Source organism: Thalassotalea sp. G20_0 (genome assembly GCF_017744175.1).
In the GTDB taxonomy this organism is placed as follows: domain Bacteria; phylum Pseudomonadota; class Gammaproteobacteria; order Pseudomonadales; family Endozoicomonadaceae; genus Endozoicomonas.
Genome location: NZ_JAGHQV010000014.1, coordinates 1 through 57,671, shown reverse-complemented (window position 1 = coordinate 57,671; position 57,671 = coordinate 1). Strand labels below are relative to the sequence as shown.

General features: G+C 45.8%; 36 protein-coding genes and 3 pseudogenes (1 of these 39 running past the window's edge). 12 read left to right on the top strand and 27 right to left on the bottom strand.

The features are described from left to right. On the top strand, positions 1-56 hold the 3' end of the coding sequence (locus J7438_RS10510; RefSeq protein ID WP_209200900.1) for a type VI secretion system baseplate subunit TssF. It extends 1,714 nt beyond the left edge of the window; 56 of the gene's 1,770 nt are visible here — the last part of the coding sequence; the start codon falls outside the window, past its left edge; the stop codon is at positions 54-56. Beyond that, positions 49-984: a type VI secretion system baseplate subunit TssG gene (locus J7438_RS10505; RefSeq protein WP_209200901.1), complete on the top strand. Its 936-nt coding sequence runs from the start codon at positions 49-51 to the stop codon at positions 982-984. The genes J7438_RS10510 and J7438_RS10505 overlap by 8 nt, the downstream gene beginning before the upstream one ends. A gap of 34 nt (positions 985-1,018) precedes the next feature. Here J7438_RS10505 and J7438_RS10500 read toward each other — a convergent pair whose 3' ends face one another. From J7438_RS10500 to J7438_RS10475, 6 genes are all read right to left on the bottom strand, one after another. Then, positions 1,019-2,461 carry a hypothetical protein gene (locus J7438_RS10500; RefSeq protein ID WP_209276507.1) on the bottom strand — a complete coding sequence of 481 codons (1,443 nt, stop codon included), beginning with the start codon at positions 2,459-2,461 and terminating at the stop codon, positions 1,019-1,021. A gap of 47 nt (positions 2,462-2,508) precedes the next feature. Then, positions 2,509-3,366 (bottom strand): YopT-type cysteine protease domain-containing protein, encoded by an 858-nt coding sequence (locus J7438_RS10495; RefSeq protein ID WP_209200903.1) that lies wholly within the window; start codon positions 3,364-3,366, stop codon positions 2,509-2,511. An 88-nt stretch (positions 3,367-3,454) separates the two neighbouring features. After that, positions 3,455-3,892, bottom strand: coding sequence for a hypothetical protein (locus J7438_RS10490; protein ID WP_209276506.1), 438 nt, complete (start codon positions 3,890-3,892; stop codon positions 3,455-3,457). A gap of 581 nt (positions 3,893-4,473) precedes the next feature. After that, the gene (locus J7438_RS10485) at positions 4,474-4,968 is read right to left on the bottom strand and encodes a hypothetical protein (protein WP_209276505.1); all 495 of its coding nucleotides are present in this window, start codon (positions 4,966-4,968) and stop codon (positions 4,474-4,476) included. An 880-nt stretch (positions 4,969-5,848) separates the two neighbouring features. After that, entirely contained in the window at positions 5,849-7,891 is a 2,043-nt protein-coding gene (locus tag J7438_RS10480; RefSeq protein ID WP_209276504.1) for a baculoviral IAP repeat-containing protein, read from the bottom strand. 138 nt (positions 7,892-8,029) lie between these two features. Continuing rightward, positions 8,030-11,329, bottom strand: coding sequence for a hypothetical protein (locus J7438_RS10475; RefSeq protein WP_209276503.1), 3,300 nt, complete (start codon positions 11,327-11,329; stop codon positions 8,030-8,032). A gap of 380 nt (positions 11,330-11,709) precedes the next feature. Here J7438_RS10475 and J7438_RS10470 point away from each other — a divergent pair, with 380 nt between their 5' ends. Next, positions 11,710-12,162, top strand: coding sequence for a ferritin-like domain-containing protein (locus J7438_RS10470; protein WP_101748767.1), 453 nt, complete (start codon positions 11,710-11,712; stop codon positions 12,160-12,162). Positions 12,163-12,342: 180 nt separating this feature from the next. Here the strand turns inward: J7438_RS10470 and J7438_RS10465 are convergent, their stop codons facing one another. Further along, positions 12,343-12,726, bottom strand: a complete 384-nt coding sequence (locus J7438_RS10465) for a DUF2237 family protein (RefSeq protein WP_101748766.1) — start codon at positions 12,724-12,726, stop codon at positions 12,343-12,345. 471 nt (positions 12,727-13,197) lie between these two features. Here J7438_RS10465 and J7438_RS10460 point away from each other — a divergent pair, with 471 nt between their 5' ends. Both J7438_RS10460 and J7438_RS10455 read left to right on the top strand, forming a co-directional pair. Then, entirely contained in the window at positions 13,198-13,593 is a 396-nt protein-coding gene (locus J7438_RS10460; RefSeq protein WP_209276502.1) for a hypothetical protein, read from the top strand. Further along, the gene (locus J7438_RS10455; RefSeq protein WP_209276501.1) at positions 13,574-14,119 is read left to right on the top strand and encodes a hypothetical protein; all 546 of its coding nucleotides are present in this window, start codon (positions 13,574-13,576) and stop codon (positions 14,117-14,119) included. The genes J7438_RS10460 and J7438_RS10455 overlap by 20 nt, the downstream gene beginning before the upstream one ends. 310 nt (positions 14,120-14,429) lie before the next feature. Here J7438_RS10455 and J7438_RS10450 read toward each other — a convergent pair whose 3' ends face one another. From J7438_RS10450 to J7438_RS28650, 3 genes and pseudogenes are all read right to left on the bottom strand, one after another. Continuing rightward, positions 14,430-16,529 carry an ankyrin repeat domain-containing protein gene (locus J7438_RS10450; RefSeq protein ID WP_209276500.1) on the bottom strand — a complete coding sequence of 700 codons (2,100 nt, stop codon included), beginning with the start codon at positions 16,527-16,529 and terminating at the stop codon, positions 14,430-14,432. 333 nt (positions 16,530-16,862) lie between these two features. Beyond that, positions 16,863-20,576 (bottom strand): ankyrin repeat domain-containing protein, encoded by a 3,714-nt coding sequence (locus J7438_RS10445; RefSeq protein WP_209276499.1) that lies wholly within the window; start codon positions 20,574-20,576, stop codon positions 16,863-16,865. 485 nt (positions 20,577-21,061) lie between these two features. Continuing rightward, positions 21,062-21,677, bottom strand: a pseudogene (locus J7438_RS28650) (serine hydrolase). 98 nt (positions 21,678-21,775) lie between these two features. Between J7438_RS28650 and J7438_RS10430 the strand changes: the two are divergent. Continuing rightward, complete coding sequence (locus J7438_RS10430) at positions 21,776-22,486, top strand: SDR family NAD(P)-dependent oxidoreductase (RefSeq protein ID WP_209276496.1); 711 nt, start codon at positions 21,776-21,778, stop codon at positions 22,484-22,486. Positions 22,487-22,557: 71 nt separating this feature from the next. On the opposite strand, the gene J7438_RS10425 is transcribed toward J7438_RS10430, so the two are convergent. The 12 genes from J7438_RS10425 to ffh all read right to left on the bottom strand — a co-directional run bounded on the left by J7438_RS10425 (position 22,558) and on the right by ffh (position 45,401). Beyond that, positions 22,558-23,343 (bottom strand): thioredoxin fold domain-containing protein, encoded by a 786-nt coding sequence (locus J7438_RS10425; RefSeq protein WP_209276495.1) that lies wholly within the window; start codon positions 23,341-23,343, stop codon positions 22,558-22,560. A gap of 183 nt (positions 23,344-23,526) precedes the next feature. Beyond that, complete coding sequence (xerD, locus tag J7438_RS10420) at positions 23,527-24,435, bottom strand: site-specific tyrosine recombinase XerD (protein WP_209276494.1); 909 nt, start codon at positions 24,433-24,435, stop codon at positions 23,527-23,529. Between the two features lie 316 nt (positions 24,436-24,751). Then, positions 24,752-28,504 (bottom strand): ankyrin repeat domain-containing protein, encoded by a 3,753-nt coding sequence (locus tag J7438_RS10415; RefSeq protein ID WP_209276493.1) that lies wholly within the window; start codon positions 28,502-28,504, stop codon positions 24,752-24,754. Between the two features lie 563 nt (positions 28,505-29,067). After that, positions 29,068-32,010, bottom strand: coding sequence for an ankyrin repeat domain-containing protein (locus J7438_RS10410; RefSeq protein ID WP_209276492.1), 2,943 nt, complete (start codon positions 32,008-32,010; stop codon positions 29,068-29,070). 899 nt (positions 32,011-32,909) lie between these two features. After that, a complete protein-coding gene (locus tag J7438_RS10405; RefSeq protein ID WP_209276491.1) occupies positions 32,910-36,821 on the bottom strand; it encodes an ankyrin repeat domain-containing protein in 3,912 nt (1,303 codons plus the stop codon). A gap of 543 nt (positions 36,822-37,364) precedes the next feature. Further along, entirely contained in the window at positions 37,365-38,879 is a 1,515-nt protein-coding gene (locus J7438_RS10400; RefSeq protein WP_209276490.1) for a hypothetical protein, read from the bottom strand. Between the two features lie 59 nt (positions 38,880-38,938). Beyond that, complete coding sequence (gene rplS, locus J7438_RS10395; protein WP_209200923.1) at positions 38,939-39,292, bottom strand: 50S ribosomal protein L19; 354 nt, start codon at positions 39,290-39,292, stop codon at positions 38,939-38,941. Positions 39,293-39,422: 130 nt separating this feature from the next. Beyond that, positions 39,423-40,193: a tRNA (guanosine(37)-N1)-methyltransferase TrmD gene (gene trmD, locus J7438_RS10390; protein ID WP_209200952.1), complete on the bottom strand. Its 771-nt coding sequence runs from the start codon at positions 40,191-40,193 to the stop codon at positions 39,423-39,425. Positions 40,194-40,292: 99 nt separating this feature from the next. Next, the gene (rimM, locus tag J7438_RS10385; RefSeq protein WP_353620120.1) at positions 40,293-40,856 is read right to left on the bottom strand and encodes a ribosome maturation factor RimM; all 564 of its coding nucleotides are present in this window, start codon (positions 40,854-40,856) and stop codon (positions 40,293-40,295) included. A gap of 13 nt (positions 40,857-40,869) precedes the next feature. Continuing rightward, the gene (gene rpsP, locus J7438_RS10380; protein WP_101745200.1) at positions 40,870-41,118 is read right to left on the bottom strand and encodes a 30S ribosomal protein S16; all 249 of its coding nucleotides are present in this window, start codon (positions 41,116-41,118) and stop codon (positions 40,870-40,872) included. Between the two features lie 229 nt (positions 41,119-41,347). Then, positions 41,348-43,483 (bottom strand): hypothetical protein, encoded by a 2,136-nt coding sequence (locus tag J7438_RS10375; protein ID WP_209276489.1) that lies wholly within the window; start codon positions 43,481-43,483, stop codon positions 41,348-41,350. A 502-nt stretch (positions 43,484-43,985) separates the two neighbouring features. Beyond that, positions 43,986-45,401 (bottom strand): signal recognition particle protein, encoded by a 1,416-nt coding sequence (gene ffh, locus J7438_RS10370; protein WP_209276488.1) that lies wholly within the window; start codon positions 45,399-45,401, stop codon positions 43,986-43,988. Positions 45,402-45,630: 229 nt separating this feature from the next. Between ffh and J7438_RS10365 the strand changes: the two genes are divergently transcribed. Then, positions 45,631-46,431 (top strand): cytochrome C assembly family protein, encoded by an 801-nt coding sequence (locus tag J7438_RS10365; protein ID WP_209276487.1) that lies wholly within the window; start codon positions 45,631-45,633, stop codon positions 46,429-46,431. Positions 46,432-46,488: 57 nt separating this feature from the next. On the opposite strand, the gene J7438_RS10360 is transcribed toward J7438_RS10365, so the two are convergent. Together J7438_RS10360 and J7438_RS10355 are read right to left on the bottom strand one after the other, a co-directional pair. Then, positions 46,489-47,175 (bottom strand): fimbrial biogenesis chaperone, encoded by a 687-nt coding sequence (locus J7438_RS10360; RefSeq protein ID WP_209276486.1) that lies wholly within the window; start codon positions 47,173-47,175, stop codon positions 46,489-46,491. 205 nt (positions 47,176-47,380) lie between these two features. Next, the gene (locus tag J7438_RS10355; protein ID WP_209276485.1) at positions 47,381-47,779 is read right to left on the bottom strand and encodes a hypothetical protein; all 399 of its coding nucleotides are present in this window, start codon (positions 47,777-47,779) and stop codon (positions 47,381-47,383) included. A 309-nt stretch (positions 47,780-48,088) separates the two neighbouring features. Here J7438_RS10355 and J7438_RS10350 point away from each other — a divergent pair, with 309 nt between their 5' ends. The 4 genes from J7438_RS10350 to J7438_RS10335 all read left to right on the top strand — a co-directional run bounded on the left by J7438_RS10350 (position 48,089) and on the right by J7438_RS10335 (position 52,904). Next, on the top strand, positions 48,089-48,622 hold the full coding sequence (locus J7438_RS10350) for a hypothetical protein (protein ID WP_209276484.1): 534 nt from the start codon (positions 48,089-48,091) through the stop codon (positions 48,620-48,622). A 146-nt stretch (positions 48,623-48,768) separates the two neighbouring features. Further along, positions 48,769-49,326 (top strand): hypothetical protein, encoded by a 558-nt coding sequence (locus J7438_RS10345; protein WP_209276483.1) that lies wholly within the window; start codon positions 48,769-48,771, stop codon positions 49,324-49,326. A gap of 57 nt (positions 49,327-49,383) precedes the next feature. Then, positions 49,384-50,358, top strand: coding sequence for a hypothetical protein (locus tag J7438_RS10340; RefSeq protein ID WP_209276482.1), 975 nt, complete (start codon positions 49,384-49,386; stop codon positions 50,356-50,358). Continuing rightward, positions 50,355-52,904: a TcfC E-set like domain-containing protein gene (locus J7438_RS10335; RefSeq protein ID WP_209276481.1), complete on the top strand. Its 2,550-nt coding sequence runs from the start codon at positions 50,355-50,357 to the stop codon at positions 52,902-52,904. Before J7438_RS10340 ends, J7438_RS10335 begins: the two co-directional genes overlap by 4 nt. Before the next feature lie 183 nt (positions 52,905-53,087). Here J7438_RS10335 and J7438_RS10330 read toward each other — a convergent pair. Further along, a pseudogene (locus J7438_RS10330) lies at positions 53,088-53,780 on the bottom strand (protein kinase domain-containing protein); the annotation flags it as partial. Between the two features lie 15 nt (positions 53,781-53,795). After that, entirely contained in the window at positions 53,796-54,515 is a 720-nt protein-coding gene (locus tag J7438_RS10325; protein ID WP_209276480.1) for a hypothetical protein, read from the bottom strand. Positions 54,516-54,885: 370 nt separating this feature from the next. On the opposite strand from J7438_RS10325, the gene J7438_RS10320 reads away from it, so the two are divergent. Then, positions 54,886-56,142, top strand: a complete 1,257-nt coding sequence (locus tag J7438_RS10320) for a CNNM domain-containing protein (protein WP_209276546.1) — start codon at positions 54,886-54,888, stop codon at positions 56,140-56,142. 270 nt (positions 56,143-56,412) lie between these two features. Here J7438_RS10320 and J7438_RS10315 read toward each other — a convergent pair. Further along, positions 56,413-56,972 (bottom strand): annotated as a pseudogene (locus J7438_RS10315) (ISNCY family transposase); the annotation flags it as partial. Between the last annotated feature and the right edge of the window lie 699 nt (positions 56,973-57,671).

The window sequence follows — 57,671 nt, the reverse complement described above, 5'->3', positions numbered from 1 at the left end:
CGGGTGCTGACGGTGGCATAAAGACCCTGAGTTTCCCGGTACTGACTGATGACTGATACTATCCAAAGCTCGCTATTCAAACAGTCTGAAAGATTTGAGTTTCGCCAGGTTCTAAGGATATTGCTTGCTATCGATGGGAAGCTTCCGGGAATATTGACCTCTTTATATGGGTATCAGTCTGATCAGGAAGTATTCGCCCTGAATGCCACCGACAACGAGACGGTTGTGATGGCAAACCTTCCCTGTTTGACCGGTCCTAAAGGCATCATGCCCCATTACTTTCAAGATGCTTTGCGACAGGTTTACATTGAGCAACAAAAATCCGGTCTTTTTAATTTTATTGAATTATTTAATCGTACAATCCTTGAAAAACGCTTTGCAATAGATCAATACGCATCACTGCCCATGATGCTTGAGCGTATCCATCAACTCGGCAAGTGGCCGGGGGCTTTTTTAGATATCAACGGGTTATCACAAACCACTGACAGGGTATTCACTAACCTTACTTTATTACGATTCCATTCGATCCTGAAAGTAAAAACCACCTATATTGGTGACCTGAGCAGGATGCTATCGTTCTACTTTAATTTGCCGGTCAAAGTGCGTTGGGGGCATTTGTCGCATTATACGTTAAATGAAGATCAGTGTTGGCACCTTGGTTACAAGACCAGTAATCCTCTTGGCAGAGGATTACTGTTGGGAAGGCAGGTTATGACCAATGATATGTCATGTACCATACATGTCAGCGTAAACAGTAGGGGCCTTTGGCAAAAACTGAAGACAAAGAATACAATAAACAGTTTGTACAATTACGGTTATTTGCTGATGAATTGTACAACTTTAAAATGTTACGCCGAAATACCGGGTTGTCTTCTTGAGGCTCCTGTGCTATCCGCAGGCAGAATACGTTTAGGACAATATCAGGTTCTGGGTCCTCAGTCTTGCGATAAGAAAAAGGTTCAAGTGCTTTTGGCGAAAACATAATCCGGCATTGCCCGAAGATTGAGATCGGTGATTGCTACGTACAATATTTGTGATAAAACCCTGAAAAATGCTCGTTTAACTGTTCCAGGTTTTTAAATGGATACTCTTTCCGTCCGGACAATGAAGATAAACGATCTGATTTTATAGACTGAATAAACTCTATAATCCGGATTGCAGCATTAACATGGCTGGTTAAACCCTCTGACCACTCAGCTCTCATTATACGGAAGAAATAGGCCAGACAAGACAAGGTCAGTATGTGCAGGCAGTCTTTCTCTTCCTGAGGCTTTCCTTCAAGTTGAGCTTTATGGCATTTGTAAGCCGGATAGAGTATGGCCCGCCTGAAATTATATATTTCATTACTTCGCAGTATAGCTGAACTGGTAAAATCAACGCTGGATATTTCCACAGGTTCCGCGAGTTTAATACCATCGAGCAAGATTGGTTGTAATTTGCCAGAAGCGATGCTTGTTTCCAGAGCCATAATTTCTTTTACTCGTTCGGCCCTGGCCGGGTTATTAATATCTCCATCCTCCTGACTCATAAAACGGGTGAAAAATCGGCTGATTCCACAATCCTTTCCTTCTTTTATGGAAGAGGCGTTCATCGAATGAAAAATCAGATATTTGATATTGTCCAGTTCTGAAAATCTAACTGCTAATAATTCAGTGTCAAGACCCAAAGTATGAAGAAGGATATTCCATGATATGTTTAAATGGGCTATCTGCCTGTACTCCTCGGGTATACATGAATTTTTAATTCTTTGATTTATATAGTTGTCAATAGTGTTCAACTCAGGGTTCCTGATTAATACGCCATTCATTATTATTGTTTCTTTGACGGCCAGCTGATAATGAAGGTTCTGTTTATTTGTTTCACTGGTTTTCATGCAGGTCAAAGCCAGTTCGTTGATTGCCGTAGTGATATTATCTGCCAATTTTCCTGTACTGGCTTGAGCCTGCTTAGTATCACTTGAACTGGGGCTAAGTGACTTACTGTTTTCAATTATTGTTATAAGCTCCTCAAATCTACTGAGTATGGACGTATTATTATCCAGCATTGTTTCTAATTCCTGATCTGTCATTGTAATTTCCTGCTTCGGCTTGATGTCAGTAGTCGATATTGAACAGGTCGGATCATGGTCCTCAAGTCGCCTGTAAATAGCAGGCTTCATGGAGTTGAGTTCTTCTTGTATTTTATGACCAATATCCTCACGATGGTTGCCGGTTGTCAGATAAAGGACTTTGCTAGCTGCCAGCTTGATTTCATGGTAATTATTCAAACTCTTTACCAAATTACTGCTGGCTTTTTGATAGTCACTGTATCGGTTACTTCCCACCCGTTGAGAGAACCAGTTCATTGGATTGATCAACTGACCAATTCTGTTGAACACCGATGCTGGTCTTCCACCCCTGATACGGGAGGGATCTCCCAGATAAACTGTTTGTTGAGTATTGTTGGCAGTGTTTGATTTCATGCAGTTGTCCATGCTATTAACCTCTGACTAATAGTGGAAACCAATGGTTACCGGCATGGGGCATAAAAACAGTTCTCATACCATTCAGAAAGACCTACAATAGGAAGGCTGTAGGGTGATGCAAGAAAAAAGTATGGAAACCAGTTGATAAAGGTGTTCTTATCTGAAAAATAGAACTCACCAAAGTTGGGATCAAAAAAACAGGCATCCTGAGCAATCCAGGCTGCCATCGCATGCCCACTAAAACCAAAAATTCTAATCAAGGCATAGTTTCCATAATGGCAATTATGTAAGTCTCGCTGCACATTTATGGCAATGTCTCTGGCATAATCGCCTTTAGACATGTTTTCACGAATATCAGACCGTGTTTGTTCCTCGTTAAATTTATACCGACCAGCCCACGAATAATTGATGTTTCGAAGTTGTAGGATGCCATGGCGCCCAAGCCATAAGTCAATTGAAGATTCTTGATTAACATCTCCCGAATTACTCTCTAATATCAAACCGGATTTCAGTGTATAAGTAACGATAAACTGCTGCATAATTTGTCTGATTTTTGAAGGGTTGATGTCATTTTTTTCAATTGAACCGGAAGTTGATAGCCAGCTGGCAAGACTGCTGTTATGGGCATGCCGTTCAATCCACCGGGCCGCTAGCATCTCACATATACCTCTTCGTGATTCCGGGAGACTTCCAATGATTCCAGCTACCGGATTTTCCACCTGTGAAAAGTGCCATGTGCAGGAGCCATTAAATTTGCTTACAGTCTTTCGTACTCTTTTAATAAATTGTCTTATAACAATAAACGAGGAATCTTGCATAGTTTTATCACCGTCAATACAGTCTTTACTAATAACCCCTGAAGTTCCAGGTAAGGATTTGAAATGACCTTTGTAGTTTGCCATGAGCCAAGGTTGAGAATATCACTATTTTTGTTAGTAAGGCAGTTATTCATTTCTTATTCCTGAGTTATCAGAGCTGGTGAGTGAAAAATTAACTCATCTTACCTGCACCATTTGTACCGATACGATAATTCTGCCTTTGTGCCCTGGTTTGCCTGCCTTTCTCGGATGCTTCGTATTTGGCCCTGGTTTGCCTGCCTTTCTCGGATGCTTCGTATTTGGCCCTGGCTTTCCTGCCTTTACCGGATGCTTCGTATTTGGCCCTGGCTTTCTTGCCTTTACCGGATGCATCGTATTTGGCCCTGGCTTTCTTGCCTTTACCGGATGCTTCGTATTTGGCCCTGGCCCTTGCTCTGGCTGCTTTTCCCTTATCGGTTGCTTCGTATTTGGCCCTGGCTTTTGCCCTGACTCTTTTACCCTTGTCGGATGAACGGTATTTGGCCCGGGTCTTCTTGCCTTTATCAGATGTTTCGTATTTTGATCTGCCGTCGGATAGATCATATTTGGCTTTGGCCTGTTTATTTGGCAACAGAAAAATATCTTCAAGAGTGGTAGCCTGAGTTGAATGTGTAGTTGGTTGAGGTTTAATTATCTCAGCCTTTTCAACCGACCCGGAAATAGTACCGGCACGAACTTGTGTATTGTCAACATGAGTGGAACTTTCTTCAGATTGATGATGACTGTTATTAACAATTGATATGCTTTGATTGGTTGATTGCCTTAAACCTAAAAGAGACTGGATCGAAAAACGTTCATTACCGGGAATGTATGCAGGGGGGGGAACCTTATTTTGAACTTTATTTCCGGGTATTAAGTCAACTGATTGATTTTTATCATGACAGCTGGCAACGATTACCACTGGTTTTTTTTCAAACCAGGGATTATAAAAAGGCACAGCTGGATGCTTAAGATAGTCTTCAGCAGTTTCATCACCACGCATAATGGATAGAATATTCGACACTTCTGAAACGTCACGGCAGAAGGCCCTGCCTATTGCTACTGATTCAGAAAAAGTAGAATCATGAAGGTAAGGTAAGCGGCCATAGGCTGCATTTAATCGAGCTGAAGCAAAAGAAGAAGGGCTGTACATCGAACTATTGAATTATTGAATTATTGAACACCACCCTGAGACCATTCTTTCTCATAAAAGTTCAAGTTAGAAAATGGTAATTTTGACTGTCCCGGGTATATGGTGCCAGGGTTAAGAGGTAGTATGCCAATAGCGTTATCAACACACAACAAGCATTGTGAGGCTCTTTGAGGTAAACCCACGTTATAAATATATGTGGGCTCACTACGCTGAAGTTTTCGTCTAACCGTAATATCAAGAACCTGATCTTGCCTGGTAAGGCCATCGATGATGACTATCGATCTTTTCTCAAACCGGGGATCATCAAATGGGTTATGAAAAGGGACAGCAGGCTGCTGAAGGTGGTTTTCAGTGGTTTCATCTCTACTCACAGTATAGAGACTAGTGGCTGCTTCCCCAACGTCACGGGAAAAGGCCCGACCTGATGTGCCAGGTTCAGAAGAAGCAGTATCTTGAACGTACGACAAGTGATCAGGAGCTGCATTTACCTGAGCAGTAAAATAAAGTCTATCCATGATAAAGCCTCTGCCTTGTCAGTGTTCATACAGTTTCTTTTGCACTCGTGGCTTGTTTGTGAAGCTTCTTTTTACGCTTTAAATAATTTGTTTTTCTAATCACTCTTTGACGCTCCCTTTCACTTTCTGCATAAGTTGGATTATTCCGGTAGCGTTCCCTTTGGAGCATCCTTAGTAATATCAGTTCTGAAAAAGTCTGAAGGCGTGACATGTGGTAGAGGTGCTATGCCATGTCCATCCCAAAAGCTAGCGGAGCCAGTGTTATTGTGTTGTTTACCTGGTTGATCATGATATAGAGGCAACGGTTCAATAGACGTTTTAACGGACACACCCTGGTACGTCGACTGTTGTTCATTTGTGCCTGTCTGGAGTGGTTGATCTGATGGTCTTGCAAAAAGGCTATCAATATCAAAATCGGGTAATTGATGATAGTAATACATTGAATTATATAATAATTGAATTATGTATTAAGACCTCCTCTTGTTAGAAAGGTTCCTATGATAAATAATCTGTCAGTATTATGTTTATCAAACAAACCCGGTAACTGCTTTTGGACCCTGTGTATCTCAAGGGATGGAGCATTGAATGCTTACGGTCACTGGTTTTTTAAACTTTCTCCCTGGGCGCACTGTCAGGGATGATGACTTTATGCAGGTAGAATAATCGAGATGGGTGTCTTTGGGAGCAGGCTTTAGAGTGAAACGGAAAATAAGCGGCTAATAAAGCCCGGGACGTTGAGGTTGGTGAATTCTTGATCACCAGGAGGTTGTTCGAGAATAGGCAGCCCTTCGCGGCAACTGCTCCTGGACGGGCATTATTCCCGGTCAGCCTCCTGGATGAATTGAATCAAGCATTCAGTTGGTTACAAAAAAATCAGATACTAGTAAGTTGATGGTTTGGTCGCATAAACCAGTGCATCCCATTGTTTATCAATCTTTGAATCAAAAAATTGATTTAGTGCCAATGAATCAACAAGATTCTTGGTTTCCCTGAGCCTATTTAATGAGGTGACATAGGCATATTCATTTGAACTGGAACTCCCTGCATTGTTTTGGTCGTAATGATCTGCTAACCCTTCAAAGTTGCTATCTTCCTTAGCCAGCCATTGTGAAAATTCTTCATCATGGGCTTTGGTAAATGCAAAAAATATTTCATCCTTGCATAAGTTTATCAAATAATTTTTTAACAGGCTTTTATTGTTTATTGCCTGAATAAATTCATATTGCAACCTTTCATAACAACCCTCGATAGCATCGACAGCACTACGACCCTCTTCTGAGAAATATTGTTGAATATGATTTTCAGAAAAATCACAAATTTCTCTTGCAAACCGGTTTTTTACATATGCTCTGATTTCAGTGGATTCATCACCTCCAAGGAGGTTGTGCCTGCCCAGGACGCTGATCAGTTGTTCCTCATGAATAAGTAGTTTGACTTTACCAAGCAATGAAAACCAGTTAATGCTGTTATCTTGATCACATATACCCTCCGTCAGTGATGCCGCCTTGAATCTTATTTTTATCAGGTCACAAACTTCTGCGGTATGGTCCTCGCAATCTTCGGATGACATACTTTCAATTATTTCGATAATTTCTCCAATGAGCTCTGGTTTTTTCAGCAGATTATTGAGTATTTCTTTGTATACATTACCCAGGTTTAAACGCTCTGAACGGTTTGCACTGTTGACCTTATCTTCAAGAATGTGAAGTTTCTGCATTTGAACTGGATTGAAAATATTGACAAGCCTTGCTTTGGCTTGGTTAACCGACAGATTAATATCTGCAGGTTGATTATCTGTTCTGTAATTTGCAGGATGCTCTTGATCAAGCCAGGATACTGGTGATGAAGTACCAGAACTAGAGCCAGACCTGTATCCGGATATAGAGCTGGAACTTGATCTGGAATCAAGTCTGGACCTGGATCTTTCTGCTCTGGATCTTTCTGCTCTGGATCTTTCTGCCCTGGATCGGGCTCTGGATCTGGCTGTTCTGGAGGATGAAGAGGCAAGAACACGTGTTAAGTCATCGCTGGAGCTCGCCACTTGGCGATTACTCTGCCCACCGATAGGTTGACTGTATAAATGTCGCGATCCGGGAATAGTCCTGGCTACGTCATTTTTTTGTTCAGTGGTAAGGGCCTTTTGAATGGTATTAACCAAATCAACACCCAACTTCTTTCTGATAAACTGGCACTTTGGAAACTTCTGGGCATGTAAATCATCTGGCGTTTCATCTCTCTTCCAGTTTTCCAGACAACCACCACATGAAAAACATCGCACCAGTTCCCCATCTTTGAGTGAATAAAAACCGCTGTTGAAAATATCCTGATCAGAGACACCAGAGGAAAAAACGGACGAACGTCTTACATTTCTCCAGTTAGTATTATTAAATGTCTGCGCCCTGTTTGCCAGATTACTCATCACTTCGTTAAATGGTCTCTCAGGGTCAGTATCAGATCCACTGTTATCTTCTACATCAAATCCACTAATGGATATATCCCTGTCTGCAATACGAGAAGTTTCCCGGGCAACAGGAACTTCCTCAATATTGTTCACTACTAATAGTAACGACTTTAGATTATCATTTGAACGAATATCGTCGGCGATTTCCTCTACGGGCTGCCCGTAGTTGACATAATCATCACCACCAGAGTTTCTTAGATTTAAAAGAAGTTGGTCGTAATTTAAAAGCTCTGAAAAACCTTTTGCTATGTGGGTGTCACCAGTATTTACATCAACAAATTTAAAAATTGTCTCAGCTTCGGGTGAAGGTGCATTGGGTAAATGGGTCTGAGGGGTATTATTATAATCAACGCTATGGTGTCCCAGTATTGCTCTTGAGGGGCCAGCAGCTGCTTCGGTATCCTGCTGGTTTGTTGCAGAACTGAGGTCATAGGTATAATTACCGTTTCGAATGTTATTCATAACTCGACTAGATCCTTACTCATCAATCATTTTCTGGGATGAACATCTGTAATTGCTGAAATTAGTTAATAGATGATATTTAATAATTTAAAAAAATTAAATAAAAAACTGATAATTTAATCAGGATTGGTTTTGTGGTTAATTGCTTTCAATCTGATTAACTGTTTCAAGTTTATGAGTTTTTTCAATGTTCATTATTGCCAGTAGTGTTTTGATGAAGTCCTTCCTCTTGAACTCATAATCATTAACATGATGTGTTGTCGCTAGCCAGTCGTTTATTCTATGTTCAAAATCCTTACGGCAAGCATGGCTGGTCAATTTTATTTGCAGCGTTTCAGTCAGCACAGGCAGGCGATGTTGTTGTTCTTGAAGGTGATTGGTCTGGCCGTCAGGTTGTTTGGGTTGGGCTTCTTGCAGAGCGATAAACTGCCGGGCTTTATTCAGGCTAAGCAGGCAGCGCATAAACAAACCATAAATACGCTCATCAGGGGTTTGAGGAAGATTAAACAGAATGGTTCGTGGCAGGTATTCTGTTCCTTTTTGCAATTGTTCTGTCAGCAAGTCAAGATTGTTAGCGAGGTATTCCAGCGTATCGTTCAGTAATCGGGTTTCCTCAGCAAACGACAGGCACCATACCGGCCTTTCAACGCCGGGAACGTGCACGGGCAATTGTATGGCCTGTTCATGGGCTACTCTGGCGACAATGCTGATCTGAAGTACCATTGCTTTCATCCCCAAATCACCGTCATTAAATTGAATATTGTAGGCGTGTGGCAGTTTAATCGCCTGACACCCCCGGATTGGCCGGATAATGATGTTTTTGGGGATTTCAGAATCACTGTCGGTGTTCAGTGCCTGCAGCCTGTCAAAGAGTGTTCTGGCAGGGGCTTCTTGCGTGCAGATAATGTCAATGTCATTAAATGATGAGCAGAGGTTCTGTAAAAAGCGTGCGTAAGAACCGGTAATCAGCATGGGTGGATTGGTATAAGAATCATTGATTTCCTGAATAATCTCCAGTGTTTTCAGGGTAAGCGCAGTAAACCGCGAAACCTGCTTTTGCAAAAAACCGGTGTCACCGGTTGTTAACCGCTGTTTCAGGGTTTGACCCACAATGGCACGGTTAGCTGAGTGCCTGTTGCTATCGAACAGTAACTCATCCATTGTACTGGCGTCACAGCAGTATTGTGCGAACCAGCAGCCTAATGCGTGGCACAGCTTGCTTGCGGCTGGAAAGCTTTGAAGACACTCCAGAGCCTGATGCTTAGTGATCTTCCGTCCATCAATAGACTGTCCCGTGATATAACAGTATGTCAGGAAGAAGAAATGCAGGCGTGAATTCTGAAATGAGCGTCTCAGCGTCCTGATGGACTGCAATACCTGTTCTGCTGATACTCTCTGATGATCAATGGGTAGCCCATGCTGCATAGCCATGAACTGCACTATACATTGGAGTCGATGTTGCTCATCATCTTTCACCATGACATTGTTTAAGATGTGCCAGGCCTCTTGAAGTATACTGCGGGTGTCGCTGGTTTCATCGAACTGCTGAGGTGGTGTCAGGCTTTGAATCAGATACCTGGCTTGCTTTGCAGAATAATCTCCGGGAGCTTCATTAAACGCTGCTAATACCTCCCTGTTATCCAGATAGTGGCCATTCAATTCCCTGGCGCTCAATGTCAGCTGAGTATAAAAAATAGCTCTTTCGAGCAACCAGCCTCCACGCTCATAATCCTTAACCACGGCCTCTGGTTTGACCGGCTGGCCATTCAGCAACATACCCCTGAGACAACATTGTTCTTTAAAGCGCGCCAACTCCAGTGTGGCTTTGGCTGCCTGATAATCGTTAACCACCGCCTCCGGTGTGACCTGCTGACCATTCAACGGCAGGCCCCTCAGGCAGCATTCCGCTTTGAATCGCCCCAGCGCCAGTGTTGCCCTGGCTGCCTGATAATCGTTAACCACCGCCTCCGGTGTGACCGGCTGACCATTTAATGGCAAGCCTCTCAGACAACATTCCGCTTTGAAGCGGGCTATCCCCATTTTGCGATCCGGACTATCGAGGAAATGCTTGACCACCGTATCCGGTGTTACGTTCTGACCATTTAATGCCAGGCCCCTCAGGCAACATTGTTCCTTAAAGCGCGCTATCCCCAGTTTGCCTTCCGGACTGCCCGGGAAACACTTGACCACCATATCCGCTGTGACCGGCTGGCCATTCAATGTCAGGCCCCTCAGGCAACATTCTGCTTTGAAGCGTGCGATCCCCAGTTTGCCTTCCAGACTGCCCGGAAAACACTTGACCACCATATCCGCTGTGACCTGTCGGCCATTCAACGTCAGCCCCCTCAGGCAGCATTCCGCTTTGAAACGTGCGACCCCCAGTTTGTTATCCTGACTTTCCTGAAAGCCCTTAACCACCGCCTCCAGTGAGATCTGCTGGCCATTCAACGTCAGGCCTCTCAGGCAACATTCCGCTTTGAAGCGCGTTATTCCCAGTTTGCCTTCCGGACTGTCCGGGAAATCCTTTACCACCGAATCCGGGTTGACCTTCTGGCCGTTTAACAGCAGGCCCCTCAGGCAACATTGTTGTTTGAAGAGAGCCAGCTCCAGTGTTGCCCTGGTGGCCTGAAAATCCTTCACTACTGAATCCGGTGAGACCTGCTGACCATGCAAGGTCAGGCCCCTAAGGCAACATTCCGCTTTGAAGCGCGCCAGCTCCAGTGTCGCTTTGGCTGTCTGATAATCTTTAACCACTGCATCCGGTGTGACCTGCTGGTCATTCAACATCAATCCCCTGAGACAGCATTCTTCTTTGAAACGCGCCAGCTCCAGTTGTGTCCTGGCTGTCTGATACCCCTTAATCACCGCATCCGGTGTGACCTGCTGGCCATTCAACGGCAGGCGCTTCAGGCAACACTCTTCCTTAAAACGCATTAGCCCGAGTTTGCCCTTCGGACTATCCGGGAAATCCTTCACCACCTCACCCGGTGTGACCTGCTGGCCATTCAACGCCAGGTTTCTCAGGCAACACTCTGCTTTGAAGTGCGCCAGCTCAAGTGTTGCTCCGACTGCCTGAAAATCCTTGATTACTACATCCGGTGTGACTTGCCGGTCATTCAATGCAAGCCCTCTCAGGCAACATTCTTCCTTAAAGCGCGCCAGCTCCAGTCTTGCCCTGACTGCCTGATAATCCCTGACCACTTGCTCCGGTGTGACCTGCTGGCCATGCAATGGCAAATATCTCAGGCAACATTCCGCTCTGAAGCGGGCTATCGCTAATTGGTACTTATTGTGCTGATCTGGCTTCTGGCGAAACTCTTGAATGACCTGATCCGGGGTAACTTTGCTATCGTCGTGTAAAATGTTCTGTAAGCAGAGCTTCTGCAGGAAGAAGCCGCTTCTTATCGTCGAGCTATCATTTCTATAGGCTTTAAGCACGTCAGCCGTGGTGATTTTACGGCTTTGTAACTGTTTATTTTGCCAAAAGCTGTCTTCAATCTGTTTGCCTCTATCCGGGATGGAGGCTTTGCTTTGAGACTGCTGGTTTGAGACTTTTTTGCCGTTAAAGGTACTTCTGGAGCGGTTGGGCGGCCGACGTGAACCGGCTGCCTGGTCAATCCTGCCAGCAGGCTTTGAGTGAGAGGAGGTCGATGTGTTTGCTTTCAGAATGTAACCCTGAACAGCTGGACTTTAAACACCGCCTTTTGACCTCAAAATGATTATTAGGTTCTTGACTTGGTGAAATATCATCCTGACTGGTTCACTGATAATTCTGACTATACTTTCAGGCTCAAATATAACCTTGAGATGAGGTGTTTATGTCCACTGAGCATCAGGCCGTAGTGGTCAAGTTGAACCAGATTCTGGAGCATGAGCTGGCAGGGGTTGTACGATACAGTCACTACAGCTTTATGGTGTTTGGCTATAGCAGGATTCCCATTGTTGGATGGTTTCGTTCAGCAGCAACAGAAACGCTGAATCATGCCTATGAAGCGGGAGAAATGATCACTTATCTCGGTGAGCACCCATCCCTTGGCATCGGTGGGCTTTTGGAAACCTCGAAACATGATATTCACGACATCCTTATGGAATCTCTGGATTTTGAGAAGCAGGGGGTAAAGTACTATTACGATCTATTGGAACTTGCTGAGAAAGATAAACTGGTGGTGGTTGAAGAGTATGCCCGCCGTTTGATTGCAGATGAAGAAACTCATATAGGCGACATAGATAAAATGCTGAGGAAACCAGGCGAGATCGCCAGCGTGGTTTAGATTGTTATGGAGTCGGCTTCTCTTTCATTAATCGCAGCCAGGGCTTGAACAGACTGGCTGCGGGTTCTTCAATGCACAAGATGACACTTGGCAAACCCTGCGATGGCTGTGTACCCGCATGATAGCGTTTTGCCTTGCACAGTAACTGCCCACATAGCCAGAAATATACGATGCCACGACTTAGCTGATATCAATGGCAAATTGCTTCAAAACAGTCAGTTCAATCACCTTCAGCGTATTGATATGGGTCGCCCGGATATAAACAGGAGGTGCTACATTGTTTTCCAATGCTTCTTGCCATCGTGCTGCACACAGGCACCATCGGTCACCGGCCCTGAGCCCGGGAAAGTCCCATTCCTCCCGGGGGGTGATCAGGTCATTGCCCTTGGACAGCGAGTATTGCAGAAATTCATCAGTCATGTGAGCACACACCGTATGCCCCCCTTTGTCATCGGGGTGGGTATGGCAGAAACCGTCACGAAAAAAGCCGGTGACAGGGTCCTTGCAGCAGGTTTCCAGTATAAGTCCAAGCACATTTTGTTGTTCGAAGAATGACTCGGCCATTTATTTGACTCCCATATTTTGTTTATCCGACATTATAGGATAAGAGATCCATTCTACTTTTTTTGTATTGATACCTGAAAAGTGAAGTCATTGAGTCAACATCCATGATCTCTGTCAGGATATTCTCAGAATTTTGAACCTTTCGGTACGAAGCACTGTCGAAATACCTACAAGGAGAAGATGAAATCAGGTGTGTGATGAATTTTAGAGAATATTGGTTAGGTAATAAAAAGCTGTGTGAACAATTAATGAAAAGTTGGCGTCGGGATATTAGAGAGGGAATAGAGTCTCTGGATTTTAACAAGCGAATGTTTTCCATGGTGTAAGGACAGGAAAGCAACAGCGATTTTACAAAGGCTGCATTTTTACAGAAATAGAGGAACTTTTTTTGATATAAAGGCCAGTTATTGCCGGTTATAAACTCACCTTCGTCATCACTCTGGCATTCTGATTACTCTATGTATTATCACCATGAATTTATTACCCAATACAGTACATTCATTCTCAACAGTATCGTTTAAGAACCCTGAGAGTTGCCTGGTGCAACAAGGCAAACATTCAAACACTGAAACTCGCCATTCCCCGGGTAGCAGAGAGCAGATAAGGCAGGAATTGCTGGAAGCTGTGAGGGCTGGTACGTTTGGAGCCCGGCAGATAATGATGTATCCTGAGTATTCATTTCATACAAGATTCAATAAAGAGTTCGCTTATCTGGACCATAACGATAAGTTACCAAAAGCGCCAAGGCCGGTCATCCTGATTTTGGAAGACGTGCCCTCGATATTAAGACCGGACCATGTCATCGTAGGCATTATAAATCCCGATACGCTCGCTGCGTATAAAAAAAATGCCGAAAGCCCTGGATGATAATGCTCTCCAGCCGGATGAATTGCGTGTTAAATGCCTGCCTGACCACAGATCACTGAAAAGGAAACTGGAGGAGCAAGCTAACTCCATCGATCAGAAATATCAGAAAACGACATCAGGACATCTGAAAAAGAATGGCACATTCAAACCGCCTGAATTCAGGGGAAAAAAATGTGAAAAGTTAACACGCCATTCAGAATGGTTAACCACCGGTTATATAAAATCACAAATCAGATGCTTTTTATCTGTAAAAGAGGACATTGACAAAAGTATTACCGAGCATCTTCAGGATAAGCACCAATTAGAAGAGGTTTTTGGCATTGAGTCATTGCCCTGGATGGTTTATTCCCAGCAAAGCGGTTCTGCTGAGGTTTATTTTGAGGATGAGTTCAGTGGTCATCTGTTAGCGCATAATGAAGCCAGGCTCAGCAATTTTGCGTTTTCCCATAGTATTTCTGAAGAGACCTTCAAGCGGGTATTGAATCTTCTGCCAATGCCATTAAAAGCAAAAACCCTGAATCAATAGGGCTTCAGTTTATTAAGTATGGAAACACAAGGTGCCATCGCTCAAGAGGTGCAACGACTGCAATTGAAGGGGATACTTATGAGCCTCGGCACATTAACCCAGGAAACCCTGAAATCACGTCGGGCAAAAAGAGTACTTGCGCAAAGAGGATTTGCAGTGATCAGTCGGAAGCGCTTCAGGGGATACAATGACAAAGGCGGGATAAAATGCAGAAAATGCTGGTACCTCTGCGGATTCGTCCAAACCATGAGACTGCTGTTTAGCCAGTAAGGCATTGGGCCTGAATAATGGCAGGTCGTATTGCTCCGGTTTATGGGAAAAATTTTTCCTTCATCAGTTCTTTTTTCAAAAAATAAGGTAAATCTAAAGAATATATTGTTCGTTTATCAAACACAGCATCCAGACGCCTCTTGCATAAACTTTCCAGACTGAGGGGGGTTTCCTGGGGGTTGTAGCCAAATTTCTGAGTGACTGTGTGGATAACATCCGGTGCCTGACTTCTTTCCGGACAGGCACCATAGTAGAGCAGTTCAAAAGCAATTTCCCAGAACCCTCTTTGGTTGGCCCAGAACAGGGGAGTACCATCTCCAACATTATGACTATGGACATCCGCCTTATGCCGCAACAACAACAGCACCACCCGGTAATTTCCTGCAAGAGCCGCCCTCGTCAAAGGCGTAAAATAACCAGAGGAGTGGCCATGAACATCCGCCTTATGCTGCAACAATAACTGCACCACCTTGTCATGTCCTGCATAAGCCGCCCGGGTTAAAGGAGTACCCTGGGCAGAGGAATGACTATTAGCATCCGCCTTATGCTGCAACAATAACTGCACCACCTTGTCATGCCCTGCATCCGCCGCCTGAGTCAAAGGAGTGCAAGCACCAGAGGTGTGACTATGGGCATCCGCCTTATGTTGCAACAATAACTGCACCACCTTGTAATGTCCTTTGGCCGCCGCCTGCGTCAAAGGGGCAGCATTACCCTTGGCACGACTATGAACGTCCGCCTGATGCTGCAACAATAATTGCACGACCTGGTCATGCCCTGCCAACGCCGCTATTGTTAAGGGTGTAAGTTCCCCGCAGGTATGGCTGTGAATATCGGCACCGTATTGCAACAGCAGTTTAACAAATTCAATTCGTCCGAAATGAGCCGCCAGGGCCAGCGGTCTGAGGGGAAAGCCACTACTTTGGGCTTTGTAATCAGGATCAGCACCGGATTGCAATAGAAGTTTCGCTAACTCAATATTCCCCCGATTGATTGCCCCTCTCAGTGGTGAATAGACTCTGAGCCCACTGCCGTTTACATTATCCGCATTATACTTCAACAGCAATTTTACGGTTTCGATATCACCATTCTCAACAGCTATTCTAAGCAGACCTCTCTGGTCAGCCGGACCTTGCCACTGTGCGCCATGTTTCAGCAACAGCTGCACCAGCTCAACATGACTATAATGGACAGCTTCGATCAGGGCATTCGACCTGAAATAGCCGCCGTAAAAGCTGTTAACGTTGGCTCCATGACTCACCAGTAGTCGGGCAATCTCAATATCTCCCTTGCTTGCTGCCCTGCACAGTGGCGACGACCATCCAGAATCATTACCATCAGCGTCGGCTCCCATAGTCAGCAACAGTCGTACGCTCTCGATATGGCCATTTTTGGTAGCCTGAGTCAGAGGCGTTACGCCTCTGCGGGCAAAGCTGTCAATATTCGCGCCGTGAGCCAGCAACAGGCTTATCGCCTTAACCTGCCCCGTTCTGGCGGCCTGGGTCAGGGGAGTCCGCCAACCAACGGTATTGCCGTTAATATTCGCCCGGTGATCAAGCAACAGCTGCATAAGTTCAATGTTACCCCGGGCCGCAGCCGTGGCCAGTGGCGTCATGCCTTTGGCATCCCTGTGGTTAACATCTGCCCCGGACTTCAGCAGTAACCTCGCAATGTCAACTGACCCATGCATGGCGGCCCGGGTTAATGGGGTAAAACCCTCTCTGCCGGGGAATCTGCGGGCTTTACGCTGCTTCCGCAAGTCTTCGTTGCGGCCATCAACCTCGGTGCCATTTTGCAGCAGCCATGCCACCATTTTGATATCCCCGCACTCAACTGCGCAATTCAGCGGGACCCCGCTGGTAGCGCCGGTGCAGTGTACGACTTCATCACTGTTGTCGCCGGTTCCAGCAGCCAGGCCGTCCGTCTTGACTGCGGTTTGCACGTTCACAGAACGATTATGACCATGGAGTGGAAACCCGGTGCTGCCGAATGAGCCCGGATCGTCGGTGCCAGAGCTACGGGGAATCTGGTTGACATATATGGCTGAAGCAGTGTCGTCTATATTGTCCGAAGTTTCTGAGGCTCCAGCAGCACCGGCTTGTAGCAAGGCTGGGTAACCACCGGCATTAAGTGGTTGCATGGTAACTTGTCATGTGTCCTGATAGGTGTCAGGTTGCTTAGAACAATCACCATGGAAATAAGTTCCGGCCAGGAGGCTGACCGAGAATAGCGCCCGAAGCGAGGATGGCAGAAAACTGAGGATAAAAATTCGGTTTTGTGAGGTGAATAGCGGGGCTATTTGCCGAACAAAAGCGAATTTTTAGACCAATTTGCAGCCACCGCAGTAGGGCAGTCTATTCTCGGTCAGCCTCCTGGTTACCCGCAGTCGGTGGTTTTTGCCCTGATGTGTCAGAAAAAATGATCTCATTTGTTCAGCTACTTATTATTGGACATGGACCTTCTGATGATAGATTCAACGGGATTCAGGCTTATGATTAGCGATTAGCTGATAAATTTCCGGGCCATTTTTCTCTTTAGCCAGATTGATAACTTCGCTATCAATTTTGATGTCAGGGTGTAAAAGTAAACACCTGATACAATCTGATGCGCCTGCAAATACTGCCAGCATCAAAGCCGTATAGCCGTCATTTTTTTTTGCATTGATTGACGGATCACCCTGTTCAATCAATACCTGAACGCAGTCGACATCACCGTTTCTTGCTGAAGACATTAATGGTGTCCAGCCATTCTTTTCAGGCAGGTCTGTTTTAATTCCCGGGTGTTTCAGAAGCACCTTCAGACAGTCCAATCGCCCCTTACTTGCGGCGCATAATATTGCAGTCCAACCTGCATCCGATTGCACATTCGGGTCAATTTTTTCCTGTGTCAGAAGCTCTTCCAGGCACTTCGTTTGCCCATTTTCTGCAGCATGCATGAGTGCTGTTTTGCCCATATCATCCCTCTTGTTCACCTCAATGACTTTCCTTGCCAGAATTGCTTTGAGGCAATCAATCTGGCCATTTTTTGCGGCCACCATTGCCAGTGTTAACCCTTTTGTGGTGCGAACATGGATCAATGCTTCGGCAAAATCCAGCAGTTCAGTCAGTAATGTCAAATCACCACTGATTGTTGCATTCAGGATTTGTTGAAATTTTTGCCATGGTTGACACTCTGCTAAATTATTGGCCTTCGCAATCTGCAATGCGGTTTGACCGTAAAAGTTTTTTGTATTGATGTCTATACTGGGTTGTTTGAGTAATAAAGTGGCACAACGTTCATCCTTTCCTTCTGCCGCCTGCATCAAAGCCGTAAATAATCCCTTTTGTTTCGCATTAATCGACGAAGGATCATGCAGAAGCAACGCCTCAACACAGTCCCCATGACCGTTTCTTGCTGCCAGCATTAATGCCGTCCAGCCAAGACCATCAGTCAGGTTTGCGTTAATTCCCGGTATTTTCAGAAGCTCCAGCAAACAGGCCGTTTTACCGTTTGTTGCTGCGTATATTAATGCGGTACTACCGGCAAAGCTCCACGCATTCGGTTTGATGTTTTTATGTTTCAAAAGTAATTTCAGGCTGTCTGTATGCCCTTTTTCTGCAGCCAGCATGAGTGCAGTAGAACCCCAGTTGGCATGACAATTCACATCAATACTTTTGTGTGCCAGAAGTAGTTGCACGGACTCCGTGTGCCCATTTTTTGCAGCTATGATGAGAGCCGTCTCGTTGTTATTGTTCCGCTTGTTAACGTCAATTCCTTTCTGTTCCAGAAGTAGTTCCAGGCTCTTCGTTTGCCCATTTTCTGCAGCATGTATGAGTGCAGTATCGCCGTCATTATCTGTCTCGTCCACGTCAATGATTTTTTTCTCCAGAATTGCTTTCAGGCAATAAATATTGCCATGTTTTGCAGCCAGCATTACCAGCGTTTCCCCAAATCTATTACGCAGATGAATCCATGCAGTGTTATCTTTTTTATTGGTTGTATTGATGCCGCTATCGGATTTCTGGAATAAAAACGAGACGCAGCGTTCATTCCCTCCAATTACCGCCAGCATCAACGCTGTATAGCCTGCCTTGTTTTGTTCATCGATGGACGACGCACCATGGTCAAACAATTCCAATACGCAGTCCCCATGACCGTATCTCGCTGCCGACATTAATGGCGACCAGCCATTCTTGCAACGCAGCCCTACATTAATCTTTTGCTGTGTCAGAAGTGCTGTCAGGCACTCCAATCGCCCATTTGATGCAGCCAGAATAAGTGCGGTATAGCCATTCTTGTCCTGCAAGTTCACTTTAATTTCTTTCATTGCCAGAAGTAGTTTCAGGTGCTCTGTTTTTCCATATTTTGCAGCTATCATTAACAGCGTTTGACCTTTTTCATTTTTTGAGTTTAAGTCAATAACAGGGCGTTTACAGAGTATTTTAAATTTTTCTGAGTCAGACTGTACCGTGGAAAACAAGATTTTCTGGTATTCAGTTTTAATAAAACTGGTTGGACTCTTGTGTAAACCATGTTTTAGTAAAAAATCAATGATACCAACCTCTTTTAGTTTAAATGCTCGATGTAATAAGTCGGTAAAGAAAGCACTGGCGTGCTTTTTAAGAGATCCCACAGGCAGATGCAGTAAAAGACCGGTTGGCCCTGCTTCATCATTGTTCAGGGTATTAATGATTTTTTCTAACATGATATCCTTTATTTGAGGGTCAGATTTAACCATTGCGTCCCATTTTTTAGATGCAGTTTTATCAAAGAAAAACTCAAAAAAGTCACTTGATTTATTGGAGTTGTTCAAAGCATATTGAAAAAGATTGAAACGTGCTTCATTCGACAAGCTATAAAAATCAACTGTTTTTAAATGGCTCAGAGTCAGTGTCTGATGGTTCTCCCAATCCAGGTTGCAGCTGGCACCTTGTATAAGAGGGGTCTCTGATTTAAAGACCCAAAAATAAAGATTATCCTTCGAGCCAATGTAGGAAAGTGGTGATTCATCTTTATCTTTATCTTTATCTTTGTCTTTATCTTTATTTTTCTTCGAAAAAAGCCGGGAAGAAGCTTCGTTATTTTTCTTGCCAACCATAGTGAGCACGTTTGCGGTAGGAGTATGATTCAAATAATTATCGATTAACCATACCTGCAATCGCTCCCGACTCTCTGAAAATTCATAGCTCCCATCAACGCAGGGTTTGATGATTGTCCATAGGCTAAGCCTGTTTTTATTGCTGGTTTTGAACCGAAGATTTACCGGGGTTATAAAATCCACGTTAATTCCTTCAGTGATTTCATCCTCCAATTCTGAGGTGAGAACAGGACGGGTTAGCCAGTCTTCCTTATTTCGCTTTTTTAAAGAGTATACTAAGTCCTGGTAAAACACATCTGTCATTTTGTTGAGTATTTCGAACTCTGGCATCAGGGATGGCAGGATAAGTTCGAATCGGTTAAGCATTTCAATCTTATCATTGACCTTTACATTGTGATCATGATCTTTTAGGGGGTCCAAACCAAACTGTTTACAGACTAAATTGTAAAGCTCGTTGTACGTGTGTACTTCATTACCTAATACAAATACATTCTTATCAATGGCACGCTCTTTTATCAGGAATAATTTAATGCCATAATCCAGTAACCCGTGTCGAATCTGCTGAAGAACCTTTTGTGGGTCGCGGGAGTTCTCGATGCTGGTATATGCACCTTGAATACGGGTACCATTGCCCCCAAGACAATAGTCTATCCCTGAAAGAAACTCATGAAACAAAGCGCAAAAACTGTCTCTATTGAAAGACAACTTATCAGCATTATCAGGATTTTCCGCTTCCAGCTCAAGAAACCGCTCAGTTCGATGAATGATATTATGGAGATAATAACGAGTATCCGTGAATGATACCAGGCTCTGAGGTTTTTTATCATCATTTTTCAGATCATCTGAAATCTTTGAGTGAAAGGTATCAATTTGATCATCAAATTCGTTGCTGATTAAACGCTGTGTCAAAAGCTTCAGCTTGCCAATGTCAGTCATAAACTGAGTTTTCATTTTGCTGTAGACTTCAGGTTCATCCTCTTTAACTTTTGCTAGCGTTCTAAAACTTCCGTTAGGGAAAGCAATGTAATCAGTTATTTTCTTATTCAGTTTTTCAGTGCTTTCTGAGAGTAATGGCTTCTGGAATAAAGCAGAGTGATGTTTTGGTATCATTTATTATTTCCTGTTGATTATTTAATGTAACTATTCTGTCTTGGTAATGCGTGATTGTATCTTATCAAAAAATCATACTTGTTATGAAGCACACACGTAATGTATTGGCGTAATTCAGGCACGATGATTATTAACCATATTTGAGATGTACGGGGTTTTGAGGATATACAAGTTTAAGCCATCTTGTATCAAATTGAATTTAGAGTTAATAAAGAATAAAAAAGTACAAAGTTGATAAAAAGGTAATGGTGATTTTTCCCATCGCGGTGTTTAATTAGAAGCGGTTTTTAATGAGTTGTCATTTCTTTAATAGAATTGTTGCCACGCTCCAGGGATTGCCAACTCCGAAAGCACGTCTCTCCATGTAGTACATGGTTAATGGGTTCCTTCTATCAGGCTCCGTTCGTTCTGAGCCGAGCCGAAGGACGCTCAGGGTGAACGGAGATTTTACACATCAAACTCATAAATGATACACAGGTCGGCTATTAGGAGGCTTTTATGGCAGCCTCCTGCTGAACCCCGAAATGACTGAAAATAACCTGACCTATTTTTACCACCATCCGGTTTCTCTCTTCCAGGCTGGCGTTTGTGCCGGTCATATAAATACTGATGATCAGTTGTGGACGCCTGTGACTCCAGGTAATGGCGGTGATGCCCCGGGAACCATTGCCGGCGGCACCTGATCTATCGGCAATCGACCTTGGCGGCGGTGTTGTCGCTGGTTGTCATCGTCGCTTCACAGGCCTGCCCGAGAGTGATTGTCTGGCCTGCCATGGGTTCGGTGACCGGGGAGTAAGTGACCAGTAATGCCTTTTCAATCATGGACTCAGTGTTCAGTTGTTGCTTTTGCTGATCAACACCTGCAAGCAGTTTGGCGCAGGCCAGAGTTTTGAAGGTGCTCATTAAGGGAAAGCGAGTATTGCCCCGGTAATGCCACAGAGACTGGTCTGCTGTATCCAGTACCGCTATTCCTATTTGACCTCCATGCTGATTTTCCAGATCAATGGCCAGTTCAGTCACCGGGTGGGCAAGAGTGTATGAGGAGAAACTCACTAAGGTCAGTGAGGAGAAAATCCAGTGTTTGATAATGGAAACGTGCATTGGAAAATAAACAGGCACTATAAGAGGGGGCTGAATGCTATCATCGGACAATGATTTTATGCCAGCTTTTCAGCTATCTATAACGGATGTCTCACGGTATGTACTCAGATAAAGTCGTTATTGTCACAGGTGCCAGTCAGGGTATTGGCAACGCCATTGCCAGGGCTTACAGGGAGCAGGGGGCTACTGTGGTTGGCTTCGACCTGCACCAACCGGCAACGGGTGATATGGATTTCTACAGCGTTGACCTGGGAAAACCGGAGATGATTGAAGCAGCCTTTGACAGCATTGCTCGCCAATATGTCACGGCACATATCCTGATTAATAATGGTGCCATAAGCCAGTTTAATAAACCGGTGGCTGAGCTTACTGCTGCGGAGTTTTCCAGAGTAATTGATGTCAATCTGAGTGGCAGCTTTAACTGTGCCAGAGAGTTTGTCAGGCACCATAGCGATAATCAGTACGGACGAATTATCAATATTGCGTCTACCCGCTGGCACCAGAATGAACCCGGCTGGGAGGCCTATGGCGCGTCTAAAGGCGGCCTGGTGTCACTGACCAATACGCTGGCCATATCACTGGCACAAACGCCGATTACCGTGAATGCCATCAGTCCTGGCTGGATTCAAACTGAAGATTATGATCAGCTGACCGTGCAGGATCACCGCCAGCATCCATCGGGGAGAGTGGGTAAGCCACGGGATATTGTTAATACCTGTCTGTTTCTGACCCATGAAGAGAATGACTTTATCAACGGTGCCAATATCGTGGTTGATGGTGGTATGACAAAGAAAATGATCTATCTGTAATGGCCATACTCCGGCCAAAGCAGGGGTTCAGTTTGCGCCAGGAGAGCCTGCCAGACAGGCTCCCCCAAACATCAAGACTGACTGTCGATGATTCTGGCAATATCGGCAGCAGGGCGGTAGCCCGGAATAACCTGACCGTTTTCCAGCACCATGGCCGGAGTACCGTTAATGCCCATCTGGACACCCAGGTTATAGTGGTTATCAATGACAGTACTGCACGCTGCCTTATCACCTTGAATTTCTGCACTGATGGACTTGCCGGTTTTCAGGTCGGTTAATGCCTGTTTACGGTCTACTGAACACCAGGCATCGGTCATCTTGCCATGCACTGGCGACTGCTGGCCACCCCGTGGGAAGGCAAGATAGCGCAGTTCAATACCCAGCGCATTCAGCTGCTCGACTTCCCGGTGCAGTTTGCGGCAGTAGCCACAGTCGACATCCGTGAAGGCATACACAACACCTTTGGTTTCACCTGTCGGTGCAAAAATCACCATATCTTCCTTGTTCAGGGATTTCAGCAGCCTGGCGTTTTGCTGGCTTTTCACCTCTTCGGTCAGGTTAACCAGCTGGTTACCGCGAACTTCCAACAGATCGCCTTTGATAAAATACTGCCCGTTTTCGCTGCTGTAGATCACAAAGCCACCTTTGAGCATCACTTTGTAGATGCCGGGCATCGGGCTTTTGGTGATCGATTCAATGGGAACGGCGGCATCAAGTTTTTTCAGCTGACGTTCAATCAGGGCCTCGGGGCCATGAATGGCACTGTCCTTGCCGGAAGCCTCTGCATGGACGGCCACAGACCAACCAGCGCTTGTGGTCATCATGGCCGTTAACAGAAGCGCAGAGAGTTTAGACATACTGATTCCTTAATTATTCCACAAGATAAGCCCGGACATCACTCGGGCTATCGGCAAGCTGTTCCAGCATTGGAGAGAAGCGCTGGATAAAAACAGGGTATTCTAGCCATATTTCTTCCTGTTGTATCGCTTGGACACTGTTATCGGGTGGAGAGTTCTGAAAATAGTGAATGGACGGTCAGATTACCCCCTGGGATGATGTTCACGGTGCAGTTCTGACAGCCTGTGGTTGGCAATATGGGTATAGATCTGGGTGGTGGACAGATCGCTATGGCCAAGCAGCAGCTGGACCACTCGAAGATCTGCACCATGGTTTAGAAGGTGGGTGGCAAAAGCATGTCGAAGGACATGGGGAGAAACGTCGGTGGTGATACCAGCAATCGTATTGTAACGCTTGATCCGATGCCAGAAGGTCTGCCGGGTCATTGGGCGTCCCTGACGACCCGGAAACAGGGTTCGGCTGTCATACTGGTTCAGCAGATCACCTCTTGCCTGTCGTATATATTGCTGCAGCCATTCAATGGCATTCTGGCCCATGGGGACCAGCCGTTCCTTCCGGCCTTTACCGATAATGCGGAGCACACCCTGTCTGAGATTAATATTGTCCATCTTCAGGTTGACCAGTTCTGAGATTCTCAGGCCACAGGCATAGAGGATCTCAAGCATGGCACGATCACGAAGACCAATGGCGGTATCGGTATCCGGGCTATTGAGCAGTGATTCTACCTCTTCTTCTGACAATGTTTTTGGCAACGCCTTGCCCTGGCGGGGCATGTCAATATTGGCCGTAATGTCAGTGGTGATCTGTTCAGATTGCAGCAGGTAACGGTAGAAGGCTCTCAGGCTGGAGATTTGCCGGGCGGTTGATCGTGGGTGATAACCCTGCTCATAACGCCAGCCCAGAAACCGGCGAAGGTCCTCCTCGCTGGCTGAGAGTAATAGCTTGCCGACGTTTTGCGTGTGCTCCTGCAGCCACTCAGAGAAGAGCAGCAGGTCCCGTTGGTAAGCTTCACGGGTATTTTTGCTGAGCCCTCGTTCAAGCCAGAGGTGTTGTAAAAATGCCTGTATTTCCAGAGAAGCGGGGGTTGGCATGGCAATCAATAGATCCAATATTGTACGATAGTGTAGATAATATCAGTTCGCTTTGTATAGAGCCTCCCGGGAGTTTTGCGTTGCTGTCATAATCAGTTAATCAAATAAAAACGTATTGCCTGACCAGATGACCGGTCACTCCCGGCAATTGATCATGCATCCATACAGCCGTGCGGCGTTCTAACGCTTGTCTTATTTTTCCTGTTTTATATTATGCTTTTTTTCTTCCATACTTTTTTGATCCTTCTTCTTTTCTTCCTTTAGGTTTATATTAAGCGATGCCGCAAAATCTTCTAACTGCTGGTGATAGACAGACTCAACTGGATTCAGGCTTATGATTAACCATTAGCTGATAACTTTCCGAATCATTTTTCTGTTTAGCCAGATCCAGAACTTTACTATCAATTTTGATGTCAGGGTGTGAAAGTAAACACCTGATACAACCTGATTCGCCTGCAAATACTGCCAGCATCAAAGCCGTGTAGCCGTCATTCTTTTGTGCATTGATTGACGGCTCACCCTGTTCAACCAACAGCTTAACGCAGTCGACATAACCGTTTCTTGCTGACGACATTAATGGTGTCCAGCCATCCTTGTCAGTCAGGCTTGCTTTAATTCCCGGTTGTTTCAGAAGCGCCTTCAGACAGTCCGTTCGCCCATATCTTGCTGCATGCACTATTGCGGTCCAACCGTCATTGGACTGCGCATTCGGATCAATTTTTTCCTCTTTCAGAAGCTCTTCCAGACACTTCATTTGCCCATTTTCTGCAGCATGCATGAGAGCAGTTTTGCCTGTATTATCCCTCGCGTTCACGTTAATGGCTTTCATCGCCAGAATTGCTTTGAGGCAATCAATCTGGCCATTTTTTGCGGCCACCATTGCCAGTGTTAACCCTTGTTTATTACGAACATGGATCAATGCTCCGGCAAAATTCAGCAGTTCAGTCAGAGATGTCAAATTACCACTGATTACTGCATTCAGGATCTGTTTAAATTGTTGCCATGGTTGATACTCTGCTACATTATTGGACTGTGCACACTGCCATGCGGTTTTACCGTATTTATCTGTTGTGTTGATGTCTATATTCGGTTGTTTGAGTAATAACGAGGCACAACGTTCATCCCCGCCATCTGCTGCCAGCATCAAAGCCGTAGCGCCATCTTTTTTTCGTGCATTGATCGACGAAGGGTCATGTACAAGCAACGCCTCAACACAGTCCCCATGACCGTTTCTTGCTGCCGACATTAATGGCGTCCAGCCATTAATGTCAGGCAGGTTTGCGTCAATTCCCTGTATTTTCAAAAGCGCCAGCAAACAGTCCGTTTTCCCGTTTCTTGCTGCGTACATTAATGCGGTCCAACCTCTATTGTCCCGCGCATTTACTTTGGTGTCTTTATGTGTCAAAAGTTCTATCAGGCTGTCCGTATACCCGAGTTGTGCAGCCAGCATGAGTGCAGTAACACTATGTCTGGCCCGACAATTCACATCAATTTTTTTGTGTGCCAGAAGTATTTTCAGGCACTTCGTTCGCCCATGTTTTACAGCCAGGATGAGAGCAGTCTTGAGGTTGTTTTTCTGCTTGTTAACGTCAATTCCTTCCTGTGCCAGAAGTAGTTCGAGGCACTCCGTTTGCCCAAATGTCGCAGCCAGCATGAGTGCAGTTTTGCCTTTATTTTCTACTTCGTCCACGTCAATGATTCTTTTCTCCAGAATTGCTTTCAGGCAGTAAATATTGCCATATTTTGCGGCCAGCATTGCCAGCGTTAACCCAAAAATATTACGCAGATGAATCCATGCAGTGTTATCGTTTTTATTGGTTGTATTGATGCCACTATCGGATTTTTGGAATAATAACGAGACACAACGTTCATCCCCTTTAATTACCGCCAGCATCAACGCCGTATAGCCGTCATTGTTTTGTTCATTGATCGACGAAGCATCATGGTCAAGCAATGCCTTTACACAGTCCCCATGACCGCATCTTGCTGCCGCCATTAATGGCGTCCAGCTATTCTTGATACGCAGGTCTACATTAATTTTTTGCTGTTTCAAAAGCACCTTCAGGCAGTCAGTTCGCCCGTATTTTGCAGCGAGCTTTAATGGGGTCCAACCGTCATTGGACTCCATATTCAGTTTGATATCGTCACGTGTCAGAAGTACCGTCAGACACTCCATTTGCCCATTTTCTGCAGCCAGAGAGAGTGCGGTATAGCCACTCATGTCCTGCAAATTCACTTTACTTCCTTTCTTTGCCAGAAATAGTTTCAGCTGCTCTGTTTTTCCATATTTTGCCGCTATCATTAACAGCGTTTGACGTTGTTCATTTTTTGAGTTGAAGTCAATAACAGGATGTTTGCAGAGTATTTTAAATTTTTCTGAGTCAGACTGTAATGTTGAAAACAAGACTTTCTGGAATTCAGCTTTAATAAACTTGGTTGAACTCTTGTGCAAACCATGTTTTAGTAAAAAATCAATGACACCAACTTGTTTCAGTTTAAATGCCCGATCTAATAAGTCGGTAAAGAAATCACTGGCATACTCTTTAAGAGATCCCTTGGGCAGGTGTGGTAAATAATCGGTTAACCCCCGGAGGATCGCTTCATCATCACTCATGGTTTTAGTAAATTTTTCGAACATGATCTCCTTTATTTCAGGGGCAGATTCAACCATCTTGTCCCATTTTTCAGATGCGATTTTATTAAAGAAAAACTCAAAAAAGTCACTTGATTTATCGGAGTTGTTCAAAGCAAATTTAAAAAGATTGAAACGTACTTCATTTGTTAAGCTATAAAAATCAGCTGTTTTTAAATGACTCAGAGTCAGTGTTTGATGGTTATTCCATTCCAGGTTGCAGTTGGCATACTGTATAAGAGGAGTTTCTGATTTAAAGACCCAAAAATAAAGATTATCCTTCGAGCCAATGTAGAAAAGTGGTGCGTTATCTTTTTTTTTCTTCGAAAAAAACCGGGAAAAGTGTGCGTTATTTTTCTCGCCAAGCATAGTGAGTACGTTCGCGGCAGGAGTATGATTCAAATAATTATCGATTAACCATACCTGAAATCGCTCCCGACTCTCTGAAAATTCAAAGCTCCCATCATCACAGGGTTTGATGATTGTCCATAGGCCAAGCCTGTTTTTATTATTGGTTTTGAACCGAAGATTTATTGGGGTTATAAAATCCTCTTTAATTCCATCAATGATTTCATCCTTAAATTCTGAGAAAAAAACAGGACGGGTTAGCCAGTGTTCTTTATTTCGCTTTTTTAAAGAGGATACCAAGTCCTGGTAAAACACATCTGTCAGTTTATTAAGTATTTCGAACTCCGGCATCAGGGATGGCAGGATAAGTTCAAGTCGATCAACCATTTCTATCTTATCATTGAGATTTACATTGTGACCAAAATCTTTAAGGGGTTCCAAACCAAACTGTTTGCAGACTAAATTGTAAAGTTCACTGTGCGTGTGTACTTCATTCCCTAATCCAAATACATCCTTATCACTGGCACGCTCTTTTATCAGAAATAATTTAATGCCATAATCCAGTAACCCGTGTCGAATCTGCAACAGCACCTTTTGTGGGTCGCGGGAGTTCTCAATGCTGGTAAATCCACTTTGAAGGCGGGTACCATTGCCCCCAAGACAATAGTCTATCCCTGCAAGAATCTCATAAAACAAAGTGCAAAAACTGTCTCTATTTAAAGACAATTTATTAGCAGTATCAGGATTTTTCGCTTCCAGCTCAAGAAACCGCTCAGTTCGAGTAATTATTTTATGGAGATAATAACGAGTATCCTTGAATGATATCAGGCTGTGAGGTTTTTTATCATCGTTTTTCAGATCATCTGAAATCTTTGTGTGAAAGGTATCAATTTGATCATCAAATTCATTGCTGATTAAACGCTGTGTCAAAGACTTCAGCTTGCCAATGTCAGTCAGAAACTGAGTTTTCATTTTGATGTAGTTGACAGGTTGATCCGTTTTAATTTCTGCCAGCGTTCTAAAATCTTTATTAGGGAAAGCAACGTAATCAGTTATTTCCTTATCCAGATTTTCAGTGCTTTCTGGCAATAATGGCCTCTGGAATAAAACAGGGTGATATTTTGGTATCATTTATTCATTACTCTTGATTATTTAGTGTGACTATTTAGTTCCAATAAAGAGTGATTGTATCTTATCAAAAGTCAGAAATATATGTTCTCATATGGTTAGCTACTTACTGGTTATGATGCAAAATCATAACATGTGGGCGTAATCCAGGCGCGCTGATTATGGCAATATCTGCAGCAGGGATAGGCATGGAAATCAATAGATCCAATATTGTACGATAGTGTAGATAATATCAGTTCTCTTAACACAGCACCTTAACCAAGAGGCTGCCCGAGCGCAGCTAAGAGTTGATACCAATACAGTTCGTGCTGAAGCCTGTCGAAGGACCCTTAGGGCCTTAAGACGGAAACTCCGGACTCTGATAGATCGTGCCAAGCACCCTTAGTCCGTGCACTTAGGGTAGACATTAAGCGTCTACTCCCCCTCTTCGTGGTTCCATTCAAAAGCCATTGAAAACGGAGGGGTAAGCTTAATGTCCACCCTAAGCAGCATCCATGCAGTCGTGCGGTGTTTTAACGATTGTCTTATTTTTTCTGTTTTAAATTAAGCTTTTTTTCTTCCATACTTTTTCGATCCTTCTTCTTTTCTTCCTTTATGTTTATATCCAGCGATGCCTCAAGATCTTTTAACTCCTCTATATCTTGCCCGTAAAATTCTAAAGGTGTACCACCATAGTAGTGTAAATCCTCTCCATTTGATTTATTGTATTTTTTATAATTTATTCTTGGAGGTATATAACACCCCCCGGCGTACATTGCTCCCATGCTCTGTGGCCAGAACTCATCTTCTATTTTTCCCCGACCTTCCTTCAAGGTGCATCCATGCTTGATTAATTCTATCAGTGTTTCTTTATTGTCTTTGTGCGCTGCATAATGGACAGGCTTGGAACGCAGTTTAGTCTCTATGAATTTTGATGCGCCAAGATCATGTATCAGGTACGAGATAAGTGTATGTTTGCCCAGGTCACATATCAAATGAAGTGCGCAGGTACCATTTTCAGATATTGCTGAGTTTATGTTGGGCATATTTTTCAATAACAATTTACTGATATCATCGTTGGCATGTGTAAAAGAAAAGTAAAGCAAGGAATCTGTTGCGTATTTATAACATCTGTCCGAGAAGGCTCCAGCATTCAATAATTTTTCAGTAGTGTTAAGATTATTGTTTTTAACACTGAAATAAAGTGCAGTATGTGCGTATCTAATCCTGCCCTGCTTCGGATTCACTAATAATGCATCTATAACCTGATCGTTCAAATTTAACTCACATGCAGTAGTAACAGGGGTATTACGTTTGGAATCCGACACATTGACATCAATGCCAGGCTGATGGCAGAGAAAAAGTATGGCATCCTGGTTGTTCATGCGAACAGCCAGGCTAAGAGCGGTATTGCCATCTCTCATGCGAGCGTTAATATGAATACCGTCCAGCTTACAAAGAAATTCTAACACTGCCCACTGATTATTTAAGGCTGCCAGAGGCAAGGGATGAAGTAATACTTCTGGATCATTTGGATCTCTCAGAGAGTCAATCATTAATTGGGGGTGAGTTTGTTTCAGGCGCTTGATAGTGTCTAAATCACCTTCAACGCACGCATTATAGTACGTTATATTGAAATCGTCCCGGCTAAGTGGTGCCTGCATTATAGTTGGCAGTGCTGATGCTCCGCAGACGTCGTCCGGATCGATATTTTCTGGATTCCTGTTTGTTTCATCACCACTTGTATGTGGGTTGGCAAAGGCAGGGTGGTCCGAGCCCTGTATAGGCTGTTCAGGTACTGGTAGCGCACTTGGTGTAGTGTCTGTGGAAGCAACAGCTTCGGTTGTTTTTTCAGGTTTTTCTGTAGGCAGTATTTGTAGTTTTTGTGCTAATTTCTGGAATATTGTTATTGGTTTTGTATCTTTTTCATTGTTTTTAATTCCATGTTTCTTTTCATAGTTTATCATCTGTACTTTATCACCTTCATAAATTTCCAAAGGTGTGCCACCATGATTAAATAATTTTTCTCCGTTTGATTTATTTGCCCTGGTAAAGTCTATTTCTTGTGTATAACGACCATCAATTATTTTCTTTTTCCAGAAGTCTTTTTCTATTCTTCCTTTTCTTACAAACAGGGTGCATCCATGATCGATTAATCTGCGCAATGTTGTTGCGTTATTGGCATGTGCTGCATAATGAACTGCCATGGAACCGTATTTATTGGTCAAGGATTTCGAGGCTTTGCGCCTATCTATCAGGTAAGTAATGATGTCATCTTTGCCTGTTAAAGCAGCAAGATGCAGCACACGGGCCTCGGCTTCGGATATTTTTTGATTTATGTCTGTCAAACAACTCAATAACAAAATACTAATCTGATCGGAGGCATTTGTGAAAGAAATGTAAAATATGCTGTCTTTTCCATCACTATGCATCGTGTCAACAGGTGCCGCCCCGTTATATATTAATATTTCAGTAGTTTTCAGATTGTTGTTTTTAACGCTATGGGAAAGTGCAGTTTCACCGTTTTTATTCGGGCCCAGGTACGGCTTTTTTTCCAATAATGTTTGTAAAATACGAACGTCTGAGTTTTTTTCACAGGCTAAAATAATAGGTGTGCAACCGAGGCTGTTTTCCACATTTACATCAATGTTCGGTTGTTGACAGAGAAAGTGTACGGCCGCCCCCTGGTGCATTCTGATGGCAAAGTGGAGAGCGGTATTTTTTTCAGGCCCGCGAGCATTTATATTAATATATGGATTTTGGCAAAGAAATCTTAACACTCTGTGCTGATTACGTTCGGCAGCCAGATGCAGGGGATGAACTGATATTGTTGGGTTGTCCGGATGCGTCAGAAAATTATTCATTGACTTGGGTTTAGCAGCCTGGCACAGCTGAAAAATTGTCTCTATATCATCACTCAGACAGGCATGAAAGTATATATTATTGAATTCATCCGGATTTAATGGCTTGGCAGTTATGGGTGGCAATGCGCATGCCCCTACAAGTTCGTCCGGAAAGGGATTTTCATTAATCTCGTCTTCTTCTGGCCGGGGCATGGCCATATTTGTCTCATGAACTGAAAACAAGGGGAACAGCTGATCATACGTTGGCAGATTGAAATATGGCAGGTCAGAACTGTCGTGATAGGCTGGTGGTGGATCTGACGGTAGTTGATATTCATCAGCAGTAGCATGCCCGGTTTCCTGACCGCCGGGTGGGGTAGTTATCGTGCTATTAACAGGATGTGGCAACATGGTTCTTTGCCCGATGCTCCTCGCCTGAGGAGGGGGCGATTGTGAATCTGGCAGATCAAAGAGTGAGGTAGAAGATAAACTCTCGTAAATGTGGCGGTTATCGAAGTCACCTGAATTCCCGTGAGCACCATTATCAGTGGTTGTGTCTGGAATTTGATTCTGTGGATTAGTTGTAGTGGCAAAAGAATCAGTATCTGGAACAGTAGTAACCGGATTGCCAACGGAGTAGTACATGGTACACGCCTTATGTCTGATTGGGTATTTCCAAAGCCTGTTTCGGTTTCGTTGTTGGCCTTTGAATTTCCTGATAGCGCATCACTATGGTACTACCTTTGGGATAAGCCATAAGAGAATCTGAAATGCCGTGCAAAAACTGAACGTTAACGAACTTTGTTAATTAATGCATTTGTTCAGACCGTAAAACTAACCAATAGTTCCAGCACTGCCTTCTTTTCCTGCCTAAGTCACACTTGGCAACGCATGCCATGGTTTTCTGGAAGACCTGTTCAATTGAAACAGGCTGTTTGACTAGTGTGATATTAATCAATCTTCATCACTATCCGATGCTTTATGCCACGTTTGATTATGGCTTTCAAAATCGTAAAGGTTAAATGCAAATTGGTGCAGAGCATTACTGGAATTTTTCAGATGCTTTAGTTTAATTTTCTGTATCCAAATCTTCAGTGATTTAAGTTGAGTATTCGGCAGGGTAATTGTTTCTTTCTCAAGGAGGACGGGGAATTGGTATTTTGGAAAAATTTTATCAATCCTTAGATCTATCATTGCATGATAATTCGGAACATATCATTTCCCTGAAGGGAGGTTAAGGGAATAGCTTTTTCGAATTTGCGTTATCAGATTCTGGTAAGGGTTTTAATGAGTTTGACGTGTACAGTCTCTGATCACCCTGAGCGCCCTTCGGCTCGGCTCAGGATGCACGGTCGAAGGGTGCCTGGCTCGATAGAGTCTGGAGTTTCCGCCCTTCGACAGGCCCGGGACGAACGGAGTGCGGAAGCACGACACCCCGTCAAACTCTTTGAAATCATGTGCCAGTGCACGCCATTGCTGCTTGCATAGCACCTGAGCAATGAGTTTTACATTGCTAAAATACGTAAGTTCCAATAGATACTCACTTATTTTTTCCAAATAGCTCCAAATATTTTTGGCATCTTTAGCTTTTTTGGCTCATTTTGGTTTTGTACTTTTTTCTGCAGTTCTAGTTCTTTTTTCTGCAATTCTTCTAGTTGTTTATTTAGTTTTTCTAGCTCTTTATTTTCTTTTGTTTCTTTCACTTTTTCCTTTTTTAGTTGTTTTTGTTTCTTTCTTTTCTGTTTTTGTCTATTCTCCATTCTTACTTTGTCCTTCATTTTTTCTTCCTTATTGTCGAAATTTAGCTGTTTTTCAATGTTGTTTAACTGATTTATATCTAGCTTTCCATAATACTCTGAAGGTGTACCTCCATGGAAGTGTAAGTGAGTCGCATTTGGTTTGTTGTAACTTTCATAATCTACAGTTGGAGGTACGTTTCCAGCCAAAAAACTATAAAATCCATCGTTATTCTTGCGCCAGAAATCATCTTCTATTTTTCCCGGACCCTCGTTCATCGAGCATCCTTGTTTGAGTAATTCACGCAGTGTTTCTGAATGATCATGATGTGCCGCATAATGGACAGGCATGGCATGACTATTATTCTCTATAAATCTTGATGCTTCACAATCACTTATCAAGTGCTTAATCAGTGTTTTTTTGCCTAAAAGAGAAGCTAATTGAAGCACGCGAGCACCATTTTTAGTTACTGCTTTATCTATGTCGGGTAAATAACTCAATAATAATTTACTCATCTCTTCGGTGCCATCCTGGAAAGCGATATAGAACACCGAGTTTTTCCCATCTTCTACAATCCTGCCAACGTCAGCTCCAGCCTCTAATAACTTTTTAGTAATTGTAATATTATGGTTTTCAACACTGAATCCAAGTGCGGTTTTTTGGTTATTATTCGGCTCCAGACTCGGTTTATGCGCTAATAATGCCTCTATAACCTGATCACTTAAATTTAACTCACAGGCAGAAATAATAGGGGTATGTTTGGTGGAGTCATCCGATAAATCAACATTAATGTGTGGTTGCCGACAGAGAAAAAGTATAATGTCCTCCTTTTTCTTGCGGACAGCCAGATTAAGAACTGTCTGCCCATTACTCATGCGAGTATTGATATTAATTCCATCCAGCTCACAAAGAAATGTTAATGCCGTCCACTGGTTATTTAAGGCAGCCAGATGTAAGGGGTGAATATATGCGTCTGGATCCTTTGGGTCTTTCAGGGAATCTATCATTGATTCGGGCCGAACTTGTTTCAGGTACCTTAAAGTGTCTATATCACCTGCCTGGATTGCATTAAGGTACTTTTTTTTGAATGTTTTATCGTCTAATTGCTCCTTCATTATGGCTGGTATTGCTGATGCCCCGGGCACGTCGTCCATGTTGGTAAACGGTGTCATTGGTGGAAGCCTGCTGTCATTTACATCATAACGGGTCCACTCATTCTGCATAGCTTTATGTCCGCTTTGATGCGTGTAAGCAAGGGCAGAGAGATCTGAGTCTGGAGCAGGCTGTTCAGGTGTCGATGGTGTACTTAATGTAACGCCTGTGGCAGCATCAGTGTCAGTTGTTTTTTTATTTTGTTCTTCAAACCTGCCAATTTGAAGTTTCAGACGTTCTAATTTTCTTGCTTGGTCTCTTTTTTTTATCTCCAGTGCTTCTTGCTCTTTAAGATGTTCCTGCATATTTTGCATCTTCTTTTTATCATTTTCTTTTTCTAACTTAATTGATTTTTTTGAGCGGTTATATTTAGCCTCATGATTTCTAATCTGTTCGATATCACCTCTATATCTAAAAAAGTCCGAAGGTGTGCCGCCCTGACGAATTAGCATGTTTCTGTGTTTTTTAAATTTCTTGGGATTTTTCTCCATATCCCAAAAGTCTTCTTCTATTTTTCCTCTTTCTTCATCCAGGGTGCATCCAAGGTCAATCAATTTGCGAAATATTGTTTCATCACCTGCAAACGCTGCATAATGGACTGGCATGGATTTATATTTATTGGTTACAAATCTTGAAGCATTACGAGTGTTAACCAGATAATCAGCAATATCAGCTTTGCTTTTTAAAGAAGCCAGATGCAATGCCCGAGCATTACAGTCAGATAGTGGTTGATTTACGTCCCGCAGATAACGCAGTAGCAATTTACTGATTTCGTCAGAGGCTTTATCGAAGGAAATATAAAATATGCTGTCTTTTCCATCCTTATGTTTCGTGTTAACCTTTGCGCCGGATTCTAATAATTTTTTAGTGGTTTCAAAATTGTTGTTTTCAACGCTAAAGGAAAGAGCAATTTTGCTGTTTGTGTTCTCACCCAGGTATGGGTTATGAGCCAATAATTCATCTATTATCTGGCCGTCTACGTTCTTTTTACAGGCTAAAATAATAGGGGTGGAGCCGAAAGCATTCTCCAGATCTACATTAATATCCTGGCGTTGACAGAGAAATTTTACGGCTGCCACGTTATTTTTATTGATAGCGTGGTGGAGAGCAGTCATCTTAAAAGATGACAAGGCATTTATATCAATATACGGATTCTCGCAAAGAAATTCTAACGCTTCAATCTGATTAAATGTGGCAGCTACATGCAGGGGATGAAATGATTTCTTCGGTTCTTCCGGATGCGTCAAAGGATCAATCATTAACTGGGGATAATCTTGCCCCAGGCGCTTTATAGTATATAAGTCACCATACTTTAAGGCATCATAGTAGGTGTCATTGAATTCTTCCGGACTTATTGGCTTCTCAGTAACTGGTGGCCATGCGCTTGCCCCTTCAGGGTAGTCTGGGATGGGACTTTTGTTCATCCCATTTGCCTCTGATGGGTCAAAATTGTTTGCTGCCTCTACTAATGCTCCCTGAGGGTATAGAAACTCATAATTGGGTGGATTTGTGTGGAAATAATATGGAGCTGAATGGAAATATGGAGCTGGGGAACGAGGTGGAGCTGAAGGTGAAGGTGAAGTAATTAGTGGAGATGTTGCTGTATCTGGTTCTGTGTCTGTGTCTGTGTCTGTGTCTGTGTCATAAGGGACCAAACTGTCATTGCTTGACATTGCACCAGTCTCTTCATGGTTTGTGCCAGAGAGGGCAGTAATATCTGAATTTGATACAGGTGGTTCATTAGTATCATCTATAACAGCAGTTTCAGTAGTTTCTCCGGGTAGCCCATAAGTATTACTTATGGCAGCGTCTTCAGGAATGTCTCCGCGTAATTCAAATGAATCTTCGGCATCAGTTTCATTAGTTTCTCCGGCTAGTCCAGAAGTATTATTTATGGCAGTGTCTTCAGGAATGTCTCCGCGTAATTCAAATGAATCTTCGGCATCAGTTTCATTAGTTTCTCCGGCGAGTCCAGAAGGATTATTTATGGCCGCGTCTTCAGGAATGTCTCCGCGTAATTCAAATGAATCTTCGGCATCAGTTTCATTAGTTTCTCCGGCGAGTCCAGAAGGATTATTTATGGCCGCGTCTTCAGGAATGTCTCCGTGTAATTCAAATGAATCTTCGGCATCAGTTTCAGTAGTTTCTCCGGCTAGTCCAGAACAATTATTTATGGCAGCGTCTGCAGGAGTGTCTCCGTGTAATGCCAATGGATCTTCGGCAGTATCAGCTTCATCTATGGCTACAACAAGTTCAGCTGAACCACTTGCAGCAGCATCATGCCCGTTTTCTTCACTGGAGGGTGTGTCAGTGATCGTGATATCAACATGGAGCGGCCACATAGTTCTTTGCCCGAGACTCTGTCCAGAGACCGATGGTGAGTCTGGCGGAGGATTGCAAATGGATTTTGTGGCCGATGACTGGCATACCTCGCGATGATCTAAGTCACCGCGAAGCTCGGGGGTGTCACCACTGGCTGCGTCGGTAGTTGGATTCTGTGGGTCAGTTGCAAGAGCTGTAGAAATTGTATCTGCAACAGTCGTAATCAGTACGCCAAGATAGAACATTTATCAGGTCCTTTTTTAATTAAGTGTTTTCAAAGCCTGTTGAGGTTTCCCTGTTGACCTTTGAACTTCCTGATAATGCATTACTATGGTGCTACTTTTGGTATATGCCGTAAGTGAACCTGAAATGCCAAGCAGTAACTGAAACTTTAACGAACTTTGATAATTTCACTTTTATTAAGATCGTAAAATTGATTAATAGTTCCAATACTACCGTTCTTTTTTTTTACTCTACACGACTGGGGTTTGGTTGATGTACTTTAGTTCAAGTACAGGGTTTTAATGAGTTTGACGTGTACAATCTTCGTTCACCCTGAGCGTAGTCGAAGGGTGCTTGGCACGATCGATCAGAGTTCGGAGTTTCCGCCTTTCAACAGGCTCAGGACGAACGGAGTGCGGAGGCACGACAACCCGTTAAACTCATTTAAACCGTGTACTAAGTTGTTTACCGGGGGGTAAGCTGGCAATTGTGATTGGTCCGGCTGAGTTGATTGACTCAGTGGTGCAATAAGCTTTTTGCAGTGGGCTTAATGGTGTTTTTGTAAATCATGATTTTTTCCGGCTGTGTAAAGGTCTCTTCAGTGGTCTTGTACCGGTTTGCGTGGTGGTTCTGTATGGAGCCAGTACCTCCATGAACTCTCTGGTAAGATGCTTCATTTGGGTCTTGTAATGATCGTTAAAATTCAATTCATCCGGGATCAGGTATTTTTCGTATTTTTGCGATGAGCGAATGAGGCAAAACGAATTTTTCAGGTATCGTTTTGTGTATCGATGAATAATTGCTTCTGTTTCTGATATCTGATCTCTTTTATTCATGAGTTCAAGTGAATTTTTTAAGCCAATGCCTATGATTCGTTTACAAAGAGAAGTATGAACCAGGTCAATCGAGTTTGGATCCATCAATACCGGCGGAGGGAAACCAAATTTCATAAAAATATATTGCATTAACATATAATTTGTTCTGCAGGTGCCATCCATAGGAATGTGTAGCTGCTCAAGTCTGGGCCAGTAGGTGGCAAGTGTGTCAATCAGTTTTGCCAGCAGTTCAGGCTTCTTGATTTTCTTGTGCTGTAGTGATTCCAGTTGTGTATTCAGCGGCGTGATGATTTCTTTCTCAAGAAGGGCCATGAGTTGGTATTTGAACAAAATTTTATCAATGCCGTTTGTTTCTGATACTGGACCATTAGGTCCTAATGCCCTGAAAGAAATGCTGACACCTTTAAGGTCGGTATAATTTGCAATCAGTCTGGTATCAGAAATTATGCTCCCTTTCGGGGAAGTGACAATGGTCGCACCGTGGGTGCCACGGCAAAGCTCATAGCTTTCTTCCAGTCGTTGCTTGTACAGCAGTGCCTGGATGAAGCCTTTTTGGGTATGTTCACTGGAAGGGTAACCCACATGCCTTTTTCGTACGGTTCCGGGAATATGGCTGTCAAGCATATTTTGCACGTCTTTGGTCAGTAAGGCGTTGATCTGCATATAGCGTTGTCGGGAAATCAGGGGAGCATCTGCAGGGTCATGCTGAATCCACTCTAACACCTGGCTCATACAGCGGCACCAGGCCGCTGTGCATCCTGGCTCTGCATCTTCATATTCCTGTGGTGAACGACTTGAAATAATGTCATCCGGGTCGGCAAATAACAGGAAAAGATGTTCTTCGGGAAAGCGCAGAAGAAAGTCAGGCCCCTCAGGTAGTGTTGCCATATCCTGAGTTGCCGTTGACGTGAGTGGTGAGTGGGTCGTGGCGGTATTAGTCGAGACGTGCCTATGACTGATTCTGGTGGGGTTCGAATCGCCAATACCGCTGGTAACTGTTGTTCTGGTGGAGGGTAGGTCTGACTCCCGAAAGTGAGTGGCACTGCTGTTTCTGCTATCTACAGTGTTATTCTCACTCGGTGGTGCTGTTCTTACGGCAAAGCTGGAATGGCAGGGTTGAATAATATCCGGCATAAATATGACTGCCTTTATAACTACTTCTCGATTTATTAAGACAGCGAAAGACATGATTTGTTCAGATAAAAAAAGCGGCTTTCGCCGCTTTTCCCGGATCAGGTGTTTCACCCATCCGCTCTTCTGAGAAACTCGTGTAAAAATCAGTTGCCGGAAAATTAAACTGAATCTTAGTTGAGCTTTTCCTTGATACGAGCAGCTTTACCGCTCAGCTCACGGAGGTAGTACAGCTTAGCCTGACGAACGTCACCACGACGCTTCACAGTCACAGAAGCGATCAGTGGAGAGTAAGTCTGGAAGGTACGCTCAACGCCAACACCGCTGGAGATTTTACGAACGGTGAAGGCAGAGTTCAGGCCACGGTTACGCTTACCGATGACAACACCTTCGAACGCCTGCAGACGCTCACGGTTGCCTTCTTTTACCTTAACCTGTACGACTACAGTGTCACCCTGGCTAAAAGCAGGGATCTCTTTGGTCATTTGTTCAGCTTCAAGCTGCGCAATGATTTTGTTTTTGCTCATTGATAATTGCTCCTGGTTAGTCAATTCTGTCCCGCTCAAGCTGTGTTTCACTCAGATTGCCCTGACGCAGGGTCAAAACCAATCCGAAACAAGCCGATAGCACAATCTGGTTGGCTTGAGAGTCTGGCTCTCAGGCACTGTCGTCACTTTTGGCTGAGTGTTCAGCAATAAACTCCGACAACAACCTTTCTTCCTCGCTGGTCAGTGACCTTTGTTGCAGTAGGTTCTCCAACAGGTCAGGCCGTCTCAGCCAGGTTCTGCCCAGGGACTGTTTCAGTCGCCAGCGCTCAATCAGAGCATGGTTGCCTGATAACAGTACTTGCGGCACTTCCTGTCCTTCAAAAAGCTCAGGACGGGTGTAGTGCGGGCAGTCAAGAAGACCATCAGCAAATGAATCTTCCTGAGCGGAATCCTTATGACCCAGGGTGCCCGGTACAAAGCGTGATACTGCATCAATCAGAGTCATGGCAGCGAGTTCGCCACCACTTAACACGTAATCACCAATAGACCATTCTTCATCGATTTCGGTCTGGATTACCCGCTCGTCAATACCTTCATATCGCCCCGCGACCAGGATCAGTTTCTTGCTTTGGGCAAGCTCCTCTACCCCTTTCTGGTCGAGCATACGACCCTGGGGAGAGAGGTAAATCACTTTGGCCTCGGCTCCTGCAGCTTTGCGGGCTGCATGGATGGCGTCACGCAGAGGTTGAATTTTCATCAACATGCCGGGACCACCGCCATAAGGTCGGTCATCCACAGTTCGGTGCCGGTCATGGGTAAAGTCCCTGGGATTCCAGGTCTGTACCTCTATCAGCCGTTCCTTAACCGCGCGGCCGGTAATACCGTGCGCGGTTATGGCCCGGAACATCTCCGGGAAGAGGCTGACGACACCGAACCACATTCCGATGTCCATGGCGCTCTTGTCTGTGTCCTGATGAGTTTCTGCCAGTGTTTCTCCGGCTGGTTCATCAAGGGGTGAGTGTTGAGTCGTCATGGCCAGTTAAAACTCCGGGTCCCAATCTACCCGGATAAATCCTTTCTCAGGATTGACGTCTAGCACCACCGATCCGGTAAGCCAGGGTACCAGACGCTCTCGACGGTCAATGCTGCCTTTCGTGGGGCGAATGACCAGGACGTCGTTGGCACCTGTCTCCATCAGGTGGCTGACTTTGCCCAGCAGAACATTGTCTCCCTCGGCGTTGCGGGAGAAAACATCCAGCGATTCCAGTTGATGCCAGTAAATCTCGTCATCTTCCGGTGCGGGCAGATCATCGGCGTTGATGGTGATCTGGTAACCACAGTAACTGCGGGCCAGCTCACGATCGTCACAACCGACGATATGGGCAATCAGACCTTTACCGTGTGGCCGGGCCTGATCGATTTCAACGGTTTTAAGATCACCGCTCTTTTGGCCAGCAGGGTCAAGAATCCAGCGTGGGTAGTTGAGGATGTTTTCCATCGGGCTGGTGTTGGAGTGAATCTTCAGCCAGCCTTTGACCCCGAATACGGAGGAAATATGGCCTAACGCAATGCGCTTCACAGCGCCCTCTACTGCCGTTGTCACTGGGTTATTAACCTCACGCAGCCTTTTTGGCTTCTTTCAGAAGCTGGGCGACGCGGTCAGATGCAGTAGCACCCTGGCCCAGCCAGAATTCTACACGCTCGTTATCAATACGCAGGCGCTCTTCCTGGCCACGAGCACCAGGGTTGAAGAAACCTACGCGCTCAATGAAACGACCGCCGTTAGCGTTACGGCTGTCAGCCACGGTCAGGTGGTAAAATGGACGCTTTTTAGAGCCGCCACGTGCAAGACGAATGGTTACCATGGAATAGGGTTTCCTATAGTTGTTTCCGGCAACTGGTTTTCTGTGTTCACTGGCCAGACGCGCAGGACGTATGACTGAAACCCAGAAGAGTTGAGACAGATTTGAGCGAGGAAAGATCCTTTTTCATCATCCGTCAGCTAATCCATGATCGGCTTCAAGCCAATCATAAAGGGCGCATATTGTAGGGAAAACAAGGGAAGGAGGCAATATGCTGTGATAAGTATGTTCCCTATGAATCAGGCTTTTGTGTCAGAATAACCAGTGCTGCTGATTTCCCCAGATTGGTGACCCTTCGGCTTGCCGAGCAATAGGCATCGAATTGACTTTCACTGTCATTATTAGCGGCTTGTAACATTTCTTGAGTTTCTTCAGCCCCGGTCAGCGGCATTTTGACGACTAGGGGAATTGTCTCAGTGCCTTCGATGTTTCCCATGGAGTCAGCATAATGAAGGACGTTGCCTTCTTTACGCCAGCCCACAAAATGGCCTGTTTGAATAGTGACCACGCCACCGACTTCGTAATCCTTCTTTTTTCCGTCGGCAGTGGGGATAGAGACATCTTTCCACCACTCCAGCTCGGGTCTGATCTCGGTTCCAAAGTTGGGTATGGTTACCAACAACACTTCCGGGGAGTGATGGTCATCAGGTAACAACTCTTTGAATGCACAATCATCAAGTTCCATTCCTTGCTTAGTGTTCCTGAGCCAATTATCGATCAGCTCTTGCAGGGTTGTTGCCCATCGAGAAGAGGTTGCGGTTATTCTGCCACTTTCAGGTTCATCTTTGTTAAAACCGGTTAGCTTATGATTAACGAATATCTGCTGTCCCCGGATATTGATAAATGATGAACTAACGGTACGAGGAAAGAGGCCATAGCGATAATGATATTCAACCTCGGCATCCATCACCCTCAATTTATTCACCGGGTCACCAAAATATTCAAATTTTCTACCGGACAGATTGCCTGTGCTGCTTTCATGTTTATCCGTACATATTATGGCCAGTTCCTCACCCCGTATGTATTCGTCGACAGTCCAAACAAATTTTGGCGGGTTGGAGGGGGGAGGTCCTTTTCGTTGTTCTTTATTGTTCACTACTTTGGTCAGGCCCTCTGGTATCGCAATTGAGGGAATTCTATCATCCCTGAGACTGCTGACTGGTTCCTGTGTGTCATTGATAGTGACGAAGCCATCCCCGGCTGTAATCGATACTATTTTGTGCTTCAAAGAGGACTGTGTATATTTAAGGATACCGAAATTTTCGGATGGGACTTTTCCAGCGTCCGGATAGTCATAGATGCATTCGAGGATTGCGGGGATAATATCCGATATTGAAAGGGGTTGGGGTTCGCTGAGTGTTTCATTGTTGAGTTTGAAAAGTGTTCTTATGCGGTCCAGACCCTCATCGGCAATGTAGCCATTCGTATTTTCATCAAAGTGAAAATGTCTGCATATCGGTAAAAATTCATCCAGAGTATTGGCATCTTGCATTTTGCCTTTCGATTTTAGTTTACTGGTTCCGGCTTCAATCTCGTCAATCAATGTATTCAATGCTCCGTTGTTTGATAGAGCCATAAAAAAGGCAGCCAGTGCACAGTTGTTGTTTTTTGCCTGGATGCCTGAATACATGGTTAATGAAACATTGCCGAATGAGTGTATTAGCTGTGGCGTCGGAGAAGGGCAGGCAGCGCTGGTTGCGTTCTCCAATGGCTCCTTAACTACTTGCCCCTCCCGTGTGGTCATATCTCCCTGGATAGGTTTTTGCTCTTGAGGGATACATTTTCGCTGTTTCGGAACAGGTTTTTGCGTTTGCGGAAGAGATTTTGAGCCAATGGATTTTCGAGGTTTTGGAACAGGCGTTTGTTTTCGTGGATCAGACTTTTGCTCTTGCGGATCATTATTTGGCTTATTCAGATCAGGCTTTTGCTCTTGCGGACCATCATTTGGCTTATTCAGATCAGGCTTTTGCTTTTTAGGGATAGTTCCCAAGTAATGCATCAGAAAGTTGTAGTGGGCAAGATAAAAGCTACTATCGGTTGATGGAGTGGGGCTCTCCGGATGAGATAATGTGGGGGTGTCTTGACAGGGGCTAGCTGATGCATCTTCCGATCCGGTATCAGTCTTTGGCGCAGTGGCGGCGTTTGTTGTGGGCTGATGAACGGGAATTTCGATCGTTCGATCTTGAATCGGAATGTCACCGACATTACTCTCGCCGGTGCAGTTGGCACCATCTCCTGTCAAGCCGAATGAACCCAGGCAAACACTGTTGCTGCGAGGACGACCAGAAGATAAGTCTTGATTCCGCGGGTCAGGTTGGCTTCCTGGCAAGCTTGAATAATCATGATTGGACCGGGTAATCTTATCCACTTCGAATACTCCATTATGCTGATGGTCAAAATTTAATTTGTTATAAGGTCATTGCTCGTTTTGGTTTATTAAAATAAATGCCTTATTCATTTGCCCGGATTTGGGTCTCTGAACCAATGGCACTGACTTAAGGGTGAAAGCCTTGTCATACGTGGGCTTTAAGGCACCCGGCGATTGGAACCAACACACAAAGAGCACAAAGGAAAAGAAAATCTGTTCTTAGTGCTCTTTGTGTGCTTTGTGGTTCCAATTCAAATCTCTAAACTCGTATCAATCCCCATGTTTGCGGGGCTTTTCTGAACAGGAGCAGTGATTAAAAACAGAGGTCCCTTACCTGACCTGATTTCTAATTACGCAGAAACTTAGACAGCAAAAATTCGTAAATGTTCGGAATGTGGATTTTATTTATTATTCGGGATTGAAATAAATTATCGATTTCAATGAAAATTGTTATTAAATTCAAATGGCCAGCCCTGTTTTGGAGCTGGCAATTAATGGGTTGTTAAAACGGAAACTTTTTGCCGCCACCGGGAGGCATCATGCCACCCATTCCGCCCATGCCGCCGGGCAGCTGGCCTTTCATGGACGACATGCCTCGCATCAGTTTGCTCATGCCTCCTTTTTTGGTGGCTTTTTTCATCATTTTACTCATCTGCTTATGCTGCTTGATAAGTCGGTTGATGTCCTGGATCTGGGTGCCGGAGCCAGCAGCTATGCGTTTTTTGCGGGATCCGTTCATGATGTCCGGGTTGGCGCGCTCAGCCGGGGTCATGGAGTTGATGATGGCTTCCATCTGGACAAAAATCCTGTTGTCCATCTGACCCTGAAGCTGTGGTGCCATGCCGCCCATGCCGGGCAGTTTGTCCATCATGCCGCTGAGTCCACCCATTTTCTTCATTTGCTGCAGCTGGTCGCGGAAATCTTCCAGATCAAAGCCTTTGCCTTTCTTCAGCTTGCTGGCCAGCTTGTCCGCCTTGCTGCGGTCCAGCTTGCGCTCGGCTTCCTCGATCAGGGAGAGAATATCCCCCATGCCCAGAATGCGCGAGGCGATACGGTCCGGATAGAAAGGCTCCAGGGCATCGGTCTTCTCGCCCATACCGATAAACTTGATGGGCTTGCCGGTGATCTGGCGCACCGACAGCGCTGCACCACCACGGGCATCACCATCCGCTTTGGTCAGAATAACACCGGTCAATGGCAGGGCATCACCAAACGCCTTGGCGGTATTGGCTGCATCCTGACCGGTCATGGCATCCACCACGAACAGGGTTTCTATGGGGTTGATGGCGCTGTGCAGCTGCTGGATTTCAGCCATCATATCGTTATCGATATGCAGACGACCGGCGGTGTCGACAATCAGGACATCCGCATGCTTGATGCGGGCTTCATGAATCGCGCCATTAACAATATCCACCGGTTTCTGGTCAGCAGACGACGGGAAAAAGTTCAGGCCGGTTTCCTGTGCCAGGGTTTCCAGCTGTTTGATCGCCGCGGGACGGTAAACGTCGGCACTGACCACCATAACGGATTTCTTCTGGCGCTCTTTCAGCCATTTACCCAGTTTGGCCGCGGAGGTGGTTTTACCGGCACCCTGCAGACCGGCCATCAGGATCACGGCCGGTGGCTGGGTGGCCAGGTTCAGTTCGTCGTTGGACGAACCCATGACCTCAATCAGCTCATTCTGGACAATTTTGACAAACGCCTGGCCCGGGCTCAGGCTGGACTGAACTTCCTGCCCGATGGCCCGGTCCCTGATCCGGTTGATAAACTCTCGAACCACCGGCAGGGCAACGTCTGCTTCCAGCAGAGCCATGCGCACTTCGCGCAGGGTGTCCTTGATATTGTCTTCGGTTAGCTTGGCCTTCCCGGTTACGGTTTTCAGTGTGCGGGACAGGCGTTCGGTTAAATTTTCGAACATTCTGGGAATTACCCTGATCTAAGGTGTTTATGCGGTTGAACGCACAGAATGTTGGCCATTATATAGGAATCAAAACTAAAGCGGCATCCATTTCAGTGGATCTGGTGTAAGGTTGTTTGTCTAGCGCCGGGTAATATGACAAACTGCCGATGCTGCTTTACGTTGAAGCCTGTGGTCTTAGAGGGCTTCCTGCTTTTTTTTGCTGCTTGGGGATAAATAGGCTTCGCTAATGAGTGTCATGTTCGTCAGTATGGGTGCGCTTGGTTGCTATCTGGCAGGCACGGTTGGGCAGGGGTTGCGAAACTGTGGGCGTGAAATGCCCAAATCGCTGGTTCTGTTGATTACCGCCCTTGGCCTGATTTTCCACGTTATTGCGTTATACATTTCCATCCATACTGATCGGGGCATCAACCTTGGCGTGTTCACCATGGGATCGCTGACCTCTATGATGGTGACCATGATGGTGCTCCTGAGCAGTTTGAAAAAACCCTCGGAAAGCCTGCTGGTGATGATTCTGCCGGTCACCATGCTGGCCATTGTGCTTGCCCTGCTGGCCCCGGTTGAACATATTGTCTGGAACACCGCATCATCCATGGTTTCCCATGTGCTGCTTTCGGTTATGGCCTATGGCATTCTGATGGTGGCGGCATTTCAGGCCATTCTGCTCTCCTACCAGGAACACCAGCTGCGCACTCACCGGCATACCATCAGAACACTGCCGCCGTTGCAAACCATGGAGCGGCTGCTATTTGAGTTTCTGGTCCTTGGGGTTATTTTGCTGACACTCTCGCTGGGCAGTGGGTTTCTCTTCCTGGAAGATATGTTTGCCCAGCGGCTGGTGCATAAAACGATATTATCCATCACCGCCTGGTGTCTTTTTGCGGCACTGTTGATTGGCCACTGGCGTTTTGGCTGGCGTGGGCAGACGGCCGTTCGCTGGACTCTGGCCGGTGTCCTGTTTCTGGTCCTTGCTTACTTTGGCTCAAGACTGGTGCTTGACTGCGTGGTTTCCGGGCAGTCCTGCTTTTGAAGGGGCTTGCAGATCAAAAACGGCAATCCCATGCCGGGCATGGGATTGGCTGGTAAGTCAGAATGTCATGTTGTGCAATGCAGTGCCATCGGCCGCAGTCAGCGTCAGCGGGCCTTCTCCGGTTAAATCCATGGACCATACATTGCCAGGGTAGAGACGCCTTTCTACATAGCGGGTGCAGTCCTCGCTGCTCTTGTCGGTACATTGGCGAATATTATTGAGCATGACATTGGTATTGCTGTTATTGGTCAGGGTCAGGGTGTTGCCGTTTCGCTGGCCTTCCAGGGCAAATACGGTTTTTTCCGGGCGAACCATAATCAGGGCCTGATAGCCTACCATCAGTTTGACTGCATTGTTCTCGGTTTCCAGCTCACCGGATACTGGCGAGAAATTCACCCGGAAAATGCGTTCCTGGTGCTCGGCGGGTAGCAGGTTGACCAGCCGGACCAGACGACGGGTGTTTGGTGGCAAAATAACCTGGTTCGGTGTGGCGATCAGGCCGATTTTGGCCGGGTCATCGGTAATCACCCGGGTTTCTTCCGGAGTTCCGGGGTTATTTACTTCCAGTACCTCGATATTGATAAATAACGTTTCCGTTGCGCTGGTATTAACCAGTTGCACATCATCGCGGTTTGGCGACTCCTCATTGAAGTCCACGATAATCCGGTCAATAGCCAACTGGGCATAGAGACACTGGGAGAGTAGCAGGCCGGCGATACCGGCTAAAAAGCGTGTGTGTTTCATTGCTGGAGATACCTTCCGGCTTTTGATGCTTGTAATTACCGAAAAAACAACAGAGTGGCCAACGGCTGATGGCGACTGTAAGTGAGGATAAAATGAGAAGGCTGGTGGCGAAAAGAGGCGGTTGAACGAAAAGCGGTTTTTATAAGACTCAATTGACGAGCCTCAATAAAAACACCGATTTTTAATGAAATTGACCATCACAGACTTATTCGGCAGCAAGCATTACCCGCCTGTGGCCGGATGCCGGTGGCAGTGAAATGATTTTAGCGGTTTCCCTGGTGCAACGTTCAGCCTGACTGGTGTTAACAGGGTAAGGCCTGGAATAACCGGACAGGTGATGATCGGCTGAATCGGAGGACCAGTCATGACTTTGTATCCGAAACTGTGCAACCCCTTTGCCGGATATGCATAAAGAATAATCGGCTGGTGAACTCTGATGGGGGGCAAGCACTTTGGCCGTTAAACGGGGAGGGATCACCACGCTGACGGTCAGTTTTTTTGAGTCGGACACCACGTTGGCGAGGGTGTTGGGCGCTGTGCTGATTATTGCCATGGAACACAAAAGTCCTGATAACAACCCGGATCGTGTTTTTTTGACTGGCATGAGGGGGCATACTCCTTATTGTTCTTACTGATTCAGACGAGCCTGACACTAACAAAAAAAAATGACTGGTGTCAAAAGCCGGGGCGTAGATTTCAGGGTGAACCTGGTAGGTAAAAACACCTTTTCAGTAAGTAAAATTGTCTTGCGTCAATAAGTTTCAGCAATAACTGGTATTTTTGCCAGTACCCACCGTTGGCTGTTGTTCTTAAGATAGCGCCAAGTTTGAGTGAAAAGTGATTCGACTGACCATTCAGACTCATACAAAGCAATAAGACTTCAAAAATAATAATTGCCCTGGAGCATATTATCATGAAAACCATGAAATTGTTTGCTGTTAGTTTAATTGCCGCTGCTGTTAGTGTTTCTGCGCTTGCTGATATTAAAGAAGCTAAAGAACAAATTGACGTTTCAGCGTATGTTAAAGATATGATCATGTTGGAAATCAAGAATAATTCCAACGTTGAGTTAACGTACGAAGATCCTAATAATCCCATGGGTGGTATCGTTGGTTCCGCAGAAATGGTTGTAAGAATGCGCCATGCCGATGTGTCCCCAAGGCGCTATGAACTAACGATAAAACCAACGCATACTGGTGGTAGTGGATTTATTGTGCAATCCGAAGGCGGTGATCAAATCCCTATGATGGTTAAATATAAGCATGGTGGGCAAGGCCTTGGGTATGCATCCATGACCCCTAATACACCGGTAGAATATAAAACCTCAAATGGATTGAGAGGAGAAGTAAGAACATCACTGGATTTTGTAATTCAACCAGATGATCATTATTCAAAACCAGCAGGCACTTACAAAAATAACTTGACATTGACTATTGCTGCCAGATAGTGGTGACCTACTGCATTCCCATCCTGATATGGGAATGCAGATTCCCGGCTACCAGACCTTCTTTAAGCCAGGTTGGCTTACTTTCCTGAAGCGTTCAGAGTGCAATGCCAGCTGAGGCTGGATAGTTGTCATTGTGGCGGTGAACCATGAAATTAAAAACAACGTCATCAACCTTTAAACCCCTGCTCACCGTATTATTTATCTTGCTGCCTTTATTCGTTCATGCCGGTCATCAGGATACCTCGGATATGACGATGAGGGTCAATGCCGATATTCCGGAGCTGATCGCCCTGAGCGGCCTGCCTGCCAACATCACGCTCAATATGACAACGGACGGTACGCTTGCCTCCGACCTTATTCCATTTCAGGTCAATCGTAATGGTGCCAGTGCGGATCAACCGAAACGATTCCGGCTGACGGTTAGCAGTTCCGAGGGGAAACGGCGAAAAAAGTACTTTCTTGCCCGGAAGGGTGGGGAAGCAAAGATGTATATCCATGCCGGTCTGGCTGAAGGCAAAGTCAGCCGTATGGAGAGTCTTGAGCGGATACCTGCCTCGGGTATTGAAAGCCAGACAACCTCCGCTTTTGGTGCAGGCCAGTCCACCCATACCCTGGCACTGTTCAATAACAACGTGGATTACCTGCAATCGCAATTACCGGGTGACTATAGCGCCAGCTTCACCATAACGGTTCAGGCTCAATAAAGAGCCATCAGTTTTCAGCATTGCACCGTGATGGTGACCGACCCGGGGACAGGGATAATGAAGAATGCCAATTACCGCTGCCGTTGGCTGCTTGTGTTCAGCCTGCTGGTTATTGCCTCAACCTCGCTGAGAGGGGATGAGGGCATTGAGATTACCCGGAATCAGCTGAATTTATCCGACCGGAATGTCACGGGGCAGGCAGTGATGAACCTGGCGCTGGAGGATGCTTCCGGGTTTTATGTCACCGTTAATGTGCTGTCCGGCATTGAAGAACGGGGGGGGCAGCGCTTTGTTTATCTTCACCCCCAAAATAAGTCCGGTCATAGCCCTGTCAAAGTTCATATTGACTTTCCTTATAAGCAACTGACCCCCGGCGGTGCCTGGCGGGTAAATACCCTGAATACCGTTGAGCCCGGTAAAAAGCGCATGGCCACCCGTCATTACTCACTGTGCCCGGGGCAGGACCGGAGAAACAATGCTGAACGAGTGTGCAAGCCTTTCTCCTTTGTGGTGATTGATGAGGGGGCAGAGCCTGGCACTCTTTATCAGGCCAAACTGAATGTCCGCGTTGATACTGCAGGCGGAAAAGCTTTAGATAAAACCATCACCCTGACCTATAAAAGCACCCGTTCAGCCATAGGGATTTACTCACCCAGTGATCGCTTTCTGTTGAACCAGGCCAATCACTTTACTGAAGAAAAGAGTTTCTGTGTCTACTCCCCGGGAAAAGCAGCAAGATTTGATGTGCAGCTTGAAGGGCAGGGCGGACAGCCCGGTTTTCTGCTGCGCAATAAGGGCGGAGAAACCATTGAATACCAGGCCAGTATCCGTGGTCGTGGGCGCGGGTATCAACCGATTGAGCCTAAGACATGGACGCCTGTTGGATTATCCCGAAAACAGACAAAAAAACTATCGACCTGCGATGCCTATCGCAACCTGTGGGTACAGCTGAATATTCCTGAGAGTGAGGTTATGGCCGTGTCCGGCGGCCATTATTCCGGAATTTTGATGGTCAGGGTAAGAGCTCAATGAAAACGTGTTTCTGTAACCGGAGTCCTGTCGCTCTGCTGGTTGTTTGCTCGGTATTAGTTGCCCCGTTGTCTCTTCCATTGCTGGCCGAAGAGGGAGCTGCGCCAGGCAATACCCGGCCGACCCTTGCAGGGCTTGAGCCGAGCCAGATTCCGGAGGAGTTCCGGGGCATGGCTGCACCACAAACGACAGTGGCTGATTTTTATTATGGTGGCCGATTCGTCACCTCGGCCATGGTTACCTATACGCCGGATACCATTACCCTGACTGACCCGAGAGCATTGCTGGAGCGCATCGGCACGATAAGCCATCTGGACAAGGTGGAGGCCGCCTTATCGGGCAGAATTTTTTCCAACCCCGGTCAGGTGTGCTGGAGGGCTGATGATACCCGGTGCGGCCGACTCAACCCGGAAGTGGCCGGGGTGATTTTTGATGCCAGTCGTTTTCGGGGGGATATTTTTATCGCCGAGCCTTATTTGCAGGTGCAGACCCTGAATCAGAGTAAGTATTTGCCCGATTCCAGCAGCTCTCTGGGGCTTATTCAGGGGTTGTCAGCCGTTACCAGTGGTGTCACCGCATCGGATGATGATCAAAGCAGCTACTCGTTGTTTGGCAATACACTGCTTGGCTGGCAGGAGAATCACCTGGTCGCAAACTGGGATTACAACCAGGACAGCCGTTTCCAGATCGATACATTTTACCTGGAGCGTGATGCCAGAGGCCTGCAAATGGGGGCCGGTTATCTGGACTACAGCGGTATGATGACTCCGGAGTTCAGCCGCAGTCAGCAGGTGTTTGGGGTGAAGCTGGGTAGTTCCATGAACTCCCGTCTGGATGTTGCTGATGTTAACTCCACACCCATTCGTATTTTCACCACCGGACGCCGGCGGGTGGAGGTGTTTCGGGATAACCGGCTGATTTACGCAGGCTCTGTGGATGCCGGCAGTCAGGAGATTGATACCGGCTCTTTTCCCCAGGGTTCTTATCAGGTCACTATCCGTATCTATGATGGCCCGGTTCTGGAACAGGAAATTACCCGATTTTTTACCAAATCAGTACGACTCCCGCCGTCGGATGAAATAATCTGGTACCTCGAAGGTGGTGAAATGACTGAACGTAATCAGGACACCTTGCCAGAAAATATCGGCGAATGGCTGCTGAAAGGCGGTGCTGCCGGGCGGGTCACTGACAACTCATCCATTGAGCTGCGCAGCTCCGCCACCCGTGAACAACAGGTGGTGGAGGCAGAGTATTTCCACCAGGGGGATGAGTGGGATATTGCGATAACGGGTATGGCAGGCAGTGACCGGGCCAGGGGACTTGCACTGGAGACAGCATTTTCTGTGGGGCCGGTATATCTGAGTTACTATCATCAGCGGCTATGGAATGATGAATTCAGGCCGGATCAGAATACAGAGGAAGACGCTCCGGTAACTCTTCTGGAGGAAAGCTATGAAAATCGCTCTTTATCAGCATCCATGGAGTTTCTGGGGGGGAGCTTGTCGGGCAGTTATTCCTACAACCGACAGATGACCGATAATTCTTCATCTGATGATGCTGATACTATTTATTCGTTATCCTGGTCCCGTAATGTGGGCCGGTTTAATGACTTTGATCTGGATCTGGAGATGGATTACTCCGAAAGCGACGAGGATAAAAACGCGACTCTTGGTGTTACCTTAAGACGCAATGCCCGTAACTGGGATGTCAATATTCGTGGTGAAAACCGCTGGGAAGATAGTCGGGAACAGGATGTTGCAAGCGACTTTGGCTATGCACTGGACTCCCGCTGGTACCGTGACGACATACTGAATGGGACTGGTGAGCTGGGCATGCGCTATGAAGATCTTGCCCGGGATCAGAAAATACTCGGTGGAAATGTAAAATATGAGCACGCCCGCTTCCTGGCTGAGTTTACGGCGGATCATATTTCTCCGACAGGTGAACAGAGTAATCAGGAATCCTATATTAACTACAATGGTCGTATTGATACGTCATTTGCCGTCAATGGTCAGGGAGCTGGCCTGGGTGGTGGAAATCGTGCCGACAGTGCCTTGATGGTGGCCATTGATGGCAGTCCATCCGCTCAGTTCGATGTTCTGGTCAATGGTTCGGCGGTGGGTATTGCTAAAGGTAATAGTAAAACCGTTGTTCCTCTTTCGCCCTATGGCATTTACCGCGTGGGCATTCGTCCCCGGGGTAATGAGTTTTATCGTTACGATCAGGGTGAGCGCAATATCACACTTTACCCTGGTAATGTGGAGGTGGTTGATTTCTCTGCTGCAGAAGAGGTTGTGCTGCTGGGTAAACTGGTGGATGGGCAGGGAGGTGCGCTGGTCAATGCCGCCATTCAAAGTGAGGTTGGCTTTGTCCGCACTGACCGCTTCGGGATTTTCCAGGTCAATTTGCCACCATCCGATAAGTACTTCCAGGTCAAATTAGCCGATGGTCAATCCTGCGGGGCAGAAATTCCGGAGAGCTATCAAAAACGGGGAGGCGTTGGGATGGTAGGCGTGCTGGAGTGTCGCCAGGGGGCTGCTCGAGAATAGACCTGGTGCATGGTTTCAATGAGCTTGAATGCTGTACGAACAAAGACGAAGGGAATTAGAGTGACTTGAGACTGAAGGTACAGTCCTCTTAACAGCATGGAGAGCCGTGTGCAGTGAAATCTGCACGCACGGTTCGGAGGAGGGGAAACGGCAACCTTTTTACAGGAGCACGTTCCCTACCCACTACCCATTGTTACCGAGGTTTTCTATAAAGGTTTCCAGTCTTATGACCTGTCGTTGTTCAGGTGCCGTTTTGAGCAGTTCATTCAGGCATTCCTGTACAGCTTGCACATCATTAGTGTTCCATTCCTCTGGCATCATGGCAATAATCCGCTTATTGACCTGTGCGCTCATATCCTCGTAACCATCCGGTTCGGGCTGCTCGTCAAACAAGGGTCCGCCGGTTACCAATTCATAGAGTATGCAACCAACGGCCCAATAATCAGCCTTCCGTAACTCCTCAAAAGTGGCCAGTTGAGCTTCAGCACCGTCACTGTTATCGATTTCAGGTGCGACATAGCCAGGTGTTCCCATATCCCGACAGTCCAGCTGCTCAACGTCATCGCCAAACTCCCTGGCAGAGCCAAAATCAATCAGCTTTGTCGTCATATCAGGCATCAGTACAACATTTCGGGGTTTCAGATCACTGTGGGTGATCCGGTGATCATGCAGGTGTTTAACACCAGCCAGTACCCCCTTCATCATGCGGGCGATGTCCCGGGCGGGCAGCGGTTGTGCCTTCGTTGCTACAGTATTGAGACTGGCGATACCGGATTCGGTCAGCAGACTGATACGCAACATGTCGTCACCGGCCGACGTTGTTTCCGTCGCGCTCCTGGAATCGACAAGCCCGATAATGTTGGGGTGTTTTAACTGGTTGAGAAGGCGGTACTAAGTGTCTTCCATAGGGCTTACTGCCGACGATACATACGTTTTTCTGGCCAGGAGCCCTGCCGAATTGTTCACTTCAGTTGAGTTCTGCCTGGCGGCTTTTCGGATACCAGGTACCTTTTCGGGGCGTTCTCGTTCCCCTTCGAAGTATTGTTCCACGTCCAGTGGATTGTCAGATACATTCTTTGAGTTATCCGGTGACTGGTAAGCCAAATCAACCAGTCCGTTTGCGCCACAATCAACTTGCCGGAAATGGTGGTAGACCAGTGGCGCGCTGGTTGTTTTTGCCTGTCTGACCTGTACGTCTTTGTCCGGGAAGAAATACTCACATATTCTTGTCAGCCAGTTTGCAGATGGCCGGGTTTGCACAGTCCGCTGACCATGTGTGGAATTTTCAGGGGTTTCCGTGCTTGTTTTATTGCTCAGCTCACAACTTGCCGGCCTTTGGCTCCTATTACAAGAAACAATAACCGGCAGGATTACCTCTTCACTTTTTCCAACGTCTCTGGCAAAGGCGGTGCCTGTCTTAACCAGTTGGTTAGATAAACTAACACAACGTTGATCAGGCAACTCTTTTTCTTTTGTTGCATCTATTGTTTTAAAGTCGAGTGTTCTAATACCGAGCGGATCCATGCTTGTTACCTCCTCTGGCAATCCTTGCCGTGTCGATGTGATTAAGTTAAACCGAATGAATAATAATAATTTGGACAGTTCGCCCATTAATTAGTTCACTCTCTTAGGGTGGACATTAAGCTTACCCCTCTATTTTCAATGGCTTTTGAATGGAACTACGAAGGACACGAAGAGCACGAAGGAAAAGCAAACTCTTTTTTGTGCTCTTCGTGTCCTTCGTGGTTCCGTCTTCAACTTCCCGAAGCTGGGAGTAGGCGCTAAATGTCTACCCTAAGAGTTCCCTCTACAACCAAAGCGCCCAATGCACCTGTTGGTTTTTCATGGTTCGGTAACCATACGAAGTCAGAAAAGTACAGGCTCACTTCATATTGGCAAACACCCGGGCTTGGGACTTCGCCCTGAAGCAGGTAAAATAGGTGGTTTTACCGCATTGGTTCTGACAAAAGGCGACAACTCGTTGAGTGAAGCACCCTTAAGCGCATTGATTGGCGCACTCGTTTTTCTTCTGCTGTTTTCTGCATTTTTCTCCAGTTCGGAAACCGGGATGATGGCCATCAATCGCTATCGTCTCCGGCACCTTGCCCGCAAGGGTAACCGGGCAGCGAAAAGAACCAGCAGCCTGCTGGACAGGCCTGATCGACTGATTGGGGTCATTCTGATCGGCAACAATTTTGTTAACATTCTGGCCTCTGCCCTGGCCACCATTATTGCTGTCCGTCTCTGGGGAGACAGCGGTATTGCTATTGCCACCCTGGGGTTGACCTTTATTGTGCTGATTTTTGGTGAGGTGACGCCCAAAACCATCGCTGCCATGTATCCGGAAAAGGTGGCCTTTCCTGCATCCATGGTACTGGTTCCTCTGTTGAAGGTGCTCTATCCGATGGTGGTGCTGGTTAACTGGATCTGCTCTTTGCTGATGAGGCCGTTAGGGATACGTCCGGGCCAGGAAGGTGAGGATCAGCTGACCAGTGAAGAGTTGCGGACGCTGGTGAATGAGTCCGGCCTGCGCCTGCCGAAGAAGCGCCGTGGCATGTTGCTGGGCATTCTTGACCTGGAGAAAGTGCGGGTTGATGACATTATGGTACCCAGAAATGAGGTCTACGGTATCGATATTGAGGATGATATTAAAGAGATTATTGATCAGCTAAGGGATTGTCAGCATACCCGCCTGCCGGTGTATCGCGGTGATATCAATAATATTGTCGGTATACTTCATATGCGCAAGATTGCCCGATTGCTGACGCTGGAAAAGGTCAACAAGGCAACACTGTTGCAGGAAACCGCTGAACCGTATTACGTTCCGGAATCCACGCATCTGCATACCCAGTTGTTCAATTTCCAGAAGGCCAAGGAGAGAACCGCCCTGGTTGTGGACGAGTACGGCGATATTATGGGCCTGGTGACCCTGGAAGATATTCTTGAGGAGATCGTCGGTGACTTTACCACCGATGTCTCCGACAGCAGTCAGGATATTACGCCCCAGGGGGATGGCAGTTATATCATCGATGGTTCAGCCTCCATTCGCGATGTTAACAAGGCGCTGGGCTGGAATCTGCCAACGGATGATGCCCGAACCATTAATGGCCTGATTACGGAAGAGATGGAAGCCATTCCCGAGGCCAGCGTGTGCTGGAAAATCAAGAATTGCCGTTTTGAGATCCTCCAGGTGAAAGATAACCGGATCAAGAGTGTCCGGATGTTTATGGCGAAATAGTGTTCAGGGGGTTGTTTTACAATCGCCCGGGCATTGATTGCCGGTTTTTGTTTATCCTCAATTTTCTGCCGCCGCAGTAGGGCAGTCTATTCTCGGACAGCCTCCTAGTCGGGCGCTATTCTCGGTCAGCCTCCCAGGAGGCTGACCGAGAATAGGCTTATGTTATCATAAGCCTCAAAATCAAACTGACTTATGCCAAATGTCACAGCCAAAGTTCAAGGATAGTCCTGTTGAGTTTGATCAGCACCTGCTGTTTCCAACCAACATTCAGGCTGCCCTCTCGATCATTTTGCGAACGGCATCCCAGAGCAGGTTAATATCCGTTGGAAAGTGGGCATTGGTTTTTACGACAAACGAGTCAGCGCGGGCGCATATCCGCTCTTCTTTTTTTTTACCAGCTGGTGACCGGCATTGACCACAATCTGGTTGATCTCGTCCAGTATTTCCGGGGTAAACAGGGCGATATTATCGTGCAAAGTCTGGATGTGATAAGAGTGGGTACAGTACGGCCCGTGTCCGAGCATTTGCCGCAATGTACCGTGTTCATTGGCCAGCTCCTGAAGGCGGTCATAGTCGCAGTTGATGGTCAGACGCAGGGTGCCAAAAATCAGTATTTTCCAGAGATCCATACCAGGGCGGCCATTGTCACGGCTGGCGGGTATCATTCGTTCAAGGGCTTGGAAAACCTGCTCTCTCAGCTCTGGAGTGACCCAGATATGCTGAAAAGCCCGCAAGAGGCGGGGTATGTCGTCTCTGGATTTGGGGTTGAAGGTGATGGCAGAGATATCGACCTCACCTAACTGCATTTGTGGCTTGATGGTTTGGCGCATGAGTGAGAAAACAGCCTGTCAGTGGCAATCTTCAATGATTAAGTTGGGTCACAGACTGCTGTTTTCAAGGGCTGATGGGTTTTCGTACAAGCACTAAATAAGCAGGGAAGCCTACACGAAAGCGATTATGGAGGAAAAGCACCAGTTTCTTTCCCACGTTAATGATTGATAGCTGGGACAGTTTGTTTAAAGCCATTGCCCATGGTGCTAAAGCACAGAAGATATCTTTTGACACATCATGATTTGGCAAGATAGTCAGAACTTTCAGGGTGGTGATAGTGATTTTTCTTAGCAGTGAAAGCTGCTGGATCTTTTATGTTTTCAGAAATTATGAATACGTCAGTTTTCAGGCTGTGGCAGTTGACGTGTATTCATCTGGAGTAGCTGCAGCGGAGCGCTATCCAGTAACACATCCCACACCAGGCTGCCTGACAAAACAGGTCAGGCTTCTCTGATACCGGTTGCCCGGAACTTTACCGGGCTGACAAGGTCGTACTCTATTGTTGTCATCCCCAAACGATTCTCCAATTGGAAACAGGGAGGACCTCCAAACAAACCATGCAGTCACCTTTCTCCTCAGCAACCGCAGATACTGTATCCCGGTTAACATCCACTGAAGCTGGAAGAGACGAGCCGTCAACCAGCCGCAAACGCAAAAGAAAGCGGAGCATGGCAGGTCGCCAGATTGAACAGACAACA

Excerpts from the sequence above, each read along its gene's own strand:
- J7438_RS10365 (WP_209276487.1), top strand. The coding sequence starts at position 45,631 with ATGAGTGTCATGTTCGTCAGTATGGGTGCGCTTGGTTGCTATCTGGCA.
- J7438_RS10495 (WP_209200903.1), bottom strand. The coding sequence starts at position 3,366 with ATGGCAAACTACAAAGGTCATTTCAAATCCTTACCTGGAACTTCAGGG.
- J7438_RS10445 (WP_209276499.1), bottom strand. The coding sequence starts at position 20,576 with ATGATACCAAAACATCACTCTGCTTTATTCCAGAAGCCATTACTCTCA.
- rpsP (WP_101745200.1), bottom strand. The coding sequence starts at position 41,118 with ATGGTAACCATTCGTCTTGCACGTGGCGGCTCTAAAAAGCGTCCATTT.
- J7438_RS10345 (WP_209276483.1), top strand. The coding sequence starts at position 48,769 with ATGAAATTAAAAACAACGTCATCAACCTTTAAACCCCTGCTCACCGTA.
- J7438_RS10450 (WP_209276500.1), bottom strand. The coding sequence starts at position 16,529 with ATGCAACCACTTAATGCCGGTGGTTACCCAGCCTTGCTACAAGCCGGT.
- rplS (WP_209200923.1), bottom strand. The coding sequence starts at position 39,292 with ATGAGCAAAAACAAAATCATTGCGCAGCTTGAAGCTGAACAAATGACC.
- J7438_RS10505 (WP_209200901.1), top strand. The coding sequence starts at position 49 with ATGACTGATACTATCCAAAGCTCGCTATTCAAACAGTCTGAAAGATTT.
- J7438_RS10425 (WP_209276495.1), bottom strand. The coding sequence starts at position 23,343 with ATGTCTAAACTCTCTGCGCTTCTGTTAACGGCCATGATGACCACAAGC.
- J7438_RS10430 (WP_209276496.1), top strand. The coding sequence starts at position 21,776 with ATGTACTCAGATAAAGTCGTTATTGTCACAGGTGCCAGTCAGGGTATT.
- J7438_RS10410 (WP_209276492.1), bottom strand. The coding sequence starts at position 32,010 with ATGTACTACTCCGTTGGCAATCCGGTTACTACTGTTCCAGATACTGAT.
- J7438_RS10500 (WP_209276507.1), bottom strand. The coding sequence starts at position 2,461 with ATGAAATCAAACACTGCCAACAATACTCAACAAACAGTTTATCTGGGA.
- trmD (WP_209200952.1), bottom strand. The coding sequence starts at position 40,193 with ATGTGGTTCGGTGTCGTCAGCCTCTTCCCGGAGATGTTCCGGGCCATA.
- J7438_RS10350 (WP_209276484.1), top strand. The coding sequence starts at position 48,089 with ATGAAAACCATGAAATTGTTTGCTGTTAGTTTAATTGCCGCTGCTGTT.
- J7438_RS10480 (WP_209276504.1), bottom strand. The coding sequence starts at position 7,891 with ATGAATAACATTCGAAACGGTAATTATACCTATGACCTCAGTTCTGCA.
- J7438_RS10470 (WP_101748767.1), top strand. The coding sequence starts at position 11,710 with ATGTCCACTGAGCATCAGGCCGTAGTGGTCAAGTTGAACCAGATTCTG.
- J7438_RS10460 (WP_209276502.1), top strand. The coding sequence starts at position 13,198 with ATGAATTTATTACCCAATACAGTACATTCATTCTCAACAGTATCGTTT.
- J7438_RS10465 (WP_101748766.1), bottom strand. The coding sequence starts at position 12,726 with ATGGCCGAGTCATTCTTCGAACAACAAAATGTGCTTGGACTTATACTG.
- J7438_RS10405 (WP_209276491.1), bottom strand. The coding sequence starts at position 36,821 with ATGTTCTATCTTGGCGTACTGATTACGACTGTTGCAGATACAATTTCT.
- J7438_RS10340 (WP_209276482.1), top strand. The coding sequence starts at position 49,384 with ATGAAGAATGCCAATTACCGCTGCCGTTGGCTGCTTGTGTTCAGCCTG.
- J7438_RS10360 (WP_209276486.1), bottom strand. The coding sequence starts at position 47,175 with ATGAAACACACACGCTTTTTAGCCGGTATCGCCGGCCTGCTACTCTCC.
- J7438_RS10485 (WP_209276505.1), bottom strand. The coding sequence starts at position 4,968 with ATGGATAGACTTTATTTTACTGCTCAGGTAAATGCAGCTCCTGATCAC.
- J7438_RS10455 (WP_209276501.1), top strand. The coding sequence starts at position 13,574 with ATGCCGAAAGCCCTGGATGATAATGCTCTCCAGCCGGATGAATTGCGT.
- J7438_RS10325 (WP_209276480.1), bottom strand. The coding sequence starts at position 54,515 with ATGGGCGAACTGTCCAAATTATTATTATTCATTCGGTTTAACTTAATC.
- J7438_RS10355 (WP_209276485.1), bottom strand. The coding sequence starts at position 47,779 with ATGCCAGTCAAAAAAACACGATCCGGGTTGTTATCAGGACTTTTGTGT.
- ffh (WP_209276488.1), bottom strand. The coding sequence starts at position 45,401 with ATGTTCGAAAATTTAACCGAACGCCTGTCCCGCACACTGAAAACCGTA.
- J7438_RS10335 (WP_209276481.1), top strand. The coding sequence starts at position 50,355 with ATGAAAACGTGTTTCTGTAACCGGAGTCCTGTCGCTCTGCTGGTTGTT.
- xerD (WP_209276494.1), bottom strand. The coding sequence starts at position 24,435 with ATGCCAACCCCCGCTTCTCTGGAAATACAGGCATTTTTACAACACCTC.